General features: G+C 67.2%; 52 protein-coding genes and 4 pseudogenes (1 of these 56 only partly in view). 29 read left to right on the top strand and 27 right to left on the bottom strand.

What is annotated here, in order from left to right; genetic code table 11:
* Together KVT39_RS38450 and KVT39_RS10550 are read left to right on the top strand one after the other, a co-directional pair.
* A pseudogene (locus KVT39_RS38450) lies at positions 1 to 280 on the top strand (highly repetitive protein); the annotation flags it as partial.
* 362 nt (positions 281 to 642) lie between these two features.
* Entirely contained in the window at positions 643 to 1041 is a 399-nt protein-coding gene (locus tag KVT39_RS10550; protein WP_034182102.1) for a carboxymuconolactone decarboxylase family protein, read from the top strand.
* Positions 1042 to 1095: 54 nt separating this feature from the next.
* Here the strand turns inward: KVT39_RS10550 and KVT39_RS10555 are convergent, their stop codons facing one another.
* From KVT39_RS10555 to KVT39_RS10565, 3 genes are read right to left on the bottom strand one after another with little or no spacing between them, the layout of a single operon-like run.
* On the bottom strand, positions 1096 to 2082 hold the full coding sequence (locus KVT39_RS10555; protein ID WP_131947084.1) for an alpha/beta fold hydrolase: 987 nt from the start codon (positions 2080 to 2082) through the stop codon (positions 1096 to 1098).
* 7 nt (positions 2083 to 2089) lie between these two features.
* The gene (locus KVT39_RS10560; RefSeq protein ID WP_131947085.1) at positions 2090 to 3673 is read right to left on the bottom strand and encodes an NAD(P)/FAD-dependent oxidoreductase; all 1584 of its coding nucleotides are present in this window, start codon (positions 3671 to 3673) and stop codon (positions 2090 to 2092) included.
* The gene (locus KVT39_RS10565) at positions 3670 to 4572 is read right to left on the bottom strand and encodes an SDR family oxidoreductase (RefSeq protein WP_131947086.1); all 903 of its coding nucleotides are present in this window, start codon (positions 4570 to 4572) and stop codon (positions 3670 to 3672) included. Before KVT39_RS10565 ends, KVT39_RS10560 begins: the two co-directional genes overlap by 4 nt.
* 88 nt (positions 4573 to 4660) lie before the next feature.
* Between KVT39_RS10565 and KVT39_RS10570 the strand changes: the two genes are divergently transcribed.
* Positions 4661 to 5317, top strand: a complete 657-nt coding sequence (locus KVT39_RS10570) for a TetR/AcrR family transcriptional regulator (protein ID WP_217588922.1) — start codon at positions 4661 to 4663, stop codon at positions 5315 to 5317.
* Positions 5318 to 5636: 319 nt separating this feature from the next.
* Here the strand turns inward: KVT39_RS10570 and KVT39_RS10575 are convergent, their stop codons facing one another.
* Positions 5637 to 5900, bottom strand: coding sequence for a fucose-binding lectin protein (locus KVT39_RS10575; protein WP_034182107.1), 264 nt, complete (start codon positions 5898 to 5900; stop codon positions 5637 to 5639).
* Positions 5901 to 6162: 262 nt separating this feature from the next.
* A complete protein-coding gene (locus tag KVT39_RS10580) occupies positions 6163 to 7128 on the bottom strand; it encodes a LysR family transcriptional regulator (protein WP_105389691.1) in 966 nt (321 codons plus the stop codon).
* A gap of 127 nt (positions 7129 to 7255) precedes the next feature.
* Between KVT39_RS10580 and KVT39_RS10585 the strand changes: the two genes are divergently transcribed.
* From KVT39_RS10585 to KVT39_RS10610, 6 genes are all read left to right on the top strand, one after another.
* Complete coding sequence (locus KVT39_RS10585) at positions 7256 to 7930, top strand: glutathione S-transferase family protein (protein ID WP_034182109.1); 675 nt, start codon at positions 7256 to 7258, stop codon at positions 7928 to 7930.
* Between the two features lie 36 nt (positions 7931 to 7966).
* Positions 7967 to 10036: a pyridoxamine 5'-phosphate oxidase family protein gene (locus KVT39_RS10590; protein WP_217588923.1), complete on the top strand. Its 2070-nt coding sequence runs from the start codon at positions 7967 to 7969 to the stop codon at positions 10034 to 10036.
* A gap of 121 nt (positions 10037 to 10157) precedes the next feature.
* Complete coding sequence (locus tag KVT39_RS10595; protein ID WP_034182111.1) at positions 10158 to 10361, top strand: DUF2970 domain-containing protein; 204 nt, start codon at positions 10158 to 10160, stop codon at positions 10359 to 10361.
* Between the two features lie 607 nt (positions 10362 to 10968).
* A complete protein-coding gene (locus KVT39_RS10600; protein ID WP_217588924.1) occupies positions 10969 to 13200 on the top strand; it encodes a TonB-dependent siderophore receptor in 2232 nt (743 codons plus the stop codon).
* Between the two features lie 59 nt (positions 13201 to 13259).
* Complete coding sequence (gene pnuC / locus KVT39_RS10605; RefSeq protein WP_217588925.1) at positions 13260 to 13892, top strand: nicotinamide riboside transporter PnuC; 633 nt, start codon at positions 13260 to 13262, stop codon at positions 13890 to 13892.
* Positions 13893 to 13928: 36 nt separating this feature from the next.
* A complete protein-coding gene (locus tag KVT39_RS10610) occupies positions 13929 to 15101 on the top strand; it encodes a phosphotransferase enzyme family protein (RefSeq protein WP_217588927.1) in 1173 nt (390 codons plus the stop codon).
* A gap of 16 nt (positions 15102 to 15117) precedes the next feature.
* Here the strand turns inward: KVT39_RS10610 and KVT39_RS10615 are convergent, their stop codons facing one another.
* Together KVT39_RS10615 and KVT39_RS10620 are read right to left on the bottom strand one after the other, a co-directional pair.
* Complete coding sequence (locus tag KVT39_RS10615; protein ID WP_175746538.1) at positions 15118 to 15567, bottom strand: OmpA family protein; 450 nt, start codon at positions 15565 to 15567, stop codon at positions 15118 to 15120.
* A 15-nt stretch (positions 15568 to 15582) separates the two neighbouring features.
* Positions 15583 to 16299, bottom strand: a complete 717-nt coding sequence (locus KVT39_RS10620; RefSeq protein WP_217588929.1) for a M35 family metallo-endopeptidase — start codon at positions 16297 to 16299, stop codon at positions 15583 to 15585.
* Positions 16300 to 16600: 301 nt separating this feature from the next.
* Between KVT39_RS10620 and KVT39_RS10625 the strand changes: the two genes are divergently transcribed.
* The 5 genes from KVT39_RS10625 to KVT39_RS10645 all read left to right on the top strand — a co-directional run bounded on the left by KVT39_RS10625 (position 16601) and on the right by KVT39_RS10645 (position 24855).
* The gene (locus KVT39_RS10625; protein ID WP_217588931.1) at positions 16601 to 17914 is read left to right on the top strand and encodes a TolC family protein; all 1314 of its coding nucleotides are present in this window, start codon (positions 16601 to 16603) and stop codon (positions 17912 to 17914) included.
* Between the two features lie 26 nt (positions 17915 to 17940).
* Complete coding sequence (locus KVT39_RS10630) at positions 17941 to 19410, top strand: efflux RND transporter periplasmic adaptor subunit (protein WP_217588932.1); 1470 nt, start codon at positions 17941 to 17943, stop codon at positions 19408 to 19410.
* A 137-nt stretch (positions 19411 to 19547) separates the two neighbouring features.
* On the top strand, positions 19548 to 22769 hold the full coding sequence (locus tag KVT39_RS10635; protein ID WP_217588933.1) for an efflux RND transporter permease subunit: 3222 nt from the start codon (positions 19548 to 19550) through the stop codon (positions 22767 to 22769).
* Positions 22769 to 23452, top strand: coding sequence for a heavy metal response regulator transcription factor IrlR (gene irlR / locus KVT39_RS10640; protein ID WP_006490455.1), 684 nt, complete (start codon positions 22769 to 22771; stop codon positions 23450 to 23452). Before KVT39_RS10635 ends, irlR begins: the two co-directional genes overlap by 1 nt.
* Positions 23449 to 24855, top strand: a complete 1407-nt coding sequence (locus tag KVT39_RS10645; protein WP_175746530.1) for a heavy metal sensor histidine kinase — start codon at positions 23449 to 23451, stop codon at positions 24853 to 24855. Before irlR ends, KVT39_RS10645 begins: the two co-directional genes overlap by 4 nt.
* A gap of 82 nt (positions 24856 to 24937) precedes the next feature.
* Here the strand turns inward: KVT39_RS10645 and KVT39_RS10650 are convergent, their stop codons facing one another.
* A complete protein-coding gene (locus tag KVT39_RS10650; RefSeq protein WP_217588934.1) occupies positions 24938 to 25222 on the bottom strand; it encodes a DUF4148 domain-containing protein in 285 nt (94 codons plus the stop codon).
* A gap of 133 nt (positions 25223 to 25355) precedes the next feature.
* On the opposite strand from KVT39_RS10650, the gene KVT39_RS37940 reads away from it, so the two are divergent.
* Positions 25356 to 25763, top strand: coding sequence for a hypothetical protein (locus KVT39_RS37940; RefSeq protein ID WP_368858911.1), 408 nt, complete (start codon positions 25356 to 25358; stop codon positions 25761 to 25763).
* A gap of 206 nt (positions 25764 to 25969) precedes the next feature.
* Here the strand turns inward: KVT39_RS37940 and KVT39_RS38455 are convergent.
* Positions 25970 to 26137: pseudogene (locus KVT39_RS38455) on the bottom strand (porin); the annotation flags it as partial.
* A 144-nt stretch (positions 26138 to 26281) separates the two neighbouring features.
* Between KVT39_RS38455 and KVT39_RS10660 the strand changes: the two are divergent.
* Positions 26282 to 26557: a DUF4148 domain-containing protein gene (locus tag KVT39_RS10660; RefSeq protein WP_034182121.1), complete on the top strand. Its 276-nt coding sequence runs from the start codon at positions 26282 to 26284 to the stop codon at positions 26555 to 26557.
* Between the two features lie 66 nt (positions 26558 to 26623).
* Positions 26624 to 27127, top strand: coding sequence for a hypothetical protein (locus KVT39_RS10665; protein ID WP_217588935.1), 504 nt, complete (start codon positions 26624 to 26626; stop codon positions 27125 to 27127).
* Between the two features lie 18 nt (positions 27128 to 27145).
* Here the strand turns inward: KVT39_RS10665 and KVT39_RS10670 are convergent, their stop codons facing one another.
* A complete protein-coding gene (locus KVT39_RS10670) occupies positions 27146 to 28441 on the bottom strand; it encodes an O-acetylhomoserine aminocarboxypropyltransferase/cysteine synthase family protein (protein ID WP_034182123.1) in 1296 nt (431 codons plus the stop codon).
* A gap of 148 nt (positions 28442 to 28589) precedes the next feature.
* Between KVT39_RS10670 and KVT39_RS10675 the strand changes: the two genes are divergently transcribed.
* Entirely contained in the window at positions 28590 to 29258 is a 669-nt protein-coding gene (locus tag KVT39_RS10675) for an O-methyltransferase (protein WP_217588936.1), read from the top strand.
* Positions 29259 to 29273: 15 nt separating this feature from the next.
* Here the strand turns inward: KVT39_RS10675 and KVT39_RS10680 are convergent, their stop codons facing one another.
* From KVT39_RS10680 to KVT39_RS10695, 4 genes and pseudogenes are all read right to left on the bottom strand, one after another.
* Positions 29274 to 30542 carry a nitrite reductase gene (locus KVT39_RS10680; protein WP_217588938.1) on the bottom strand — a complete coding sequence of 423 codons (1269 nt, stop codon included), beginning with the start codon at positions 30540 to 30542 and terminating at the stop codon, positions 29274 to 29276.
* Between the two features lie 56 nt (positions 30543 to 30598).
* On the bottom strand, positions 30599 to 31747 hold the full coding sequence (locus KVT39_RS10685; protein WP_217588940.1) for a DUF1176 domain-containing protein: 1149 nt from the start codon (positions 31745 to 31747) through the stop codon (positions 30599 to 30601).
* Between the two features lie 258 nt (positions 31748 to 32005).
* Positions 32006 to 32134 (bottom strand): annotated as a pseudogene (locus KVT39_RS38460) (nucleotidyltransferase); the annotation flags it as partial.
* Positions 32135 to 32136: 2 nt separating this feature from the next.
* Positions 32137 to 33360, bottom strand: coding sequence for an RtcB family protein (locus tag KVT39_RS10695; protein WP_034182126.1), 1224 nt, complete (start codon positions 33358 to 33360; stop codon positions 32137 to 32139).
* Between the two features lie 122 nt (positions 33361 to 33482).
* Between KVT39_RS10695 and KVT39_RS10700 the strand changes: the two are divergent.
* Positions 33483 to 33659, top strand: a pseudogene (locus KVT39_RS10700) (sigma 54-dependent transcriptional regulator); the annotation flags it as partial.
* A gap of 51 nt (positions 33660 to 33710) precedes the next feature.
* On the opposite strand, the gene KVT39_RS10705 reads toward KVT39_RS10700, so the two are convergent.
* From KVT39_RS10705 to KVT39_RS10715, 3 genes are all read right to left on the bottom strand, one after another.
* A complete protein-coding gene (locus KVT39_RS10705; RefSeq protein ID WP_217588942.1) occupies positions 33711 to 34292 on the bottom strand; it encodes a nuclear transport factor 2 family protein in 582 nt (193 codons plus the stop codon).
* 98 nt (positions 34293 to 34390) lie between these two features.
* Positions 34391 to 35152: a bifunctional 2-polyprenyl-6-hydroxyphenol methylase/3-demethylubiquinol 3-O-methyltransferase UbiG gene (locus KVT39_RS10710; RefSeq protein ID WP_217588943.1), complete on the bottom strand. Its 762-nt coding sequence runs from the start codon at positions 35150 to 35152 to the stop codon at positions 34391 to 34393.
* Positions 35153 to 35165: 13 nt separating this feature from the next.
* The gene (locus tag KVT39_RS10715) at positions 35166 to 35792 is read right to left on the bottom strand and encodes a LysE family translocator (protein ID WP_217588944.1); all 627 of its coding nucleotides are present in this window, start codon (positions 35790 to 35792) and stop codon (positions 35166 to 35168) included.
* Positions 35793 to 35961: 169 nt separating this feature from the next.
* Between KVT39_RS10715 and KVT39_RS10720 the strand changes: the two genes are divergently transcribed.
* From KVT39_RS10720 to KVT39_RS10730, 3 genes are all read left to right on the top strand, one after another.
* Entirely contained in the window at positions 35962 to 36762 is an 801-nt protein-coding gene (locus KVT39_RS10720) for a helix-turn-helix domain-containing protein (protein WP_034182130.1), read from the top strand.
* A gap of 112 nt (positions 36763 to 36874) precedes the next feature.
* Positions 36875 to 37294: an ATP--cob(I)alamin adenosyltransferase gene (locus KVT39_RS10725; protein ID WP_034182131.1), complete on the top strand. Its 420-nt coding sequence runs from the start codon at positions 36875 to 36877 to the stop codon at positions 37292 to 37294.
* 118 nt (positions 37295 to 37412) lie between these two features.
* Positions 37413 to 38405, top strand: coding sequence for a LysR family transcriptional regulator (locus KVT39_RS10730; RefSeq protein WP_034182132.1), 993 nt, complete (start codon positions 37413 to 37415; stop codon positions 38403 to 38405).
* 25 nt (positions 38406 to 38430) lie between these two features.
* Here the strand turns inward: KVT39_RS10730 and KVT39_RS10735 are convergent, their stop codons facing one another.
* The 3 genes from KVT39_RS10735 to KVT39_RS10745 form a co-directional block, all read right to left on the bottom strand.
* Positions 38431 to 39702, bottom strand: a complete 1272-nt coding sequence (locus KVT39_RS10735; RefSeq protein WP_217588945.1) for a type II toxin-antitoxin system HipA family toxin — start codon at positions 39700 to 39702, stop codon at positions 38431 to 38433.
* The gene (locus KVT39_RS10740) at positions 39699 to 40211 is read right to left on the bottom strand and encodes a helix-turn-helix domain-containing protein (protein WP_105389670.1); all 513 of its coding nucleotides are present in this window, start codon (positions 40209 to 40211) and stop codon (positions 39699 to 39701) included. Before KVT39_RS10740 ends, KVT39_RS10735 begins: the two co-directional genes overlap by 4 nt.
* Positions 40212 to 40410: 199 nt before the next feature.
* Positions 40411 to 41331 carry a LysR substrate-binding domain-containing protein gene (locus KVT39_RS10745; protein WP_217588946.1) on the bottom strand — a complete coding sequence of 307 codons (921 nt, stop codon included), beginning with the start codon at positions 41329 to 41331 and terminating at the stop codon, positions 40411 to 40413.
* 108 nt (positions 41332 to 41439) lie between these two features.
* Here KVT39_RS10745 and KVT39_RS10750 point away from each other — a divergent pair, with 108 nt between their 5' ends.
* On the top strand, positions 41440 to 42522 hold the full coding sequence (locus KVT39_RS10750) for a tartrate dehydrogenase (RefSeq protein WP_131947107.1): 1083 nt from the start codon (positions 41440 to 41442) through the stop codon (positions 42520 to 42522).
* Positions 42523 to 42705: 183 nt separating this feature from the next.
* Positions 42706 to 44016, top strand: a complete 1311-nt coding sequence (locus KVT39_RS10755) for an MFS transporter (protein WP_217588947.1) — start codon at positions 42706 to 42708, stop codon at positions 44014 to 44016.
* Between the two features lie 91 nt (positions 44017 to 44107).
* Here KVT39_RS10755 and KVT39_RS10760 read toward each other — a convergent pair whose 3' ends face one another.
* The 5 genes from KVT39_RS10760 to KVT39_RS10780 form a co-directional block, all read right to left on the bottom strand.
* Positions 44108 to 44404: a hypothetical protein gene (locus KVT39_RS10760; RefSeq protein WP_105389666.1), complete on the bottom strand. Its 297-nt coding sequence runs from the start codon at positions 44402 to 44404 to the stop codon at positions 44108 to 44110.
* 97 nt (positions 44405 to 44501) lie between these two features.
* Positions 44502 to 44999 carry a shikimate kinase gene (locus KVT39_RS10765; protein ID WP_105389665.1) on the bottom strand — a complete coding sequence of 166 codons (498 nt, stop codon included), beginning with the start codon at positions 44997 to 44999 and terminating at the stop codon, positions 44502 to 44504.
* A gap of 217 nt (positions 45000 to 45216) precedes the next feature.
* Entirely contained in the window at positions 45217 to 46551 is a 1335-nt protein-coding gene (gene argG, locus KVT39_RS10770) for an argininosuccinate synthase (RefSeq protein ID WP_105389664.1), read from the bottom strand.
* A 329-nt stretch (positions 46552 to 46880) separates the two neighbouring features.
* Positions 46881 to 47951: an FUSC family protein gene (locus KVT39_RS10775; protein ID WP_131947110.1), complete on the bottom strand. Its 1071-nt coding sequence runs from the start codon at positions 47949 to 47951 to the stop codon at positions 46881 to 46883.
* A 155-nt stretch (positions 47952 to 48106) separates the two neighbouring features.
* Positions 48107 to 49654 carry a diguanylate cyclase gene (locus KVT39_RS10780; RefSeq protein WP_217588948.1) on the bottom strand — a complete coding sequence of 516 codons (1548 nt, stop codon included), beginning with the start codon at positions 49652 to 49654 and terminating at the stop codon, positions 48107 to 48109.
* A gap of 586 nt (positions 49655 to 50240) precedes the next feature.
* On the opposite strand from KVT39_RS10780, the gene KVT39_RS10785 reads away from it, so the two are divergent.
* From KVT39_RS10785 to KVT39_RS10800, 4 genes are all read left to right on the top strand, one after another.
* Positions 50241 to 51776, top strand: coding sequence for an amino acid permease (locus KVT39_RS10785; RefSeq protein ID WP_034182146.1), 1536 nt, complete (start codon positions 50241 to 50243; stop codon positions 51774 to 51776).
* A 262-nt stretch (positions 51777 to 52038) separates the two neighbouring features.
* Positions 52039 to 52284 (top strand): DUF3717 domain-containing protein, encoded by a 246-nt coding sequence (locus KVT39_RS10790; RefSeq protein ID WP_034182147.1) that lies wholly within the window; start codon positions 52039 to 52041, stop codon positions 52282 to 52284.
* A 184-nt stretch (positions 52285 to 52468) separates the two neighbouring features.
* Entirely contained in the window at positions 52469 to 53386 is a 918-nt protein-coding gene (locus KVT39_RS10795; protein WP_034182148.1) for a LysR family transcriptional regulator, read from the top strand.
* Positions 53387 to 53495: 109 nt separating this feature from the next.
* A complete protein-coding gene (locus KVT39_RS10800; protein WP_217588949.1) occupies positions 53496 to 54326 on the top strand; it encodes an alpha/beta fold hydrolase in 831 nt (276 codons plus the stop codon).
* A gap of 37 nt (positions 54327 to 54363) precedes the next feature.
* Here KVT39_RS10800 and KVT39_RS10805 read toward each other — a convergent pair whose 3' ends face one another.
* Positions 54364 to 54714, bottom strand: a complete 351-nt coding sequence (locus KVT39_RS10805) for a hypothetical protein (RefSeq protein ID WP_034182150.1) — start codon at positions 54712 to 54714, stop codon at positions 54364 to 54366.
* Positions 54715 to 55000: 286 nt separating this feature from the next.
* A complete protein-coding gene (locus KVT39_RS10810; RefSeq protein ID WP_217588950.1) occupies positions 55001 to 55621 on the bottom strand; it encodes a TetR/AcrR family transcriptional regulator in 621 nt (206 codons plus the stop codon).
* A gap of 95 nt (positions 55622 to 55716) precedes the next feature.
* On the opposite strand from KVT39_RS10810, the gene KVT39_RS10815 reads away from it, so the two are divergent.
* Positions 55717 to 55877, top strand: the beginning of a protein-coding gene (locus KVT39_RS10815; RefSeq protein WP_175746507.1) for a glycosyltransferase. 1081 nt of this gene lie beyond the right edge of the window; 161 of the gene's 1242 nt are visible here — the first part of the coding sequence; its start codon is at positions 55717 to 55719; the stop codon falls past the right edge of the window.

Here is a 55877-nt window from a genome sequence, read left to right on the forward strand (position 1 = left end):
GGAAGTGCCTGAGGTACCGGAAGTACCCGACGTACCGGAGGTGCCCGACGTACCGGAAGTACCCGAGCTACCGGACGTACCCGAACTTCCGCCACCCGACGTCCCCGACGAACCGCCGCCCGACGTACCGGACGTCCCTGAAGTGCCGCCCGTCCCCGACGTGCTCGGCTTGATCGTCGGCGGGGTCGTCGGTCCGTCGACCGAGCCGCAACCGTACAGCGCGAGCAGCGACGCGACGGCCATCGTTACCGTCGTCTTCTTGAATATATTGTGCATGTAGGCCTCGACATTGGAAGTGTGTCCAAGCCTCCACTGCAAATTCCGCGCCATGACGGATTTATCGAAACGGCGTCGCGCTTTGTTGCGGGAATCGGGAATATCAACGCGATTTAAACGGAGGAATGGCGGTTTTGCGCGACGGGCACGTACCGTGTACTGATGCGACGGTTGCGATGTTCCCGTAAGCCGCCGTAACGCGCGGCCGGATGTTACGTAGCGTTCGACCGCCCGTCACGCGAACAGCCGCGAACCGAGGGCCGCATCTTTGACGCAACGCGCCGACCCCGTGAACATGGCGCGAAATCTCCCGGCCGCCGGCGACGCCGCTGCGGCCACGACCACGACTTCACCCAGGACACGGACATGAGCGAACAGGACAGGGAATACGGCAAGGCGCGGCGGATCGACGTAATGGGCGAGGCGTTCGTCGAGAGCGCGATGCGCGACCTCGACGGATTTTCGCGTCCGTTGCAGGACTGGCTGAACGAACACGCGTGGGGCAGCACGTGGCACCGGGGCGGGATCGACCTGAAGACGCGCAGCCTGTGCACCTGCGCGATGCTGGCGGCGCTCGGCCGCGGCACGGAGCTGAAGGGTCACATTCGCGGCGCGCTGAATAACGGCGCGAGCCTCGTCGAGATCCGCGAGGTGCTGCTGCACAGCGCGCTGTACGCGGGCGCGCCGGCCGCGGTCGAGGCATTCCGCAACGCGCGCGAGGTGATCGCGGATCTCGGGCTGTCGGTGCCCGACGACGAAGCCTGATTCCGTCGCAGCACCGGCTGCACGGCACTGAATCAGGCCCCGCGTCGTTTCCGCTCAGGACTCGATACGCGCAACTCGTGCGACGGCGTCGGCCGGCGCGGCGGCGACTTCGAGCAGCCAGTCGGCCGTTGCATCCGGAAGCGTGACCGGCAGCATGTGCCCGCCCTCGACGACCTTCAGCCGCACGCGCGCCGATTTCTTCGCGAGCGCGTCGCCGTGCTCGCGCCAGTTCAGGATCGGATCGGCGTGGCCGTACAGCACGTCGACCGGCAGCGTGAGCTCCGCATAGCGGCGCACCATCGCGGGCAGGTCGACGGGCGCCGACAGCAGGTCGGTCGCGGTCGCGTAGAACACATGCGGCCGCATCCCGAGCAGCCCGCCGCCCTTGGTGGGGAAGTCGCGCGGCACGTCTTCCGGTGCGAACACCTGGCGCACGGCGTTGCGGCCGGTCAGGATCGTCAGCGGGATTGCGAAGGTCCACGACACGAAGCGGCGCACCAGCGGCGACGGCAGCATCAGCGGCCGGAACGGCGCCGGCGGCTCGGATTGCTCGTGCGACAGCGGCGCGATCAACGCGAGCCGGCTCACGCGATCAGGATGGTTGAGGCCGACCGCGAGCGCGATCGCGCCGCCGAGCGAATGGCCGACCAGCACGGGCTTGTCGAGCCGCAGCGCGTCGATGAACGCGGCGACCGTGCGCGCCTGCGCGAACACGTTCGCCTGCGAGCCCGCGCCGCGGGTCGAGCGGCCGGCGCCGGGCCGGTCGATCAGGATCACGCGATGCCGCTGCGCGAGCCGCGCGAGCGGCAGGTACGCGAAGTTGCGCAGCTGCCCCGCGAGCCCGTGAACGAACACGATCGGCGGGCCGTTGCCGTATTCGACGTAGTGGATGCGGTCGCCGCCGATGTCGACGAAGCGGCCTTCGGGCGGGAACGCGCGCGTCACGCGGCTGGCGACGTAGCCGGAAAACAGCGCGAGCGCGGCGAGCACCGCGACGACGCCGAGCAGCACGTTCAGGATCAGATGGAGCGTAGGGGTCATGTCGGCCTCAGCGGGTTTCGAGTGCGGGTTCGGCAACCGGCGGGGTCGCAGCCGGGCCGGTTTTCGCGCGGCGTTCGAAATGCATCGCCGAATCGGCGAGCGCGCCGAACTTCAGCGATGCGAGATCGAGCACGTAGTTCTGATGGAATTTCCAAGGCTTGCGATGGCCCTGCTTCGGCAGGATGCCGGCCGCGCGCTGGATGTAGCCCGAGCTCAGGTTGACGGCCGGCACGTCGCCGAGATCGCCGGCGCCGAGCCGCGGCACGCACGTGTCATAGCCGTTCGCGCGCATGTGGTTGAGCAGCCGGCACACGTAGCGCGCGATCAGCTCGGCCTTCAGCGTCCACGACGCATTCGTGTAGCCGAACGACGACGCGAGGTTCGGCACGTCGCTGTACATCATGCCCTTGTACGACACGGTCTCCGGCAGATCGACCGCGCGGCCGTCGACCGTGACGCGCGCGCCGCCGAGCAGTTTCACCTTCAGCCCGGTCGCGGTGACGATCACGTCCGCGTCGAGCTGCTGGCCGCTCTTCAGCTGGAGGCCGGTCGGCGTGAAGCGCTCGATCTCGTCGGTGACGATCGACGCGCGGCCCGCGCGGATCGACTTGAACAGGTCGCCGTTCGGCACGAGGCACACGCGCTGGTCCCACGGCATGTAGCGCGGCGTCAGGTGCTTCGCGACGTCGAAGCCGGGGCCGAGCTGCTTGCTGGCCGCGCGGATGATGAATTTCTTCGTCTGGTCGGGCTTGCGGCGCGACACGTTGTACAGGTACATCGTCAGCAGCACGTTCTTCACGCGCACGAGCCGGTGCGCGAGCCGCGCCGGCAGCACGCGGCGCAGCGCGTTCGCGATCCTGTCGCGCGCGGGCAGCGACACGATGTAGGTCGGCGAGCGCTGCAGCATCGTCACGTGCCGCGCGTCGGCCGCCATCGACGGCACGAGCGTGACGGCCGTCGCGCCGCTGCCGATCACGACGACGCGCCGGTTCGCGTAGGTCAGATCCTTCGGCCAGTGCTGCGGATGCACGAGCTTGCCCTCGAACGTGTCCATGCCGGGCCAGTCGGGCAGGTAGCCGGCGTCGTAGTCGTAATAGCCGCTGCACATGAACAGGAAGCGGCAGGTATAGACGAGCGTGTCGGCCGCGCCGTCGCGCGTGCGCTCGATGCGCACCGTCCAGCGCGCGCGGTTCGAGTCCCAGTCGGCCGCGACGACCTTCTGGCCGTAGCGGATCGTCTTGTCGATCCCGTACGTGCGCGCGGTGTCGCGGATGTAGTCGAGGATCGTCTGGCCGTCGGAGATCGCCTTGTCGCTGTGCCACGGGCGGAAGCTGTAGCCGAGCGTGAACATGTCGGAATCCGAACGGACGCCCGGATAGCGGAACAGGTCCCAGGTGCCGCCGATCGCGTCGCGCGCCTCGACGATCGCGACGCTCGCATGCGGGCAGCGCTGCTTCAGGTGATACGCGGCGCCGATGCCGGACAGGCCGGCGCCGACGATCAGCACGTCGAGGTCGTTGCCGTCGCCACGGTCATGGCGGGCGCCGGGGGCGGGCGGCGCGTCGCGCCGGTCGGTCGTCGTCGAGGTCATGCGGGGTCCTTGGTCGGCGTGGCCGGGCGTGCGGCCCGGGCGGGGGCGCGTTCGAGATTGCGTGCACGGGCGCGGCGCACATGGCGCAGCATCAGCCACTGGTAACCGGCGCCGAGCAGGCGCGCGATCCGGTCGAGCCGGCGCGCGTCGGCGCCGACGAGCACGCGGCGCGCATTGCGCTCGACGCCCGCGAGGATCTGCCGCGCGGCATCGTCGGCGGTCGTCGCGTTGATCAGGCGGTTCGCCTGCCGGCGATGGGTCGCTTCGTCCTGGCCCGTGAGCGCGTGGATGCTGGTATCGACGCGGCCCGCATCGACGATGTTCGTCGCGACGCCGCCCGGATGCACGCAGGTCGCGCTCACCGGCGCGCCGTCGAGTTCGAGCTCCATCCGCAGCGCCTCGGTGAAGCCGCGCACCGCGAACTTGGTTGCGTTGTACGCGCTTTGCGTCGGCATCGCGACGAGCCCGAACAGGCTCGACGTGTTGACGACGTGGCCGTCGCCCGACGCGCGCAGGTGCGGCAGGAACGCCTGCGTGCCGTGCACGACGCCCCAGAAATTGATGCCGACGATCCATTCGACATCGGCGATGTGCGCGGTTTCGGCGCTGGCGGCGAGCGACACGCCCGCATTGTTGAAGATCAGGTTGACCTTGCCGTGTTCGGCGCGGACGAAATCGGCCCACGCGAACACCGCGTCGCGGTCGGCGACGTCGAGCCGCCGCGTGCTCACGCGCTCGCCGTGCTGCGCGCACGCGGCCGCCGTACCGGCGAGCCCGGTTTCGCTGACGTCGGCGAGCGCGACCTCGCAGCCGCGCCGCGCGAGCTCGACCGCGAGGCTGCGGCCCATGCCCGAACCGGCGCCCGTGATCGCGGCGACCTTGCCGGAAAACCCGTTCATCCGTTGCTCCTCCCGTTCCGCTTATGCTGCGCCGGCGGCACGTCTATTGTGGTGTTGGTCGTCACCACTTTAGTTTTCGGGTGTCCTGATGTCAAATAGCGGAATGGAGAAAGCACTCGAAACGAAAAAACGGGGCCGGTCGTACGGCGGCGTGGCGCCCGAGGTGCGTGCCGCCGAGCGGCGCGACGCGCTGATCCGCGCAGCGACGCACGTGTTCGGCACGGTCGGGTTCCGCAAGGCGACCGTGCGGTCGATCTGCCAGGAAGCGAAGCTGAACGATCGCTATTTCTATGCGGCGTTCGACAGCACCGAGGATTTGCTGCGCTGCACCTACCTGCATCACGCGGAGCAGCTGCATGACGCGGTCGCACAGGCGGTCGCCGCGCGCGGCGGCGATCTGCGCGAGAGCGTCGACGCGGGGCTCGCCGCGTTCTTCGCGTTCCTGCGCGATCCGTGTGCGGCGCGCGTGCTGCTGCTCGAGGTGATGGGCGTGAGCGCGGATACCGACATGACGTACCAGCGCATGCTGATCGACTTCGGCAAGCTGATCATGGCGATCGGCGTACCGCACGAGGCCGCGACGCCCGTGGAGCGCACCGAGCAGCGGCTGATCGGGCTCGCGCTCGTCGGCGCGATGACGAACGTCGGCGCGGCGTGGCTGCTCACCGACTATCGCGATCCGGAAGCGCAGATGGTTGCGAGTTGCAGGAAGGTGCTGCTGGGGACATTGCGGGAGATTGGCTAACCGGATGGCATCGCACCGTTCCTGTTACCCCCCCGGAAAATTGCAGGCTGAAAATGAAACGAATGCGGCAATCACACGGCGCACGGGGCGCCATTTTGGCTTTTGGTGCGATTTAGTCGTCTTTTTAATAATTAAAAGGCGATCGTTTTTTTAAGTGGGTAATTATTTTCAAAAACCATCATTGTTTTTTATTTCGCTTCCATGTGGCGATGAATTGATGAAAACAATCTGGAGCGAATAAAAAAGCGGCGCAACGCAAAAAACAGCTCGCATTGCGCCGATCGTGGCGCGAAATCCTTCGCGCCCCAGGCACGATTGATCAGGAACCCGTGTATCCGCCCCGGGTCCAGCCGTCACCATCCCAGCAATACTCGGTCGTCGTGCCGCCGCTCGTCGCGTACACGCGGATGTGAACGGCGCTTCCCACCAGCCAGCACGTGGCGGACACGTTGTCGCCCGCCTGGGCGAACGCGCCCGTGTACCAGTTCGACCCGTCGTAGCAGCGTTCGGTGATCTTGTTGCCGTTGGCCGTGTAGACACGAATCGACGGCGTGGTTCCCCATGAAATTGCGGCGGTTTGCATTTCAAACTCCTTATTTGAATGAATCGGAGAATTGAAGCGGTTTGGTAAACGCAGGTCAGCGTATTACCGGAATAAGGTTATAAGGTAAACCGTAAAAACAATATGCGAATGTTTGGCTTCAATAATCGCGTTTATTCACATTTTCGAGCGATCTGAAAGTAAGTTGGAAGGATGTAAAAATCATGGTGCGCGGGTTCGAAACAGGTGTCGCCGAGACGGTTCGTGCCGCTCGCGGGCACAGGTTGCCGGCGAGCCGGCCGATTCAGTGTGCCGCGCGCTTCGAGCGTGTCGCGCGTGCGGGTGTGGCAGCGGTCGGCCGCCGCGGCGTTTCGCCGATCCTTTGCTTCATCGCATCGATGAATGCCCGCACCTTCGGCGAAGGCAGCCGCGTCGACGGATACACCGCATGAATCCCGGCCGGCGCCGAGCGCCATGCGGGCAGCAGCCGCACGAGCCGGCCGGCCGCGACGTCGTCGGCGGTCGAGAAATCCGTCAGCAGCCCGAAGCCGCCGCCCGCGAGCACGATCGCGCGGCATGCGGTTGCGGTGTTCGACACGACCGGCGCGACGCAGCGCACCGACATGCTGCCGCCGCGCGCGTCGTCGAGTTCGAACGTGTGCGGGCGCGGCAACGTCGACAGCATCACGAACGGCAGCGCGGCAAGCGCATCCGTATCGCGCGGCAGCCCGTAGCGCGCGACGAACGCGGGGCTCGCGACCAGCCATTTCTCGTACGTGCCGAGCTGCACCGCGCGATAGTTCGAATCGGCGAGGCGGCCGATGCGGATCGCGACGTCGAGGTTGTCCGCGACGAGATCGACGACGCGGTCGTTCGCGACCAGCTCGACGTCGAGCCCCGGATGCAAGTCGCGCAGCGCGACGACGGCCGGCGCGACGACCTGCGCGCCGTAGTCGATCGGCACGCTCACGCGCAGCGTGCCGCGCAGCGGCCCCGCGTCGGACGACACAGCATCGAGCGCGGCTTCAGTGGCGCGCACGATGGCGCGGCACGCGTCGTAGAACGTACGCCCCGCGTCGGTCACGCTGAGCCGCCGCGTCGTGCGTACGAGCAGGTTCGCGCCGACCTCGGATTCGAGGCGCTGCATGTGCGTGCTGACGACCGTCTTCGCGAGGCCGAGCCGCTCGGCCGCGGCCGTCAGCGAGCCGGCATCGACCACCGCGACGAAGATCGCCAGCCGGTTCAGGTTCACGTCGCGCAGATCGGCCATCGTTGATTGTCCTATGAAAGCGGATAATGTTTCAGCGATTATCCGTCTTCTGGCCGCGAACCGCGAGCGCTACGCTGGGGCCGTTCGTCGCCGATTCCCGGCGACGCGAGATTCCGGAGTGTTTTCCATGTCCGTCGCCAGCAAGCCTGCCTCCGCACCGCCCGCCACCGGTAAGCCCGTCGCCGCGATTCGCGTCTATTCGTTCCCGTTGTCCGGGCACGCGCATCGCGTCCGGTTGTTCCTGTCGCTGCTCGGCCTGCCGGCCGAGATCGTCGACATCGACCTCGCGGCCGGCGCGCAGCGCGAACCGGCGTTCCTCGCGCTCAATCCGCTCGGGCAGGTGCCGGTGATCGACGACGACGGCACCGTGCTCGCCGATTCGAACGCGATCCTCGTGTATCTCGCGAAGCGCTACGGCGACGCGCACTGGCTGCCCGACGACCCGGCCGGCGCGGCGGTCGTGCAGCGCTGGCTGTCGTACGCGGCCGGGCCGATCGCGACGGGGCCTGCCGCCGCACGGCTCGTGACCGTGTTCGGCGCGCCGCTCGACCAGGAAGCGGCCAAGCGCACGGCCGCGAAGCTGCTCGACGTGATCGACCGCGAACTGGCCGGCAAGCCGTTCGCCGCCGGCGCCGAGCCGACGATCGCGGACATCGCCGCATACACGTACATCGCGCATGCGCCGGAAGGCGGCGTGTCGCTCGAACCGTATCCGCACGTGCGCGCATGGCTGGCGCGCGTCGAGGCGCTGCCGGGTTTCGTCGGCATGCCGACGACGCGCGCGGGCCTGCTCGCCGCGTAACGCCGATCGAAGCCGCGCCTGTTCAAGGAGAACGCGATGAATGCTCCGACCGCCGCCGTACCGGGCTGGGAACTCGACGCCGCGCCGTTTCACGCGGGCGAACTCGCCGTGCAGCAGCGCGCGGGCGTAACGGAAGCCGCGGGCGCGGCCGGCCGGCGCGGAATCCGGCGCTTCATGCCGGACCAGCACCGGACGTTTTTCGCGCAGCTGCCGTTCTTCGTGCTCGGTGGCGTCGATGCACACGGCCAGCCGTGGGCGACGCTGCGGGCCGGCGCGCCGGGGTTCGTCACGTCGCCGGATGCGCGCACGCTGCGCATCGCGGCGCCCGCGCTGCCTGGCGATCCGCTGGACGGCGCGTGGCAGCCGGGCGCGCCGCTTGGGGGGCTCGGGATCGAATTCGATACGCGGCGGCGCAATCGCGTCAATGGCGTCGTGCGCGCGGTCGACGGCGATGCGCTGACGATCGCGGTCGAGCAGAGCTTCGGCAACTGCGCGAAGTACATCCAGGGCCGCACGCCGACGTTCGTCGCGCGCGACGGCGATGCACCGGTCGAGCCCGATGTATCGGACCGGCTGAGCGATGCGGATCGCGCGCTGCTCGCGCAGGCCGATACGTTCTTCGTCGCGAGCGCGAACACGTCGGCGGACGCGGGCGCCGCGCGCGGCGCGGACGTGTCGCATCGCGGCGGGATGCCGGGCTTCGTGCGCGTCGACGATGCGTACACGCTGACGACGCCGGATTTCAGCGGCAACCGTTTCTTCAACACGCTCGGCAACCTGCAGCACGATCCGCGCGCGGGGCTGCTGTTCGTCGATTTCGACAGCGGTGACCTGCTGTATGTCGCCGCGCGCGCCGAGATCGTGTGGGACGGGCCGCTCGTCGCGTCGTTCGACGGCGCGCAGCGTGTCGTACGGTTTCATGTGCGGGAGGTGCGGCGCATGCGCGCGGTGCTGCCGTTCCGATGGTCGGCGGTCGAGCGCGCGCCGCAGTTCGCGGCGATGGCGGCGGCCGCTGGTGGAGCGGCGCCGGCGGCGGTCGAGCCGGTGCCGTCCGCATCGGCAACCGGATCGGCAAGCACATCGGCAAGCACATGGCGATCGCTGCGCATCGCGAAGATCGTCGACGAAGCGCGCGCGATCCGCTCGATCCATTTCGAACCGGTGGACGGCGGCGCGTTGCCCGCATACGAAGCCGGGCAGCATCTGACGCTGCGTGTTGCGCTGCCGGGCAGCGATGCACCGTCGATACGCAGCTACACGCTTTCCGATGCACCGGGCGGCGCGCATTACCGGATCACGGTGAAGCGCGAAGGGCGCGTGTCGGCATGGCTGCACGATCACGCGCAGGCGGGCATGACGCTCGACGCGCAGATGCCGCGCGGCCGCTTCACGTTCGATCTCGCGAGTCCGCGCCCGGCCGTGCTCGTGTCGGCCGGCATCGGCATCACGCCGATGGTCGCGATGCTGCGCCGCGCGCTGGCCGACGCCGCGCCGTCGCGCCGCGTGGTGTTCGTGCACGGCGCGCGCGAAGCGGCCGACCGGCCGTTCGCGGCGGAACTGGCGCGCATCGCGGCGGCCGATGCACGGCTGTCGCTGCACTGGTTCGACAGCCGTCCGCATGGCGACACGTCAGCGCGGGCCGGCCGCATCGACATCGCGCAACTGAAGCGGCTCCTGCCGTTCGACGACTACGACTTCTACCTGTGCGGGCCGTCGGCGTTCATGCGCGACCTGTACGACGGGCTGCGCGCGCTGAACGTGCCGGACGAACGCATCCGTTTCGAGGCGTTCGGGCCGTCGAGCGTGGCGCGCAGCGTGACCCGAGCGGCAGGCACGGCAGGCGTGCCGGTCGTGTTCCGGCGCACCGGGCGCGAAGCCGCATGGACGCCCGCCGACGGCACGCTGCTCGACTTCGCGGAAGGGCAGCGCGTCGCCGTGCCGTCCGAATGCCGCTCCGGTTCGTGCGGCACGTGCGCGACGCGCGTGCTGTCCGGCGCGGTCGACTACGAGCAAACGCCCGATGCGGCGGTCGAACCCGGCTGCGCGCTGCTGTGCGTCGCGCGGCCCGCGCAAGGCGCGACGGAGCCGCTCGTGCTCGACCGCTGACGCGCCTGCGACATGCGGCCGCAGACGGCCTGCTGCGCGAAAAGCTCGCGCAACTGCTTCTTTTTTCGGATGCCGGTCGGATCGACGATAGCGTCAACCGATTCGATGAAAGGAGCCAATCATGAAACTGCTCGGCATGATCAAGCTGGTCCTGTGGAGTTTCTTCGGCGTACGCAACAGCAAGGCGCACGCAGCCGATCTCGCTAACGTCAACTTCACGCTGCTGCCGTTCGTGGCGATTCTGCTCGCGCTGCTCGTCGGCGCGGTCATCTACGGCGTCGTGCATCTGGTCGTCGATCCGACCGTGACGATGCAGGGGTTCTGAGCGGCGCGTGAATTGCGAGCGGGAGATCATTCCCGCTTCGGTTTCCAGCCGCATGACCGGCGCATGACTGCGCCGGTCTTCGAGGTTGCCGTGCGCGCCGAGCATCGCTGCCACATCGCCGCCGTTGCGATGTGGCACGAATCGCGTTTCCCCATTCCCGTTCTTTCCCGCCTCCCGTTCCGCCCGATTCCACGGTCCTGATCCCCGCCCGGGGTAAAATGCGCGCCACGCCGCGATGTCGCGTGCGACGGGCTGGCCGCCGTTCCGACGAACGGCGCGCACAACTGCCCGACGCCCGCACCGCGGCGTTCGAAGCGTCCCCCGCATGACATGACCGCGCGAGGCCGCCGGCCGCCCGACAGGCACCCGACGAACCCGTCGACGGCTGCGTCGGCTCCCGGTGCGTCACCCGAATCCGATGTCCCATCCTGCGTTTTCCCGATCGATCGATCGACCGGCACGCATGCGTGCCATCTCGTCCGATTCGTCCGATGAATGTCGTGCCGGCCGGATGCGCGGGCGGGTGACGATTCGTCCGCGAGCGGGCGCTTCGCAGCTTCTTAACGTGTGTCGACAGGGTCGAGTGGCGAGTTTTCCATCCAGAACAATGACGGTGAATAAAACAACAGCGTCGCCCGCACGGCGGCGGCGCGCGAAGATCGGGCTCGGCGTGGGTCTCGGCATCACGCTTTTCGCGGCGCAGGCTGCGGCAGCCCAGGGCGACGCGCCGGCACCGGACGCCGATGCGGCCGGCAGCGCGACGCTGCCGGCGATCACGGTGAGCGGCGAGCGCGGCAACGGGTTTCGCGTGCGCAACGCGTCGGTCGCGGGGCTCGACGACACGCCGCTGCGCGACACGCCGGCGTCGGTGAGCGTCGTCACGCGCGCGCAGCTCGACGACCAGCAGGCGAAGCGGCTCAGCGATGTCGTGCGCAACGACGCGTCGGTCGTCAACGACTACGCGCCGGTCGGCTATTTCGAAGGCTTCGCGATCCGCGGTTTTCCGGTCGATCTCGCGAGCGCGATCCGGATCGACGGGCTGACGGTGTCCGGCGAGCAGAACGTGCCGCTCGAGAACAAGGAGCGCGTCGAGATCCTGAAGGGGCTCGCCGGCATCGACAGCGGCGTCGTCGCGCCCGGCGGCGTGATCAACTTCGTGACGAAGCGCTCCGCGAACGTCGCGAGCGTGACGGGCGGCGTCGACAGCCGCGGCTCGACGTCGGCGGCCGTCGATCTCGGCCGCCGCTTCGGCCCCGACAACCAGTTCGGCTTCCGGATCAATGCCGCGAAGGAGAACATGCACTCGTATATCGACGGCACGAACGGGCGGCGCACGTTCGGCTCGATCGCCGCCGACTGGGACATCAGCCCGCGCGCGAGCCTGCAGCTCAACGCCGAATTCCAGCAGTGGATCCAGCGTTCCGCGCCCGGCTACCAGCTGCTCGGCGGCACCGTCGTGCCGTCGGTCAAGACGACGTCGAAGGCGCTCGGCACGCAGCCGTGGGCGAAACCGGTGACGACCGACGCGCTGAACCTGAACGCGCGCTTCGACTACCAGTTCAACGACGACTGGAAGGCGTACATTGCCGCGGGCCGCAGCCGCACGATGATCGACGACAACAGCGCGTTCGCGTACGGCTGCTCGTACGCGGCAAGCTGCGCGGCCGGCGCGACGTCGCCGTTCTTCTTCGGCGCGAACGGCGACTACGACGTATACGACTTCCGCAGCCCCGGCGAATACCGGCGCAACGACGATCTGCGCGCGGTCACGACGGGCAAGTTCGCGACGGGGCCGCTGCGGCACGAGCTGACGCTCGGCGTGAGCGTGCAGCGCCGCGTCGTGCACATGGCCGACGCCGTATACGACTACGTGGGCAGCGAAAATATCTACGGGCCCGACGTGGCGTTCCCGCCGTCGCCGAATTCGCCCGGGCCGTCGTATCCGCGCCTAGACGCGTGGCAGTACGGCATGTTCGGGCTCGACCGCATCAGCATCGGCGAGCACTGGCAGGTGCTCGCGGGCGGCAAGGAAGTGCTGCTGCGCCAGCGCAGCTGGAGCAGCCTCGACGGCGCGGACACGCGCACCGACCGCTCGGTGTTCCTGCCGCAGGTCGCGCTCGTCTACAAGCCGGTGAACGTGCTGTCGCTGTACGCGTCGTACAGCAAGGCGCTGTCGCTCGGCGACCAGGCGCCCGTGCGCGCGACCAACGCGTATGCGTTCCTGCCGCCCGTCGAATCGCACCAGATCGAGGTCGGCGCGAAATACGACTGGCTCGACCGGCTGAGCCTCACGGCCGCGGTGTTCTCGATCAGCAAGCCGTTCCAGTTCGCCGACCCGGACGCGTCGGGCACGACCTACACGTTCGTGCAGCGCGGCACGCAGCGGCACCAGGGGATCGAGTTCGGTGCGGCCGGGCGTGCGACCGAGCGCCTTTCGCTGACGGCCAGCGTCGCGGCGATTCGTGCCCGCGCGGTCGATTCGGGTTCGCCGGCGTACGAAGGACACCAGATCATCAACGTGCCCGCGCTGCGCGCGTCGCTGTATGCGGACTACGCGGTGCCGGGCGTCGCGGGCCTGAACGTGCTCGGCGGCGTCGAGTACAGCGCGGCCCGCAACGCGAACGAGGAAGGCACCGCGCGCGTGCCGTCGTGGTTCGTGTTCAATCTCGGCGCACGCTATACGACGAAGATCGGCGGTCATCGCACGGTGCTGCGCGTATCGGTGGACAATCTGTTCAACAAGTTCTACTGGCGCGACGCGGGCGAGCAGCAGGGCGATGCGTACCTGTTCCCGGGTGCGCCGCGCACCGCGCGCGTGTCGTTGACCTATGATTTCTGATCGTCCGGAACCGGCTGCGTGACGCGCGGCCCCGGCAGCTACCCAGGAGAGCACAGACGATGTCCCCACTCGAAATCGCCGGCGTGATCGTCAGCGCGCTCGCGATCTGGCTGACCGCGAAGCGGCGCATGCTGTGCTGGCCGGTCGGGCTCGCGTCGGTCGCTCTGTACGGATGGATTTTCTTCGACGCGAAGCTGTACTCGGACATGCTGCTGCAGGGCGCGTTCGCGGTGCTGCAGGTGTACGGCTGGCAGCGCTGGCTCGCGCAGCGCGCGAGCGAAGCCGACGGCGGCGCGGCGCCGGCCGGCGACGTGGCGCCCGTCACGGGCGTGCGGCCGCGGCAGATGCTGCCCGACCTGATCGCGGCCGTCGTCGGCAGCGCGCTGCTCGGCGGCATGATGGCGCGCTGGACCGATGCGGCGCTGCCGTTCGTCGATGCGTCGCTGACCGCGTTCAGCCTCGTCGCGCAATACTGGACCGCGCGGCGCTACATCGCGTCGTGGGGGCTGTGGATCGTCGTGAACGTCGTGTACGTCGGGATGTTCGTGTTCAAGGAGCTTTATCTGACGGCCGGACTCTATGCGCTGTTCATCGGGCTCGCCGTCGTCGGCTGGCGCGACTGGAGCCGGACGGCCGCGACGCTGCGCGCGGCGGCCGGCGGCGCGCTCGCATCGGGCAGCGGCGTGCGCTGATTCACGCATCGATTCAACTACGGAGCAACCTCGTTCATGTCATTCCCACTCGAGCCGGACGGGCCAGTATCGCGCGACGTCGCGCCGCCGCAATTCGGCGTCGACGGCGAGCAGGCCGAACGCGACTGGCCGCTGATGACGCACGACGAGGTCGCGGCGGTGCTCGCGCGGATCGACGGTGCCGGCGAGCCGGCCCGGCTGACGTGGCACAGCCCGCGGCAGTTCGCGGCGGCCGTGCTGGTGCGGATGGCGGACGGGCGCGGGTTGTTCGTCAAGCGTCATCACGTGAGCCTGCGCGATGTCGAGGGGCTCGAGGAAGAGCATCGTTTCATCGCGCATCTGCGCGAACGCGGCATGCCCGTGGTCGACGTGCTCGCCGGTCGCGACGGAGCGACCGCGTTCGCCTCCGGCGAATGGACGTACGAGGTGCATGTGCTCGCGCCTGGCGTCGATCCGTATCGCGGCGTGATGTCGTGGCAGCCGTTCACGCATCCGTCGCATGCGTATGCGGCCGGCCGCGCGCTGGCCGAGCTGCATCGCGCGTCGGCCGGCTACGATGCGCCCGCGCGACCCGTGCGCACGCTGCTGTCGAGTTTCCGTGTGCTGTCGTGCGCCGATCTGGCGGGGGCGCTCGAACGCTGGGTCGAATCGCAGCCGCTGCTCGTGCGTGCGCTCGGCGCGCGCGACTGGCGCGGCGACGTTGCCGACGCGATCGGCCCGTATCACGCGCGCCTCGTGCCGCTGCTGCCCGCGTTGCCGCCGTTGTGGACGCATGGCGACTGGCATGCGTCGAACCTGCTGTGGACCGATGCGGGGCCCGGCGCGCAGGTGCGGACCGTGCTCGATTTCGGATTGTCGGATCGCACCTGCGCGGTGATGGACCTCGCGCTCGCGATCGAGCGCAATACGGTCGACTGGATGGCGCCGGCCGACGCGCGGCGCATCGAATACGAGCAGATCGACGCGCTGCTCGACGGCTACGAATCGCTCGAACCGCTGGGCGACGACGCGTATGCGGCGCTGGTCGCGCTGCTGCCGATCGTGCATACGGAGTTCGCGCTGTCGGAAGTCGCGTATTTCGGTTGCATCATCGATGCGCCGGCCATCGTCGACGTTGCGTACGACGGTTATCTGATCGGGCACGCGCGCTGGTTCGGCGAACGCGATGGGCGGCAATTGCTCGACTGGCTCGTGCAGCGGCGGCGGTGAATGAGCCGACTTCGTGTCAATGGCCAGTACAGCAGTTGTCGAGGCAGCCGGGGCTCACTTGAATGGTGACCTCACGGGTTTCCGGCGTCGATTCCGTTGTGTGATTGGCCGGATAAATTTGCGTTTTTATCTGAAACGGTGCGTTGATCAGACCGTCGTCTATGACGACTTTCGCCGTCGCGGAAGCTCGTTTCGTTGCAAGACGTTCCGAATCGGCTTCAAGCTTGGAAGCGCTGCCAATTATAGTGATCCAGTTTTGTATTGGATAATCGGAATTCATTGCTGAAACCCATCGTCCAATTCGTACTTGCTCGGATTCGGAGATCTCGTGGCTGTTGTGGGGGAAGGCTACGAAAAATTGCTGTGACGGGAGATTTTGTGATCCCTGACATTCCGCCGCGGAGCTTGCCGGGAAAAGGAGCGACGTGACGATGGGCACGATGAGTGACGTGATAAAAATTCTCATGGTGAATTCGGCTCCTTACTCCGCAAATAATTCTTCGCCGTAGATCACAAACCCTGTGAGGGTATCTGCGTTCTTCAATGCCTGGTCAGGATTGGCCCTTGCCCATGCGGCCGCCGTGGGATCGAGCCCGTAACGAGGGTCGCCGCTACCGAAGGTGTCGACGAAGTGAGTGACTTCGTGAATGAGCGTGGATAGGCGGGAATCTCCGAACATGTTCTGATCGCGTAAGCCGGTACAAAACTTCATCGCAATACTGATAAGCCTGCGCTCCGTGTTGGGCCCGCAAACGTGAGCGGCCTCATTCTCGATGTCGATCATGTTCGGAACGCAACCTAACATTCTATCGAGATTCGGATCGCTTCGAACGAAATGGTGTGGCGTTAGCGTTTTGAGAACGGAGAGATGTCGTGAGAAGCCGTCGACAAGGTACTGTCGTGTATTTTCATCGCATCGATTGAACCAATAGATCATTCTGTCTTTGGTTGTTTTGTCATACCGCTTCAGGTCGGTGATCCTGCGCTCAACCAGAATTATGGACCATTTAAGCAGTCGCGATGCCATAATTCTAAATTCTCGATTGGTCATGTTGGGGCAGATGGGGGTTGTGTTGATGTAAACGTCAACCATCGATCCCGGGTTTGTGTTGGTGACGGCCCCGGAGTGAACGAGAAACCATTCTTTGTCTTCGTCAGCGTCAAAGTCGTACTCGTTGTGATCGAAGAGGTTTTTCATTGATTCAAGGTCTCGATTCGTAGGTTTTCAAGGAGGCAGCACGACCTTTAGGTCATAAAACAGCATGCTTTCGTTTGTGTTGCCGGGACCTTGAACAGTCATCTTTTCGAGCGAATACGTCTATAGAACTGGTTCTAAATTTCGAAAGATATTTTTATGCTGACCTGACCATCCGAGCTGATATGCCCGTCGATTCGGCGAGTACACCGCGCCCAACATGACGGAAATATCATCTTCGCCTCATGTTCGCACTGCGGCCGGTCCGTAGCATCGGTCGCGAACCGTCAACGCAGAACCGAACATGCTCAAGCTCACCCTCGCCGCGGCCATCGTCTTCGCGATGGCCGCGACGGCTCATGCGCAGCCTTCGCTGTCGCCCGGGCCGGCCACGATCGCAGCCGGCAGCGCGACGTCGATCGATGCGCCGCCGTCCGATACGCTTCCCGCATCGTCATTGACGCTGTCCGATGCGCTCGCGGTCGCGGCGCGAAACAATCCGGCGCTGCGCGGCGCGCGCGCCGACGTCGATGCATCCGCGGGCGCGCTGATGCAGGCCGGCGCGCGCCCGAACCCGGAGCTCTCGTTCCTGCAGGAAGGCTTTCGCCGCGCGGAGCGCACGTCGACCGCGCTGATCAACCAGACCATCGAACTGGGGGGCAAGCGCCGCGCGCGGCTCGACGTCGCGTCCTACGGCCGCGAAGCGGCCAATGCATCGCTCGACGAACAGGGCGCCGTCGTGCGCGCCGACGTGATCTCCGCGTTCTACGGGCTGCTCGCCGCGCAGCGACAGCTCCAGGTTACCGAGGAATCGGCTGCGATCGCCGCGCGCTCGGCGGATCTCGCGGCGCGTCGCGCGCAGGCCGGCAAGGTGTCGCCGGTCGAGGCGACCAAGGCGCAGGTGGCGGCGGCCGGCGTGCAGATCGAAGTCGTGACCGCGCGCGGCCGTGTCGAGGTCGCGCGCGAGAAGCTCAACGCGGTGATGGGCGAAGCGCGCGGCGACCGGCTCGCGGTGCGCGGCGACCTGGAAGCCGTGCCGCCGGTCGAGCCGTTGTCCGCGCTGACCGCGCAGCTCGACGATGCGCCGCTCACGCGCATCGCGCGCGCCGAGATGCTGCGCTCGAACGCGGCGGTGTCGCTCGAACGCGCGCGGCGCATGCCGGACGTGACGGTCAGCGCGGGCGTGAAGCGCGTGACGACGGGCGGCGTGCCCGACAATCAGGCCGTGGTCGGCGTATCGATCCCGATTCCGCTGTTCAACACGAACAAGGGCGCGCTGCTCGAGGCGACGCACAAGGCCGCGCGCGCGAACGCCGATCTCGATCGCGAACGCACGCGCCTGCGGCTGGAACTTACGCAGGCCTACGCAAATTTCGAGGCCGCCGAGCAGGAAGCGCAGCGGTTGAAGTCCGACATCCTGCCGGCCGCGCGCCTCGCGCTCGACGCGATGTCGCGCGGCTACGAACTCGGGAAGTTCAGCTTCCTCGACGTGCTCGACGCGCAGCGCACGCTGTTCCAGGGGCAATCGCAATACGTGCGCGCGCTCGCCGACGCGCACGCGGCCCGCGCCGACATCGGCCGGCTCGTCGGCACGCCGCTCGCGGCCGTCACGCAATAAGCGCCCCTCCCACCTGAAGGATCATCATGTCACGCAGCAGAATCTTCATCATTGCGGCGGCCGTGCTCGGCGGCGCCGGGATCGTGCTCGGTGCGCTCGCCGTCACGCGGGGCGGCAGCAGTGCGTCCACGCCGTCGGCTGTCGAAGCCGCGCAGCCGGCCGATGGCGCCGGCGTGCGGGGCGGCGTCGTGCTGAAGCGCGGCAGGCTGTCCGTCGAGATCGTCATGACGGAAAAGCCCGGTGACGCGCGGCTCGTCGTCTACCCGTTCGTCGACGGCAAGCCGGCCGACAAGGGCGTGACCGTATCCGGCACGCTGGTCCTGTACGACCGCACGCACGAACCGATGCGTTTCGACGCGGCCGGCCAGAAGTTCGTGTCCGCGCAGTCGATCGCCAAGCCGCATGTGTTCGACGCGACGATCGACGTCAAGGCGGGCAGCGACGCCGCGTCGTTCCCGTTCGCGCGCGCCGACGGCGCGATCGCACTGACCGACGCGCAGCTGGCGACCTCGAGGATCGCGCTCGCGAAGGCCGGCCCCGCGCAGATCGCGACGCCGTTCCAGTTGCCGGGCGAGATCAAGTTCAACGAGGATCGCACCGCGCACGTCGTGCCGCGGGTGGCCGGCATCGTCGAGCAGGTACCGGTGTCGCTCGGGCAGAACGTCACGAAGGGGCAGGTGCTGGCCGTGATCGCGAGCACCGATCTTGCGGACCGGCGCAGCGAACTGCTGACGGCCGAGCGCCGGCTGTCGGGTGCGCGTGCGACCTACGAGCGTGAACGTACGCTGTGGAAGGAGCGCATCTCGGCCGAGCAGGATTACCAGCAGGCGCAGGTGCAGTTGCGCGAGGCCGAGATTGCCGCGCAGAACGCGCGGCAGAAGCTCGCCGCGCTGAACGCGCCGGTCGGCGCGGGCGCGCTGAACCGCTACGAGCTGCGCGCACCGTTCGCGGGCACGATCGTCGAGAAGCATGCGACGCCCGGCGAGGCGATCGCCGCCGATGCGAGCATGTTCGTGATCTCCGACCTGTCGACCGTGTGGGCCGAGATGGCCGTGCCGGCACAGCGGCTCAACGACGTGCGCGTCGGCCGCGACGCGACCGTGATCGCGACCGCGTTCGAATCGCGTTCGAGCGGCCCGATCGCATACGTCGGTTCGCTGCTCGGCGAACAGACGCGCACCGCACCGGCGCGCGTCGTGTTGCCGAACCCGGACGGCGTGTGGCGCCCGGGGATGTTCGTGAACGTGTCGGTCGACGCGGGCAAGCAGAGCGTGCCGCTGGCGGTGGCGAGCGACGCGCTGCAGGACGTCGACGGCGCACCTTCCGTGTTCGTGCGCTCGCCGAAGGGATTCGTCGCGCAGGCGGTCGAAACGGGGCGTCGCGACGAGCGCGCGACCGAGGTGCTGAAGGGGCTCAAGCAGGGCCAGGAATACGCGGCGTCGAACAGCTTCGTGCTGAAGGCCGAACTCGGCAAGGGGAGCGCCGAACATGAATGAGCGTGACGTATGCGCCGTCGCGCGATGTGCAGCCCTGCTCGCGGCCCGATATGCGGCCCGCTTTCCGGCGCGCCGTGTGACCGGTCGCGCGGCCCGTCCGGTGAGGATGACCGTTCCCCGTTTCAAGGAATCCCGCCATGTTTGAGCGCCTGATCCGCTTTGCGATTGCGCACCGCTGGCTCGTGATGCTGGCGATCGCGGCCGTGGCCGCGCTGGGCGTCTTCAGCTACCAGAAGCTGCCGATCGACGCGGTGCCCGACATCACGAACGTGCAGGTCCAGATCAACACGGCCGTGCCCGGTTATTCGCCGCTCGAGGCCGAGCAGCGGATCACCTACCCGATCGAGACCGTGATGGCCGGGCTGCCGGGCCTCGAGCAGACGCGCTCGATCTCGCGCTACGGGCTGTCGCAGGTCACCGTGATCTTCAAGGACGGCACCGACATCTACTTCGCGCGGCAGCTCGTCAACGAGCGCATCCAGGAAGCGAAGGACAAGCTGCCGCCCGGCATCGCGCCCGCGATGGGCCCGACGTCGACGGGCCTCGGCGAAATCTACCTGTGGACCGTCGAAGCAGACGCGGCCGCGCGCAAGCCCGACGGCACGCGCTATACGGCGGCCGACCTGCGCGAGTTGCAGGACTGGGTCGTGCGGCCGCAGCTCAGGAACGTGCGCGGCGTGACCGAGGTCAACTCGATCGGCGGCTACGTGAAGGAATACCGTGTCGCGCCGAACCCGGCCAAGCTGATGTCGTACGGGCTGACGCTCGCCGACGTCGTGCGCGCGCTCGAACGCAACAACGACAACGTCGGCGCCGGCTACATCGAGAAGCGCGGCGAGCAGTATCTCGTGCGCGTGCCGGGCCAGGCGCGCACCGTCGACGACATCGCGAACATCGTGCTGACCAACGTCGGCGGCGTGCCGGTGCGGATGAAGGACGTCGGGCTGGTCGATATCGGCCGCGAACTGCGCACCGGCGCCGCGACGTCGAACGGCGAGGAGGTCGTGCTCGGCACGGTCTTCATGCTGATGGGCGAGAACAGCCGGACGGTCTCGAAGGCCGTCGCGGCAAAGATGGAAGACGTGAACCGCACGCTGCCGTCCGGCGTGAAGGCGATTCCCGTGTACGACCGCACGGTGCTCGTCGAGAAAGCCGTCGCGACGGTGAAGAAGAACCTGCTCGAAGGCGCGATCCTCGTGATCGCCGTGCTGTTCCTGTTCCTCGGCAACATCCGCGCGGCGCTGATCACCGCGCTCGTGATTCCGCTGTCGATGCTGATGACCTTCACCGGCATGGTCAACGCGAAGGTGAGCGCGAACCTGATGAGCCTCGGCGCGCTCGACTTCGGGATCATCGTCGACGGCGCGGTGGTGATCGTCGAGAACTGCGTGCGGCGGCTCGCGCATGCGCAGGCGGCGGCCGGGCGGCCGCTCACGCGCGACGAGCGCTTTGCCGAAGTGTTCGGCGCGTCGCAGGAAGCGCGCCGTGCGCTGATCTTCGGGCAACTGATCATCATGGTCGTGTACCTGCCGATCTTTGCGCTGACCGGTGTCGAAGGCAAGATGTTCCACCCGATGGCCATCACCGTCGTGATGGCGCTCGCGGCCGCGATGGTGCTGACCGTCACGTTCATTCCGGCGGCCGTCGCGCTGTTCATCGGCGAGCGAGTCGAGGAGAAGGAGAACCGGCTGATGGGCTGGGCGCGACGCGCGTACGAACCGGTACTCGCCGCGTTCATGACGCGCCCGGTGCGCGTGATGCTCGGCGCGGGCGCGATCGTGCTCGTCACGCTCGGGCTCGCCACGCGGCTCGGCAGCGAGTTCATCCCGAGTCTCAACGAAGGCGACCTGGCCGTCGCTGCGCTGCGGATTCCCGGCACGAGCCTGTCGCAGTCGGTCGAGATGCAGAAGTCGATCGAGAAGACGCTGAAGGCGCGTTTCCCCGAAATCGAGCGCGTGTTTGCGCGCACGGGCACGGCCGAGATCGCGGCCGACCCGATGCCGCCGAACCTGTCGGACGGCTACATCATGCTGAAGCCGACGGACCAGTGGCCCGACCCGAAGAAGCCGCGCGACCAGCTCGTGCGCGAGATCGAGGAAGCGCTCGCCGAGCTGCCGGGAAATGCATACGAGTTCTCGCAGCCGATCCAGCTGCGCTTCAACGAGCTGATCTCGGGCGTGCGCAGCGACGTCGCCGTGAAGATCTTCGGCGACGACATGGCCGTGTTGAACCAGACCGGCGAGCAGATCGCGGCCGCGCTGCAGAAGGTGCCGGGCGCATCGGAGGTGAAGGTCGAGCAGACGACCGGGCTGCCGGTGCTCACGGTCAACCTCGACCGCGACAAGCTCGCGCGCTACGGTGTGAGCGTCGCCGACCTGCAGGACACGGTGGCCGCGGCCGTCGGCGGGCAGAAGGCCGGCACGCTGTTCCAGGGCGACCGCCGCTTCGACATCGTCGTGCGGCTGCCCGACGAGCTGCGCTCGGACATCGACGCGATCAAGCGGCTGCCGATCGCGCTGCCCGCGCCGGCCGCCGGCGCCAGCGCGCCGCTCGCGGCGGCGCCGTACGTGCCGCTCGCCGAGCTCGCAACGATCGACGTCGCGCCGGGCCCGAACCAGATCAGCCGCGAGGACGGCAAGCGGCGCGTGGTCGTCAGCGCGAACGTGCGCGGTCGCGACGTCGGCTCGTTCGTCGCCGATGCGCGCGAGCGGTTGCAGCAGGACGTGCGCGTGCCGGCCGGCTACTGGGTGTCGTGGGGCGGGCAGTTCGAGCAGTTGCAAAGCGCGAGCGAGCGCCTGAAGCTCGTCGTGCCGCTCGCGTTGTTCATGGTGTTCGTGCTGCTGTTCGTGATGTTCAACAACGTGAAGGACGGCCTGCTCGTGTTCACCGGCATTCCGTTCGCGCTGAGCGGCGGCGTCGTGTCGCTGTGGCTGCGCGGGATACCGCTGTCGATCACGGCGGCGGTCGGCTTCATCGCGCTGTCCGGCGTCGCCGTGCTCAACGGTCTCGTGATGATCTCGTTCATCCGCAACCTGCGCGACGAAGGGACGCCGCTCGACGCCGCCGTGCGCGAAGGCGCGCTCACGCGGCTGCGGCCGGTGCTGATGACCGCGCTGGTCGCGTCGCTCGGTTTCCTGCCGATGGCGTTCGCGACCGGCACCGGCGCCGAGGTGCAGCGCCCGCTTGCGACGGTCGTGATCGGCGGTATCCTGTCGTCCACGGCGCTGACGCTGCTGGTGCTGCCCGTGCTGTACCGCGTCAGCCATGCGGTGTCGTGGCGCGCCGCGCTTTGGGGCATCGGCGGCGGCTTCGGCATGGGCGTGCTGCGCCGGCTGGGTTTCTTCAAGGGTAATGCGTAATGCGAATTCTGATTGTCGAGGATGAACCGAAGACGGGTGCTTATCTGCGCAAGGGCCTGACCGAGGCCGGTTATGTCGTCGACTGGGTCGAGGACGGCATCACGGGCCAGCACCAGGCCGAGACCGAGGAATACGACCTGCTCGTGCTCGACGTGATGCTGCCGGGGCAGGACGGCTGGACGCTGCTGCAGAACCTGCGGCGCAGCAAGTCGACGCCCGTGCTGTTCCTCACCGCGCGCGACGACGTCGGCGATCGCGTAAAGGGACTCGAGCTCGGCGCCGACGACTATCTCGCGAAGCCGTTCGATTTCGTCGAGCTGACCGCGCGCATCAAGTCGATCCTGCGGCGCGGCCAGCCGCGCGATTCGAACACGCTGCGCGTGGCCGATCTCGAACTCGACCTGACGCGCCGCAAGGCCACGCGGCAGGGCGACACGATCCTGTTGACCGCGAAGGAATTCGCGCTGCTGTGGCTGCTGATGCGTCGCGAGGGCGAGATCCTGCCGCGTGCGACGATCGCCTCGCAGGTGTGGGACATGAACTTCAACAGCGACACGAACGTCGTCGATTCGGCGATCCGGCGGCTGCGCTCGAAGATCGACGACGCATACGAACCGAAGCTGATCCACACCGTGCGCGGGATGGGCTACGTGCTCGAAGCGCGCGGCGGCGCGGCCGCATGATCGCGCGCCTGCTGCCGCGCACGCTGCGCGGACGCCTGACCGCGCTGATCATCCTGTCGACGTCGGTGATCCTCGCGTCGAGCGGCGTCGCGCTCTACGAGGCGCTGAGCAACCGCGTCGAAACGACGGCGGCCGAGCAGATGGCCGGCATTTCCGCCGCACTGGGCACGCATCTGGCCGAAGCGCGCACGACGGCCGACGTCGCGCGCAACACCGACATCTGGATCGACCAGCTGCACGGCCATCCGAACATGGATCTCGCGATCTACGATGCGTCGGGCACGCGCCTCGTCGGCACGCCAGGATTCCGCCCGTACGCGACGCTGCTGTCGCTGGACGCGGGGCGCGTGCCGGTCGGCGTCGCGCCGCCCGGCGCGCGGCATCAGTACCTGGTGACGACCGTGCCGCTCGCGGGCATGGGCGCACCGGCGGTGCGCGTCGCGGTGCAGTACGACCGCAGCGCCGACGTGCTGCTGTTGCGTACGCATGCTTATACGATCGTCGTGATCGAGGTGTTCGGCGTGGTGCTCGCGGCCGCGATCGCGTATGGCATCGCGGCGCTGGGCTTGAGCCCGCTGCGGCGTTTCGCGGCGCGCGCCGAGCAGATGTCGTCGAGCCGGCTCGCGCATCCGCTGCCGGAACTCGATACGTCGGGCGAGCTGAAGGAACTCGAGCACGCATTCAACGGGATGCTCGCGAGGCTGAGCGAATCGTTCACGCGGCTGAGCCAGTTCTCGTCGAATCTCGCGCACGACATGCGCACGCCGCTCACGAACCTGCAAGCAGCCGCGCAGGTCGTGCTGTCGCAGCCGCGCAGCGCGGATGAATATCGCAACGTGATCGAGTCGAGCATCGACGAGTATCAGCGGCTGTCGCGGATGATCGAGGACATGCTGTTTCTCGCGCGTTCGGAACAGGCCGGCACGTCGATCAGCGTGCGGCGCCTGAATGCGGCGGAAGAGGCCGGGCGTGTCGCCGGCTACTACGAGTCGCTTGCGGAGGATGCGGGCGTATCGGTGAAGGTCGACGGCCATGCGTGGGTCGATGCGGATCTCACGCTGTATCAGCGCGCGTTGAGCAACCTGCTGTCCAATGCGCTCGCCTACGCGCCGCGCGGCAGCGTCGTGGCGATCGATTGCGTGGAGCAAGGTGGGGCGACGACGATCGCCGTGTCGGACACGGGGCCTGGCATTGCCGCGGAGCATGTCGGGCGGATCTTCGAGCGCTTCTATCGTGTCGATCCGTCGCGGCACAATTCGGCGTCGGGGACGGGGCTCGGCCTCGCGATCGTCCGGTCGATCATGGACAACCACGGCGGCGAATGCGGCGTCGACAGCGATCCCGGCCGGCGCACGACGTTCTGGCTGCGCTTTCCGCGACGGCCGGCCGCCATCGGCACCTGACATCGCGGTCGGGCACGCCCGCGCGTTCGCCGCCAGGCGTTTGCGCGCGGCACGTTGCCCGTTGTCATGCGACCGAGCGGCATCAACGCGTCGCCAGGTTGTCGTGGTTATCGGCCTGCGGTGCCTTCTCGCCGCCATGCGCCGAAATCCCGTGAAGCTCCTTGTTGCGCGCGACCATCTCGGCGGTCGGCGGGTACTGCGTCTTGCTCGTCGGCACGATGCCGTCGTGCTGCGCCTGCTTCAGTTCGTTGACGACCTGCGCGCGGGTCTTGCCCTGCGTTTGCGTCTGCGCGAATGCGGCCTGCGTGGCCAGGCCGATCGACAGCGTGGCGGTGACGAACAGTGCTGCGAGTTTTGCGGTCTTCATTGAATGCTCTCCTTGACTCGATCAGGGCCGCCGGGTGGCGAACCATGGACCCAGTATGCGAAAGCAGCCGTGCGCCACCGTGATCGGGAGATGAAAAAAACGTCAGATTGCGAAAGGCGGCGGCGCGCCTTGCGTGCTGAGCGGCATGACGCAATCGTCATGTTCGCGTCATGGGTGCGATGAGCGGGAAGCGGAACATGAAGTCTGTCGATGGCTCGCGCGGCCGACGGCATTCGCGCCGTTCGCGACAGCAGCATCGAAAGCGGGCGGTCCTGTTCAGGTTTTCATTCCGGACCGAGAAGTGCATCATCCCGCTCTCCGTTTATCGTTGATCGCAGTCCTGATCGTCCCGTTGCTCGCGGGCTGCGCATCGCCACGTTCCGACACCGGCACGGCCGCGTCGGCCGCCGCACGCAAGCCGGTGCCGGCCGACCTCATACCCGGCGAGCAGATCGACTATGCCGGGCACCGCTGCGGCAATCCGAACCTGTACGTGAAGACGCATCCGTGCCTGTTTCCGCAACGCAATCCAGCGCCGTGATCGTCTGCCTCGCGATCAAAAAAAGGCCCGGTACTCGATGAGTCCGGGCCTAACGCGTGATCGTGCCGTACGACAGCGATCCGCTGCGTGGATTGGAACAGGCATGGCCCGTTACCGTTCCGATCGTAGCGAAACGACGCATCGTGAGCCTGATCGGAACATGAAATTTTTGTCATGCAAGCGCGAGTGTGCCGCCGTCGCGATCGGAACCGGTGGCGCAACCCGAGATTGACGATGCGTTGCGTGCGCGTGCCGCCGTAGCCATAGGAGTCGATCGACGCCTGCGTCGGTTGCGTGCCGCCGTCGAGCGTGCGCTGTTCCCCGTTCGAGCGTTACCACGCGCCGACCGCATAGCGATCGGTGCGCTTCGACAGCAATCAATGACGAATTTGATTCGCACTGCGACGCAGCGAATGCGTGAACCATGACGAAACCGTCATGCCGGGATCACGATGCCGCACCGCCGCCGGATCAAAGTGAAGGCTCCTGTCACGGATTTCCAGCAAGGAGCGAACGCCATGAACATTCCGCGGCCGATGATCGCCATGACCGTTGCCGCGCTGTCGATCGCGGCCTTCTCGCAGGCCTTTGCAGCGCAAGCGAAGACCCGGCAGGAAGTGCGTCGGGAACTGGTGCGCGCGCGGCACGACGGCGTGATCCCGAGCCCGAATCACGACTATCCGGCGAGCCCGGCGGCCGTCGCGCGCAATCAGGAAATCCATCGCTCGACGGTTCACCGGGGCGAGAAGGCACCGACAGTCGATGCGCACGACAACCGCTTCGCGGTGCGTTGAGCGTTCATCCACGGCCGGCTGCGGCGACGCGGTTCGGCCGGTTCCACCTCTGAAAGGGAGCGCGCCATGCGCACTATCGCAACAGGAATCGTGCTGGCTGTCTGTTTGATGTCGACGGCCGCGATGGCGGCCGGCTGGCCGGAACGTGCGCTGTCGCATGCATCGGCGCATGACGCCGGCCGCCGCACGAACGAGCGGATGCGCTGCGAGTTCGCGGCCGTGCGGTCGGGCGAGTGGAGCGCGACGTTCACGCGCGGGCAATGCGAGATCGACAACGGCCGGCTGACGTTCGTGCCAGCTGATGCGGGCGGCGAGGTTAAGGTCGCGGAGAAGCGGATCGTGCTGGGCGATGTCCGTACCGCGTCGTATCAGTCGCGCAAGTTGAAGGAACAGCTGCAACTGACGATACGCGACGAAGTGATCGCGCTGAACGTGCTGACCGACGACGGCAGCCGCAAATCTCGCGAGCATGCGATCGACCTGTGGGCCGCGCTGCGCAACGAGGGCGTCGCGCCTGTGAACGGCACACGCATCGTCGACACGTATCCGGCGGGCGCGACGACCTGGTAGCCGGCGCGCCCGTTCCGGTCAAAGCTGCGCGAGCGCCTGGTCGAGATCGGCGAGCAGGTCGTCGATATGCTCGATGCCGATCGACAGCCGCACCGTTTCCTCCTTCACGCCGGCCTTCGCGAGCTCGGCCGGCGACAGTTGCCGGTGCGTCGTCGATGCCGGGTGCGTCGCGAGCGACTTCGTATCGCCGATGTTGACGAGCCGGGTGAACAGCTTCAACGCGTCCTGGAACTTCGCGCCGCCGTCGCGGCCGCCCTTCACGCCGAACGTCAGGATGCCCGGCGCGCGGCCCGACAGGTAGCGTGCGACGAGCGGGTGGTCGGGATGATCGGGCAGTCCCGCGTAGTTCACCCATTCGACCTGCTCGTGGCGCGCGAGATGCTGCGCGATCTTCAGTGCGTTGTCGCTGATCCGCTCGACGCGCAGCGCGAGCGTTTCGATGCCCTGCAGGATCTGGAATGCGTTGAACGGCGAGATCGCCGCGCCCATGTTGCGCAGCGGTACCACGCGCGCGCGGCCGATATAGGCGGCCGGCCCGAACGCTTCCGTATAGACGACGCCGTGATAGCTGACGTCCGGTTCGTTCAGCCGCTTGAAGCGGTCCGCGTGCTCGGCCCACGGGAACTTGCCCGAATCGACGATCGCGCCGCCGAGGCTCGTGCCGTGCCCGCCGAGATATTTCGTCAGCGAGTGCACGACGATGTCCGCACCGTGCTCGAACGGGCGCAACAGGTACGGCGACGGCACCGTGTTGTCGACGATCAGCGGGATTCCGTGGCGATGCGCGACTTCCGCGAGCGCGGCGATGTCGGTGACGTTGCCGAGCGGGTTGCCGACCGATTCCGCAAAGATCGCCTTCGTGCGTGCGTCGATCAGCGGCTCGAACGACGCGGGGTCGCGCGGATCCGCGAAGCGCGTCGTGATCCCGTATTGCGGCAGCGTATGCGCGAACAGGTTGTAGGTGCCGCCGTACAGCGAACTCGCGGACACGATGTTGTCGCCGGCCTCGGCGATCGTCTGGATCGCATACGTGACGGCGGATTGCCCCGACGCGAGCGCAAGCGCGCCGATGCCGCCCTCGAGCGCGGCGATCCGCTTCTCGAGCACATCCGTCGTCGGGTTCATGATTCGCGTATAGATGTTGCCCTGGACCTTCAGGTCGAACAGGTCGGCGCCGTGCTGCGTGTCGTCGAATGCGTACGCAACGGTCTGGTAGATCGGTACGGCGACCGCGCGCGTGGTCGGGTCGGGACGATAACCGCCGTGCACGGCGATGGTTTCGAGGCGCCAGTTCGAAGAGGCCTGATCGGTCATGGGTGCTCCGTCTGTTGTTGTGAAGTTCGAGAGGTACGGCCGTCCGGCGATTATAGGAGCACGTGTGCCGCTGTCCTTAGAACGAATGGTTTGTTGCTTATGGGGATGCCGCGCATAGAATGCCTTTTCCGCAGACAGGAGGCGCGCGATGGATCAGGACCAGTGGAATCAGGTAGATGCGTATTTTTCCGCGACGCTCGTGCCGTCCGACGATGCGCTCGATGCCGCGCTGGTGGCCAGCAATGCGGCCGGGCTGCCCGCGATCAACGTCGCGCCGAACCAGGGCAAGCTGCTGCAACTGCTCGCGACGATACGCGGCGCGCGGCGCATCCTCGAGGTCGGCACGCTCGGCGGCTACAGCACGATCTGGCTCGCGCGCGCGTTGCCGCCGGGCGGTACGCTCGTGACGCTCGAACTGAACCCCGAGCATGCGAAGGTCGCGACGCGGAACATCGCGCGCGCCGGGTTCGCAGAGGTCGTGTCGGTGATCGTCGGCAACGCGAAGGACAGCCTCGCGCGGCTCGTCGATGCGGGTGACGCGCCGTTCGATTTCATCTTCATCGATGCGGACAAGGACAACAACCCGGTCTATCTGGACGCGGCGCTGAAGCTGTCGCGGCCCGGTACGGTGATCGTCGTCGACAACGTCGTGCGCGGCGGGCGCGTGGCCGATCCGGACAATCGCGAGCCCGATGTGGTCGGCGTGCGGGAAGGCTTCGCGCGTCTCGCGGCCGAGCCGAAGCTCACGACGACGGCCGTGCAGACGGTCGGGCAGAAGGGCTGGGACGGGTTCTCGATTTCGATCGTCGGCGAGTGACGGGATGGCGGTGCGCTAGTTCGTGTCGGGATTCTTGTCGCTGCACTGGTCGGGATCGTCGCGCAGCACGATGCGGCGGATGCGGCCGTTGTCGTAGAACGGCACGTCGGGGCAGAACTTCATGCCGGCGCGGGTTTGCGTGCGTTTCCACGCGACCTTCTCGGTGCGCACGAGCGTCGGCGCGTGGCCGGGCGTGCCCGGCTTCCAGATGTCGATATATACACGCGTCATGGACGGCGAATCGCTCGCGTCGCAGCCTTTCGGGTCGCCCAGCGTTGAACGCAGCCCGGTGTCGGTTTGCTCGATGCGCTGCGGAAACTCGATATACCCGTCGCCGTAACCGGGCATGACGTAGCAATAGCGGCGCGTGTTCCCGTCGAGCACGGGCAGCATGTAGCTGCTGGCCGAGTCGACCTCCTTCACGTCGTTGCTCTGCCAGCGGTAGGTCGTCACGCCGTGCTCGCAGCAACTCGCGCGCCAGCTTGTCCAGACGATCCGGTGCACGGGGTCGAAGTCCGGCGACGTGATTGCCTGTAGTCCTTTCGGCGCATCGACGAAGCGGCGCGTCGTCGGGTTGAAGATCCATGTCTGGTACGGAATGTTCGGACTGGCACCCATCGCTTGCGCGAGCATCAGGTCGGGCCAGCCGTCGAAGTTCACGTCGGCGAATTCAGGCGTGAACACGCTGCAGGTGCCTTGCGAATCGGTCGGCAGCGTTTGCACGAGGCGGCCGTGATCGTAAAGGCGGATCGCGCTGACGTGCGGCACGTCGTTACACGAACCACTGTCGTCGGGCAACTTGTCCGCGACGAGGTGGATGTCGTAAGGGAACGGCCGGCCGTCGCGTTTCGGTGCGAGCGAGACGGGCAGCGTGCGCTTGCCGTCAGGCGAGGTCCACGTGCCGGCAACGGTGCCGTCGGGCGACCCGACGTGCCACGTGCCCGTCACGCGGTCAGCATTCGTCTTCGCACCGTTGTCGCGTTCCGACAGCGTCGTGCCGTGCGAATCGAACGACCCCTTTAGCGCGAGCCGATAGCGTTTGTCGGCCGCGCAGGGCGCATAGCAATACCAGCCGGACATTGCATCGGCGACGCGCGAAAGCGAGACTTCGACGTGCCGGTTGCCGATCGTGCCGATCCAGTTGCGCGACCAGAACGGGAATTCGACTGGGTCGTCGGCGTTCGCTGCACGGGCAGGCAGACACGCGAATGTGGTGACGGCGATCAGCGCGAACGAAAGCGCGAAACGCCAGCCGCGCGATGTGTCGATTGACGGGAGATGCATGGGTCGGTCCTCGGTTTGTTATGGTTTTTTTGGCGTGCATCGGCACGCCACGCGCGTCAGCGGTTTCCCGACGCATCGGCCCGGCGATACAGGCGCGGCCATTGATCCTGCAACAGGCCGTTGCAGGTGCCGTGCATCGCGATGTCGGCGAGCAGGAAGCGCCGGCCGTCGAAGATCCACGACGCGGTCGAGCCGCAATCGCCGGCATTGCGCAAGCGGACCTTGCTCGACAGCATCGCGCTGGCGGGATCGTAGCCGGCGTCGGTCAGTTCGTTCGCGAACGACGCGGAATCGAGGCCCGCATTCGCGTTCTCGCCGAAGTTCATCGCCGTCGGTGCATATGGCGCCGACCGTCGCACGCGGTACCAAAGGTCGGTGTGGTTATACAGGCTGCTGGTCTGGCACGGTATCGCGACGAGTGCCTCGTCGGCCGAGATCGCCACGGCGCGTGACGCCTTCCTGCGGTCGCCGGCCGACATTTCGTCTTCGACATCGGCCGCGCATTGCTTCGCGTCGGTGCCGAACTTCGCGAGCACGGCATCGACGAGCGGGCGCTGTTCGGCGGCCGACAGGCCGGCGACGGGCGGCGCCGGAACGACGGCGGGCGGTAATGCCGGCGCGGCCGGCACCGACGAAGCGGGCCGGTTGCCGGGGCGCAGCAGCGCCGTGACCGTGCCGACGCGGCCCTGCGTGTCGTCGATCAGCAGCAGCGCGGCATTCAATCCCGACAGCGGCGTGCGCGGCGTTTGCGCCGACGCCGGATCGCCGAAGCTCAGCAGTTGCGCATTGCGCGACGCGGCGAGCCATGCGGCAACCGTTGCCGGATCGCTCGTCCGGATTCGGAACGGGTGCGGGTCGTCACTGTCCGGCTTGTCGCCGAACGCATGCCATTGGGCCGGCATCGCATCGAACGGGCGACCATCGGTGCGTGCCGTGCGCAGATCCAATGGCGCCGACGCGAAGATGTCGAGCGACGGTTGCGCGTCGGGGCCGGCATCGCGCGTCACGCGCAGGATCAGGCTGGTGCGTGCATTGTCGATATCGTCGGCGTGGCTTTCGGCAATGCAGCGGTTGCCGTTGTCGCAGACGACCGACCAGCTCTTGAAGTCGCGCTCGACCGGCGGCCGCGCGAGCGGGCGTGCCTGTGCGGCGAGCGGAGAAGCGGCGAGGAGGGCGGCGAGGGCAAGCGAAAGGCGGTGCGACATGACGGTTCGTATCGGCAGTGAACGGGCGGGCGGAAGACGTCGGACTGCAAGCGCATCGTCAGAAAGCGGTGCACGTCGCGTGCGGCGGCGCATGACGCGGCGCGCTTTGCAGAACGGGATCAAGTATACCGCCGCAACGGATGGCGTTCGGCGCGACGACGCGTAGTGTGCGGGCACGCACGTTGCTCGCCGGCAGCGGGCGGGTGCGTGCAGACGTGGAAACGGCGCGATGCCCGCAGGCATCGCGCCGTTCGTCTTTCATCGACCGTCGAGTACGTCGCGCAGGAACGTATCGAGCATCGCCACGTCGCCCCACGGCCGCTTGTATTCGCGATCGTGTTCGGCATCGGCGAGCATCGTCTCGACGAGCGCGTGGATCGCGGGCCGCACTATCCTTTCACGCACACCACCTGGCGCAGCGTGTGCACCACTTCCACGAGGCTGCGCTGGGCCGCCATCACCGCGTCGATGTCCTTGTAGGCCATCGGGATTTCGTCGACGACACCCGCGTCCTTCCGGCATTCGACGCCTTGCGTCGCCTTCGCCTGGTCGTCGGCCGTGAAGCGGCGCTTCGCTTCGGTGCGGCTCATCGTTCGTCCCGCGCCGTGGCTGCACGAGCAGAAGCTTTCCGGGTTGCCGAGCCCGCGCACGATGAAGCTCTTCGCGCCCATCGAACCCGGAATGATCCCGAGTTGCCCCTTCTGCGCGGACACCGCGCCCTTGCGCGTCACGAGCACGTCTTCGCCGAAGTGGCGTTCGCGCTGCACGTAGTTGTGGTGGCAGTTCACCGCGTGCTCGTCGACCGCGAACGGCTTGCCGATCACGCCGCGCGCCGCGCCGATCACCGCGTCCATCATCGCCTGCCGGTTACGCCGCGCGTAGTCCTGAGCCCAGCCGACCGCTTCGACGTAATCGTCGAAGTGCCGGCTGCCCTCGGTGAAATACGCGAGGTTGCGGTCCGGCAGGTTCGCGATGTGCTGGCGCATGTCGGCCTGCGCGAGTTCGATGAACAGGCTGCCGATCGCGTTGCCGACGCCGCGCGAACCGCTGTGCAGCATGAACCACACGTGGTCCGCTTCGTCGACGCACACTTCGATGAAGTGGTTGCCGGTGCCGAGCGTGCCGAGATGCGCGTAGTGGTTCGTCTTTTCCAGCTTCGGATACTTGTCGACGATCCGCTGGAAACCCGGCAGCAGCGATTTCCACGATTCGGTCACGGCGGCCGGCGTGCGATCGCCCCACGCGCCCGGATCGCGGCGGCCCGGCGCGCGGCCGTGCGGCACCGCGCGTTCGATCGCGCTTCGCAGCCCGGCGAGCGAGTCCGGTAGGTCGGACGCCGTCAGCGTCGTGCGCGCGGCCATCATCCCGCAGCCGATGTCGACGCCGACCGCGGCCGGAATGATCGCGCCCTTCGTCGGAATCACGCTGCCGATCGTCGAGCCCTTGCCGAGGTGCACGTCCGGCATCACCGCGACGTGGCGGAAGATGAACGGCATCTGCGCGGTGTTGCGCAGTTGCGCGCGCGCTTCGTCCTCGACGGCGACGCCTTGCGTCCACATCTTCACCGGCTTGCCGTTCGCCAGTTCCATCAACTGATAATCCATGTCGGCCATTTGCTTCACCTGATTCGTTCATTCGTGCGGCGCGGCATACCAGGGCATGACGCTTCCACATATTCTTGTCCTTTTCTTCGATGGCCGCTGGGTGACGCGCATCGTGCGGATCGCGGCGTTACCGCGTGCTCGACGTGTGCCGCGTGTCGGCGAGCCTGTCGGAAGCCGGGCGCACGCTGTTCGCGGTGTCGCGGCAGAGCAAGAAGCAGCCGAACGATGCGGATCGGCTGCGCAAGTACCTCGCGCGGTTCGGGCTGGATTGGGAGGGGGTGCGGCAGGCGCTCGAAATGGCGCGGTGAGCGCGGCGGCGTGGATGCCGCACGGCCCCGCAAGCACGCGGGCGGGTTCGGTCACGCCGCTGCTGCCTCCCGGAACGGCGCGATGAACGCCCAAGCCGGCTGCGCCGCCGCCACATCCGCCAGCCCGCGCGCGAACGCCTGCACCGGCAGCCACGGATACCCGAACGCCGCGTGCAGCGCATCGAGTTTCACCGACTGCGGGTCGTTGATCGTATCCATCCGCGCGATATGAATGTGCAGCGCGGCAACCCGCGCAACGCCTTCGCCATCGCACGCGAACTGCCAGCGATACGTGCCGTGCCCGATCCGCAACGCGCCGTTGTCCTTCTGCCGCATCACGACGAGCCACGGCATTCCGCTTTCGCCATGTTCGTCGACGGCCGGTTCCGTGCAGACGTAATAGGTCCGGCACCGCTCGAACCGCTCGCCGAATTCCTCGACCAGCGTGCGCGCAATGGCCGCCGCGCCCGTCACGCGCGGCGGAAAGTCGATGTCGTCGTTCGCGAGCGAAAAGCTCAGATCGGCATCGGCCGCGAAACAGTCGGCGATCAGCGCGGGCCGGTTCAGGTCCTTCGCGCGCAGATAGCATTCGAGCAGCGCGCGAACCTGCGCGGGATGAAGCGGGGAGGGCATGGTCGAGTCTCCAGTAGCGGGTTATCGGGCCGCATGCTCCGGCATGCGTATGCGGTGGATGCACTGCCCGTTTCGGGCTGATGTAATCGAACACGCACTCACACGCGGCAGATCGCGATGATCTCCGCGCTGGTCGCGTCGTCGAACGGCGCGCGTTGCCAGTCGCCGTACCAGTCGGCCGACGAGAATCCGGCGGCCTCCACGCGTGCACGCAGTTCGGGCTGCGCGATGAAGCGCAGCCGGCTCGTGTTCTTCAGCAACATGTCGTCGCGGTGGAAACGGTAGTACGTGTCGAACGTCACGATCGCGTTGTCTACCGCGCGCACCGCATGATGAAGATCGATGACGCCGGATTCGTGCGATTCGACGCTATGTGCCGAATGCTCAGGCGTCCATGCACGCCACGGCTCGACGCGCGGGTTGCGGGTCTCGAACAGGAAGCAACCGCCGTCGGCGAGCACGCGTCGCACGCCGCGCAACGTTGCGTCGATGTCGTCGTCGGTCAGCAGGCACTGGAATGCGTGGCCGGTCATCACGACCGCATCGAACGGCGCGCCCGGCGGCAGATGGCCGAGATCGCAGGCGATCCAGCGTACCGCGTCGGCGCCCGGCTGGCGTCGTGCGTATTCGATCATCGCCGGCGCGGGATCGATCGCGACGACGTCGTGCCCGGCCGCCGCGAGCCGGCGCGCGAACGTGCCGGTGCCGCAGCCGAGATCGAGGATGCGTTGCCGAGCGGCGCCGATCACGGATGCGTAGAACGCGAAGTCGCGATCGCCCGCATTGAACAGGTCGTAGACCGCGACGAGGCGCGGGTCGGTGTAGAGGGCTTCGCCGGCGGGCGACGCGCGGGACGTCATGCGGCCGCGTGCATCAGCGCTGCTGCACTGCCACGCGCAGCCCGAGCGCGATGAAGATCGAGCCGATGATCTTCCCCTGCCAGCGCGTGAGCCACGTGAGCCGCTTCACGATGCGGCCGAGCGGGCGGATCGAGCACGCGATCAGCGTCGTATAAAGCGAGCTGAGCACGACGAAGATCAGCCCGAGCACCGCGAACTGCACGAACGTCGAGCCGCGTTCCGGATGCACGAACTGCGGCATGAACGCGAGGAAGAACAGCGCGGTCTTCGGATTCAGCACTTCGGCGGGAATCGCCTGCAGGTACGCGTTGAGCGGCGTGACGGGCGGCACCGCCGGCAGCGACGGGTCGGACGGTCTGTCGAGCAGCGCGCGCACGCCGAGATAGATCAGGTATGCGGCGCCGATCAGCTTCACGACGTTGAATGCGAGTGCCGACGTCATCAGCAGCGCGGACAGCCCGACCGCCGCGAACAGCGTATGCACGAAGTCGCCGCTCGCGACGCCGAGGCCGGTCAGGATGCCGGTCTTGCGGCCGCCCTGCACGGTGCGGCTCAGCACGAGCAGCACGGCGGGGCCGGGGATCAGGAACAGGCCCAGAACGACGGCCGTGAAGGTGGTCAGCGTGGTCAGGTCGAACATGGCGGCTCCGGCAGGTTGGCGCAGCGGCGGGGGATCGGCGCATTGTATTCGGTTCGGCGCGCGGCCGCAGACGCAGCCCGCGACCGCCCGGCTGCGCCGCTGCCTTTCTGGTATAAGCACGAAACGACGCGCGGGCACGGCGTCCGCTTCCTCCACTGCCTACCGTTTCATGCGCAAGCTTCCACCGACCACCGATCCCGCCGCGGACGCCGACGTCTACCACGTGCCGCGTCCGCTCGTCGTGTTCGGCGGCTCGGTCGTCGAGCCCGAGTGGCGGCTGGAGCGGCACAGCCATCGCCAGGCGCAGTTGCTCTACACGCTGAGCGGCGTCATCTATTGCGAGATCGACGGCGGCGTATGGAGCGCACCGCCGCAATGCACCGTGTGGATTCCGGGCGACGTCCCGCATGCGGCGCGCGGCTCGGCCGGCGCGACCTTCTATGCGGTGCTGGTCGAACCCGATGCCGCGCTGGATTTGCCCGCGCACTGCTGCACGCTGTCGATGTCGCCGCTGCTGCGCGAACTGCTGCTGAAGGCGGCGAGCTTCCCGAACCTGTACGACGTCGACGGTCCGCAAGGGCGGCTGATGGCGACGCTGCTCGACGAACTCGTCGCGGCGCCGGTCGAGGACCTGTACCTGCCGATGCCGACCGACCGCCGGCTGCGCAAGCTGATCGACCATCTGCTCGACGATCCGGCCGACAAGTCGTCGCTGCCCGAACTCGCGCGGTGCGCGGGCATCAGCGAGCGCAGCCTGACGCGGCTCGCGACGAAGGAGCTCGGGATGAGCCTCGGCGACTGGCGCCGGCGGCTGCACGTCGCGCTGTCGCTGCGGATGCTGACGACCGGCCGCCGCGTGCATCAGATCGCGATCGATCTCGGCTACGAGAGCGCGAGCAGCTTCGTGACGATGTTCCGCAAGGCGACCGGCAAGTCGCCGACGCAATTCCTGACCGACCGGCAACGCTGAACGGCCGCTGCGCGCACGTTTGGCCGGAATGAAAAAGCAGTTGGCCGGGATGAAAAATGACGCGGTCGGCCTCGATCCATAAAATGAGAATCGTTCTCATCTGGAGGTCGACATGCAGATCGTCACGACTGAATTTCCGTTTGTCTGGTTGCGTTACAGCGGTTCGACGCACACCGACCCCGCCCACCTGCTTGCCGAACTCGATGCGTTGCTGGCGCGCCGCGAACGCTTCGTTTTTCTGACCGACGACGCGCCGTCCGGCGACGACCGCGGCGCCGGCGATCACGAACTGCGCAAGCAACTCGCGAAGTGGAGCAAGGCCAACCGCGCGCAGTCGCGCGAATGGATCCCCGCGATGATCGCGATCGAGCCTGACGCGCTGCGGCGCGCGGCGCTCGACGCGTTCTCGGGCGCGTTCGAGAAAGTCTGGGGCTATCCGCTGAACGCGGCGGCGACCCGCGACGACGCGCTCGCGCTGGCGCAACGGCTGCTCGACGAACCGGCGCGCGGCGCCGCGGCTGCGAACGGCTGAACCGGCTGAACCGGCTGAACCGGCCGCCGCGCCGGCGGCGCGGCTTTCCTCGACTCGACATGCATGCACGGCGCACGAATGCGCGCCGCGGCATGCTGCAACCACGCAGGGGTGTCCGGTGGACAATCCGATCCGCGCGATGCGCATCTTCACGCGCATCGTCGAAATGAACAGCTTTACGCGCGCCGCGCAGGCGCTCGGCATTTCGCGCGCGACCGCGACGCGGACCGTGCAGGAGCTCGAAGCGGCGCTCGGCATGCCGCTGCTGGTGCGCACGACGCGCGCGCTGCGTGCGACGCCCGAAGGCGACGCGTATTACCGGCGCTGCCTGCGCATCACGGCTGACGTCGACGAGCTCGAGGCCAGCATCCGCGGCGCCGCGCTGCATCCGAGCGGGCCGCTGCGCGTCGAATTGCCGGGATCGGTGGCGGGCGCGATCGTGCTGCCGGCGCTCGGCGAATTTCATGCGAGGCATCCCGATCTCGTGCTGATGCTCGGCGTGTCCGGGCGCGCGGCCGACATGGTCGGCGACGCGGTCGACTGCAGCATCCGGCTTGGGGCGCTACCCGATTCGTCGCTCGTCGCGCGACGGCTCGGCATGCTCGAGCGCGTGACGTGCGCGAGCCCTGCCTATCTCGACCGCCACGGCGTCCCGCGCACGCTCGACGATCTCGCCGCGCATCGCGCGGTATGCGGAACGTCCGCTTCCGGTCAGCGCACGGCCGAACTCGATTTCACGGTGGATGGTGCGGTGCGCAAGGTTCGGCTCGACGGCATCGTCAGCGTGGACGACGAGCACGCGTACCTCGCGTGCGGCGTGCACGGCCTCGGGCTGCTCCAGCCGCCGCGTGTCGTCGCGCAGCCGCTGATCGACGCAGGACGATTGCGGGAAGTGCTGCCGCGATGGCGGCCCGATGCGGTCGCCGTGTCGGCCGTCTACGTGAAGCGTCCGCATGTGTCGCCCGGCGTGCGTGCGTTCGTCGACTGGATCGCCGAGCGGTTTGCGCAGGACCGGGAAGGCGTGGTCGTCGCGGGAGCCATGGCGCGACAGCAGGCGCCGGAAGCCGTCGAGATGAACGATCGCGAGGGCAGTCAGGTGGCGATGGCGTGAACGAGGGGCGCTGAACGAGGGGCGGTCAATCGTTCGCGAGATGGAACGCGCCGGCCATGCGCTCCTGCTCGCGGGCGGGCAGCGCGAGTCGCGTCGCAAGCGTTCTCCATTGGCTGACGATGCCGCGGAAGTCGTCGATGATCTCGTCGGCGTCCTGCAGCTTGAGCCGAAAGTATTCGCATACCTCGCGGGCAAGTTCGAGGTTCAGTGCGTTGTCGGCTTCCGTAATGTTGAGCTTGAGGCCATCGGCGACGGCGACAGGATTCATGTCGTAGGCCGCCGAGAGTCGCCAGCCCGCACCCGGCACCAGTATGAATCCATGATTGCGGAGATGATCGTCGGTGTTCGAGACCAGGAGGTTGAAGACGATTCGGGCCCATAGCTCGCGCAAGTCGGCATTCGGTTGTGCGCCGTGCCGCATGAGGACTTCGGCCAATTCCAGGTAGCTGACGCCTGTCGACGCATCGTCGCCGTCGACGTGGCCGGTCATGGTCATTGCCGACGCGAAATGCAGACGCCGGCCCTCGGCTGTCCGATCGAAACGCCGAACCAGGAAGCAGTGATGGTCGCTGGCGAATTTTCGTGCCTCGGCGTGGGCGACGTTCAGGCCGCAACCCACCGCCAGCGCATTGACGACCATTTCCCAGCCACCCACGTCGTAGTCGTCCCGTGCGCTCGGAAACTTCGCGATATAGAGACGGCCTTGTTCGTCGGCGACGCTTGCCTTGGGTCTTGCGCCACCGAGCGAGCCGCCGGGGGCGATGAGCATCGCTAGCCAGTCGCGGCCGTCCGGGGCGGTATTGTCGACGTCTTCCTCCAGCGCACGACTCGCGTGTTCCAGTTCGCGAATCTCTGCAAACGGCGGTGCCGCGAGATCATGACGATCGTCGAGAAATTCTCCTGCGTCGTCGAGCCGGTAGCGCAACGCACCGACGCGATAAAGGTCGTGAACGCCGAGCAGGTAGTCCGATTCGTGGAGTCGGGTGCCTTTCGGTCTCAGGCCGGCACGAATGTCTCGCTCCAGCCTGCGATCCATCAGCATGCGGCCCCACCGATCGGGGCTGGAATCGGCGAAGGCGCCGAACGCGTCCCGCGGCGGGGCCGGATATTGGGGGCCTTCGAAGAGACCGATTGCCGGATCGATCTGCACGTTTGCGAACTCGGGAGCCGCCAGTGCAGCAGAGGCGTACTGGAACTCGAACCGCTCGCTCGCCCGCGTCTTGCGGCTGTGCAGGAGTCCGAGCTTTCGCGGTTCAGGCAAGCTGTCCCAATCTGCGTAGACACCGATCGTCGTCATTTCCCGCGATGCTCCCCATGCCGTTTTCTTGCCGGTTTCAGCAAGGCGACAAGATCGGCTGCCGTCGTGCCGCGGGTATCGCCGGGTTCGGTGGGTTCGGATGCCGCCGTGTCTGCTCCGGCCGCGTTCGTAGTGGAGGGAGCGCTTGCGCGCAAGCGCCGACCAGGCGTGGGCGACGTAGCGGAGGAGAGCGGCGGCGCGGTTCGTCGGGCGGATCGTGGTTTGACGAGGCGGGCGTCCTGAAGCTGGCGGCCGAATTCGTCCGTGGCGGCCAGCTTTTCCAGATCGTTCTGGAGCCCCAGCACCTGCATGACGGACAGATAGGCGCCGATGGTGACGCCCGATCCGCCGGCCTCCAGCGAACGAAGCGTCATCGGCGACATGCCGGCGCGTTCCGCAACCTGCTTGGCCGTCAGTTTCCGGCGCAGGCGCGCAAGCTTCAGCCGCTCGCCGAATTCGGCGAGCAGTTGATTCGATACTGGCAGGAGCGGAGCCGTCTTTTGTGCCATAAGGCTAATATTTCAGTGTTTTTCTAACGAGGATGCCAAAATATTAGCACAATCGATGCGACGTGCGAGCGCCTTCGAGGCTGGATCGATATGCATGGATGTAAATATTTTGGTGATTTGTCGATGAATTGGCCAAAATAATTGGCTTTTTTTCATCCATTTCATGAGCGCGGAGCAGTCGTGCGCCGCATTCCGATTCCTACACCGTCCTCAACCGCCCCAATTCGTCCGCCAGAAAATCGACGAACGCACGAATCCGCGCGGACATCTGGTGACGCTGCGCGTACACCGCATAGATATCCGCGCTCGGCGTTTCGTAGTCGGGCAGCACGACGACGAGGCGGCCGTCGGCGAGATAGTCGCGGAGGTCCCATTCCGCGCGCATCAGAATGCCGTGCCCGTCGAGCGCCCACTTCACGGCGATCTCGCCGTCGTTCGTCGTCAGGTTGCCGTTGATCCGCACGGCTTCCGTGCGGCGTGCCGCGCCGCGTCCGCTCGTCAGGCGCCACACGCCATAGCCCTCGTCACCTTGCCGAATGCCGATGCAGTTGTGCCGTGTCAGGTCGTGCGGCGTGCCGGGCGTGCCGTGCCGCGCGAGATACGCGGGCGCCGCGCACAGCAGCCGGCGGTTCGGCGCGAGCCGCCGCGCGACGACGCGCGTGTCGGGCGGCTCGCCGAAGCGGATGCACACGTCGAACGCGTCGTCGGTGAGCGGCGGCGGCATCACAGACAGTTGCAACTGCACCGACACCTCCGGATAACGCGCGACGAAGCGCGAGATCGCGGGCCCGACGTGGCTGCGCCCGAAGCCGAGCGTCGCGTTCACGCGCAGCAGCCCCTTCGGGCGCTGCTTCGCGCTGCCGAGCAGCTCGCCCAGTTCGTCCATCTGGTCGAGGATCCGGCGCGCGTAGTCGAGATACACGTCGCCTTCGGGCGTCAGCATCATCCGCCGCGTCGTGCGGTTGACGAGCGTCACGCCCGCGCGCCGCTCCATCTGCGTGAGCCGCTTGCTGACGGCCGCCGCGGTCAGCCCGAGTTCGCGCGCGGCCGAGCTCAGGCTGCCCGACGCGGCCAGCGTCGAAAAGAAGCCGAGATCGGCCGGCTGGACGGTATCCGCCATGACGGGATTCGTGAATCGAAGTTAAAGATGCTTTGATTCTAGCGCCGGTTCCTGCACTCCTGGTTCGGTAAAGTGCGTTCACGCTCACGATCAATCGAGGATGTCCGCATGAAGACCTACCGTATCGCAACGATTCCCGGCGACGGCATCGGCAAGGAAGTGGTGCCGGCCGGCAAGCAGGTGCTGGAAGCGCTGGCCCGCGGCAGCGACCGCTTCGCGTTCGAGTTCGAGGATTTCGACTGGGGCGCCGATTACTACCGCCTGCATGGCGCGATGATGCCGGCCGACGGCCTCGACGCGCTGCGCGGCAAGGACGCGATCCTGTTCGGCTCGGCGGGCGACCCCGACGTGCCCGACCACGTGACGCTGTGGGGGCTGCGCCTGAAGATCTGCCAAGGCTTCGACCAGTACGCGAACGTGCGCCCGACGCGCATCCTGCCCGGCATCGACGCGCCGCTGAAGCGCTGCGGGCCGGACGACCTGAACTGGGTCATCGTCCGCGAGAACTCCGAAGGCGAATACGCGGGCGTCGGCGGCCGCGTGCACCAGGGCCATCCGATCGAAGCCGCGACCGACGTGTCGATCCTCACGCGCGCCGGCGTCGAACGCATCATGCGCTTCGCGTTCCGGCTCGCGCAGTCGCGCCCGCGCAAGCTGCTGACCGTGATCACGAAGAGCAACGCGCAGCGGCACGCAATGGTGATGTGGGACGAGATCGCGAAGCAGATCGCGCAGGAATTCCCCGACGTCACGTGGGACAAGGAGCTCGTCGACGCGGCGACCGCGCGCATGGTCAACCGGCCGGCGTCGCTCGACACGATCGTCGCGACCAACCTGCACGCGGACATCCTCAGCGATCTCGCCGCCGCGCTCGCCGGCAGCCTCGGCATCGCGCCGACCGGCAACATCGATCCCGAACGCCGTTATCCGTCGATGTTCGAGCCGATCCACGGCTCCGCGTTCGACATCATGGGCCAGGGGCTCGCGAATCCGGTCGGCACGTTCTGGTCGGTCGTGATGCTGCTCGAGCATCTCGGCGAGGCGGAAGCCGCGGCGCGCGTGATGCAGGCGATCGAGGCCGTGACGGCCGACCCGTCGCTGCATACGCGCGACCTCGGCGGCAGAGCGACGACCGCGCAGGTGACGGCGGCTGTCTGCGAGCGCGTCGCGAACGCGGCGGTCGCGGCCTGACGATCGGGGCGGCGCTGCGTATGCGCAGCCGGTAGCCGGCCGCCATCCGTTCGTCATCCTATCGGTTTCTTATGCCCGCGACTCGCGCATCCGACGCGAGCCGGGCGCCGGCCCGCGCGCTTCGTCGCGGCGCCGGCGAGTATTCACGGACAGAGCACGGCTCGACCTCGAAGGAGGAGACACATGCAAGCGGATCTGGAAGCCCGCGTCGCGCGGAAACTGATGTGGCGCATCATTCCGTTCGTGATGCTGCTTTATTTCGTCAGCTTTCTCGATCGCGTCAACGTCGGCTTTGCCGCGATGACGATGAACAAGGCGATCGGCCTGTCGCCGACCGCGTTCGGGTTCGGCGGCGGCCTGTTCTTCATCGGCTACTTTCTGTTCGAAGTGCCGTCCAACCTGATCCTCCACCGCGTCGGCGCGCGCATCTGGATCGCGCGCGTGATGATCACGTGGGGCCTCGTGTCGGCGGTGTCCGCGTTCGCTGTCGGGCCGACGAGCTTCTACGTGCTGCGCTTTCTGCTCGGCGTGGCCGAAGCCGGGTTCTTCCCCGGCATCATCCTGTATCTCAGCCGGTGGTTCCCCGCGAAGCAGCGCGCGGTGGCCGCCGCGTGGTTCATGGCGGCCGCGCCGATCTCGACCGCGATCGGCTCGCCGCTGTCGGGCGCGATCATGCAGATGCCGCCGATGTTCGGGCTTGCCGACTGGCAGATGCTGTACATCGTCGAAGCGCTGCCGGCGGTCGCGCTCGGCTTCGTCGTGCTGAAGTGCCTGACCGATGCGCCGTCGAAGGCCGCGTGGCTGCGGCAGGACGAGCGCGACTGGCTGATCGCGAAGCTGAAGGCCGAGGCGGATATGCGTCACACGCATGCCGGGCATACGGCCGGCGCGTGGCAGGCGCTGCGCGACCCGCGCGTGCTGGCGCTCGCGCTGATCTACTTCGGCACGTCGGCGGGGCTGTATACGCTCGGGCTGTGGGCGCCGCTGATGGTCAAGCAGTTCGGCTTCACCGCATTGCAGACGGGCTTGCTGACCGGCATCCCCAGCATCGCCGCGGTCGTCGCGATGATCGGGTGGGCGCGGCACTCGGATCGCACCGGCGAGCGCACGTGGCACGTCGTGATTCCGTGCGTGCTCGCGTGCATCGGCTTCGTGTTCGCGGGGCAGGCGAGCACCGCGCTACTGACCGTGCTCGCGCTGGTCGTCGTCAACATCGGGATCAGCGCGGCGAAGGCGCCGCTGTGGGCGATGCCGAGCGCGTTCCTGTCGGGCGCCGGTGCGGCCGCGGGGATCGCGATGATCAACTCGATCGGCAATCTCGGCGGGTTCGTCGGGCCGTTCGCGATCGGCTGGCTGAAGCATGTGACGGGCGGGTATGCGGCGGGGCTCTATGTGGTGGCGGGCACGCTCGCGGTGTCGGCGGTCGTTACGCTGATGCTGAGCCGGAAGGGGGCGCGGGAGCAGGTCGTGGCGGGGGCGCGGCCGCATCATTGAAGGCGGCGCGCGTCCGCGAACATGCATCCGGACGCGCAGGCTGCGCGGTCACGACGGTGAGCGCGCGCGGATTCGCCGGCCGGGGCATTGCTTACGCATGGAACCAGAACCACAAGCCCGGAATGCAGAGCAGAAGGTGCAGCGGGATCGCGACACGGAATGATGCTCGTGGAGGTTGGTCAGGTTTTGGCGCGTCGGCCGCGAGGCAACCGATGCCGACGGCAAGCGCCAGGACGGAGACGGCGGCCATGCTCCGCAGGCCGAAGCCGAGAACGCCGACGCCCGCATAGGGATCGGTCATCGAGCTGGCGTAGCCGTAGCACATCACCATCGCAATGATTTCAATGACCGCGAGCCACGCGATGATAGAGCCGCATCGTGTCGTCATGTTGTCTCCGGTGTCGTTCCCGGTTGGCGAAAAATCCCGAGGATACACGGGACTGCGGTGAGGTTCTTCGCGACGGTGCACGGCCGAAGCGGCCGCGTCAATGTGCGGGAAGCGCCGCGCGGCGTGTGATCTCCGTCGCACACGCATCGGCCGACGCGTTCGACGTATCGATCACGCAATCGCTGAACGCGCGCGCCGCATACCCTTCGCGATACATCTCGGCGATACGCTGCCGCTCCCAATCCGTCAGTGCGCGCGTGCCGCGATTCGAAGCCGCGACCGCTTCGGGCGGCGCGAGCGTCACGACGAACAGGCGCGCAGCGCGTGCGTCGCAGGCGGCGCGCAGCCGTTCGAATTCCGCGTCGCCGATCGGATAGGCGATCACCAGATGGCGTTCGCACGCCTGCGTGATTTGCGTGACGAGACGCTCCAGCGCGATCGCCCACTGAACGTCGAACGGTGCGTCTTCGGGCGCATCGTGATCGTCGCCGTCGATGAAGCGCGCCTCGGGCAGCGCGCGTGCGAGTGCGCGGCCGATCGTCGTCTTGCCGCTGTTGATCGGGCCGTTCAGGTGGATGACGGTGAGGGCAGTCATAAGGAAAGGCGGAAGTCGAACGACTCGCAGCTTGCCATGATCGGTGCGGCGTTGCAGTGCCGTTTGCGCGAGGCGCAGCGTCGAGCGATTGCGGAGGGAAAGCGAAAAAGCGGGGAGAGGCGGAAGGAGCGGCAGGCTGCGTGCGTGATGATCGGTACACGCAGCCTGCCCGGCCGTGCCGCATTCAGCGATGCGGCACGGCGTCGAACGAAGCGACTTACTTGTCGTCGCCCTTGATCTGCGGCAGCGCCGACGATTCACCCGGCGTCAGCAGGCCGACTTGCGTATAAACGCGCAGCTTGTCGCGCGTATCGGTGATGTCGAGGTTGCGCATCGTCAGCTGGCCGATCCGGTCGCGCGGCGAGAACGTCGATGCGACCTTCTCCATCGACAGGCGTTCCGGCTGGTACGTGAGGTTCGGCGACTTCGTGCTCAGGATCGAGTAGTCGTTGCCGCGGCGCAGTTCGATCTTCACTTCGCCGGTGATCGCGCGCGCGACCCAGCGCTGGGCCGTTTCGCGCAGCATGATCGCCTGCGGATCGAACCAGCGGCCCTGGTACAACAGGCGGCCGAGACGGCGACCGTTCTCGCGGTATTGCTCGATCGTGTCTTCGTTGTGGATGCCGGTGACGAGACGCTCGTACGCGATGTACAGCAGCGCGAGGCCCGGGGCTTCGTAGATGCCGCGGCTCTTCGCCTCGATGATCCGGTTCTCGATCTGGTCGCTCATGCCGAGGCCGTGGCGGCCGCCGATGCGGTTCGCTTCCAGCAGCAGCTCGACCTGATCCTTGAACTCGACGCCGTTCAGCGCGACCGGCTGGCCGGCTTCGAAGCGCACCGTCACTTCCTCGGCGGCGATCTTCACGTCGTCGCGCCAGAACGCGACGCCCATGATCGGGTTCACGATCTTGATGCCGCTTTCGAGGCTTTCGAGATCCTTCGCCTCGTGCGTCGCGCCGAGCAGGTTCGAATCGGTCGAATACGCCTTTTCTGCCGACATCTTGTACGCGAAGCCCGCCTGACGCATGAATTCGGACATTTCGGCGCGGCCGCCGAGCTCGTCGATGAAGGTTTGGTCGAGCCACGGCTTGTAGATCTTCAGGTCCGGGTTCACGAGCAGGCCGTAGCGGTAGAAGCGCTCGATGTCGTTGCCCTTGTACGTGCTGCCGTCGCCCCAGATGTTGACGCCGTCTTCCTTCATCGCGGCGACGAGCATCGTGCCCGTCACGGCGCGGCCGATCGGCGTCGTGTTGAAGTACGTGACGCCGGCCGTCGTGATGTGGAACGCGCCGCTTTGCAGCGCCGCGATGCCTTCGGCGACGAGCTGCGCGCGGCAGTCGATCAGGCGGGCGCCGGCTGCGCCGTATTCGATCGCACGCTTCGGGATCGCGTCGTAATCGTCTTCGTCGGGCTGGCCGAGGTTCGCCGTGTATGCGTACGGGACGGCGCCCTTCAGTTTCATCCAGTGCAGCGCGGCGCTGGTGTCCAGGCCGCCGGAGAAGGCGATACCGACCTTCTGGCCGGTCGGGAGGCTTTCGAGAATCGTGCTCATAGGAATTACCGTGGATTGGGTCCGGTGGGATCGTATTTCGCGGAATATGCGAGTATCGGCTGTCCGGGAAGTTGGGGCAAGGGCTGATTTTCGCGCGGATACGTCGTCCGGCCTGTCGCGGCGGGCCCGGCGGGCGGTTAACCAGGCGGAGAACACGGCGCGAACCGGCGCCGGGCGGCGGCCGAAACGGGCTCGGACGCGCGCCGTCGCGGGCCGTGCTTCCGGGGCCGGATCGGCCGAGCGGCGTACCCGTCGCCGTCAGGATAGCGGCCCGCCAATCCGAAAGGAATATGAAAGGCCGGCGGATGAAGCCCGGAATCCCGCGAACCTCAGATATTCCACGACTGCGCGGTGTCGAGCAGCTTCTCGCGCAACTGATCGACTTCGCCGGCCAGCTTGGCCGTGATCGACACGTAGCCGGACAACTGCGGCGGCGGCGCGTCGTGCGGCGGGTCGGCCGGCCGGCGGCGCGGCGCGAGCCGGCTCGGCTTGCCGAACTTGAGCGCGCGGCTCGCGCCGACCAGCGTGTCGCGGATGCGCCGGTTCACGGCCTTCATCCCGACGCGCAGGTATTCGCGGGCCGCCAGGTCGTCGCGGGCCGGCACCGCACTCGACAGGATCTCCAGATAGCCGATGCACAGGCGCAGGCTGCGCTGGATCGCCTCGAGCTGCGTCATCGACGTCTCGCATTCCTTCGACACCGACGGCATCAGCGAACGCAGCTGCACGAGCAGCGCGCTCAGCGCGGCCATTTCCTTCAGGTGCGCGTCGTCGCCGACCTGGCGGTCGCCGGCGACCCGCGCATGCACGGCCGCGCACGCGCGCAGCGCGTCGGCGAGCTTGTAGCGCCACGAGTAGGTTGCATAGAGCGGCAGCGCGAACGAGAACGCCAGCGCGATCGCGATGCCGATCAGCACGTTCACCGCGCGCCACAGGCCGTCGACGATCTCGTTGTCGCCGTGCCCGGCGACGATCACCATCGTGATCGCCGACAGCAGCGCGATATAGCCGGCCTTGCCGATCGCGTGATACGCGCAGATGCCGCAGGCAACCGACATCAGCAGGTAGATCGCGATCGGTGCGTGCGCGGCGGAATACAGCAGGATCAGCCCGAGCCCCGCGAGCGCGCCGATCGACGTGCCGAGCGCGCGCTCGGCCGCCTTCTTGCGGATGTTGCCGTGATGCTGCAGCCCGCCGACGACGATCAGCACGGTGATCGTCGACCATTCGCCGTGCGGCACGCGCAGGCCGGTGGACAGGGCGATCGACACGAGAATCGCGAGCGCGACGCGCGCTGCATGGATCAGCTTCGCGTGCCGGTAGCGGCGGTACGGATCGAGCAGCGGACGGAGCGCGTGGCGCAGGAGTGGCGGCAGCCGGGTAGGGAGCGAGGCGGTCATGACGGAGCTGGAGTGGCCGGAACGCGCATGGCGGCTTGCGCGGGGCGGCGCCGCGCCGCATGCGCAGCAGACGTAACGCTAGCCGAACGCGCGCGGGCTGTCCACGGCGCGGCTGTCCGGGGTGGCCGGCTGCCGCATCGTGTCGCGACGACACGTCACGCCATGTCACGCCATGCGTCGGCCGTGCTCGGCTGCGCGTCCGACACGCGGTTGCGTCCGCCGGACTTCGCGCGGTACAGCGCCTCGTCGGCGCGCCGCAGCAGCGTTGCGGCATTCGTGCGGCCGTCGGCGGCGGTTGCCGTGCCGATGCTGGCCGTGACGCGCCCGTACGGGCTCTTCACGTGCTCGATGCTGAGCTCCGCGATCGCGTGCCGGATGCCTTCGGCAACGGTCGCCGCGCCTTGCGCGTCGGTGTCGGGCAGCGTGACGACGAATTCCTCGCCGCCGTAGCGCGCGACGTGGTCGCCTTCGCGGCGCAGGCAGCGCGACGCGGATTGCGCGACGCGGCGCAGCACGTCGTCGCCGGCCGGGTGGCCGTAATAGTCGTTGAACGCCTTGAAGTGATCGACGTCGACGAACAGCACGGACAGCGGGCGGCCGCTGCGCGCCGCACGCTGCGCCTCTTTCGCGAGCACCGTGTCGAACGTGCCGCGGTTGTCGAGGCCCGTCAGCGAATCGGTGTGCGCGAGCCGGTACAGCTTCGATTCGGCGATCTGCCGGCGTCCCAGTTCGCGCGACAGCGCCAGCGAGCCCCACGCGATGAACCCGGTGAACAGGCACATCAGTACGACGGTCCAGATCGCGCGGTGGTGCCACGGCGCGTAGACGTCGATCTCGGCCGGCGCGACGTCGACGATCAGCGGCAGGCCGGGCAGATGCTTGTAAACATAGATGCGCCGCACGCCGTCGATGCTGCCGATGCCCGACAGCACGCCTTCGCGGCGGCGCAGCGCCTCGATGAACAGCTGCGAATTGCGCAGGTCGAGGCCGACCACGCGCGCGTCGTAAGGCAGGCGGCTCACGAGCATGCCGTTGAGCTCGGCGATTGCCGCGCTGCCGTGCTTGCCGACCGCGAGGCCGTCGAGCAGCGCGCGGAAGTAGTCGATGCTGAGCGTGCCGACGACGACGCCGCCGAACGTGCCGTCGGACAGCGTGATCCGGCGGCTGAGCGCGATCGTCAGCGCGCCGCCGCGCAGCCGGGACGCGTAGGGGCGGCTGATATAGAGGCCCTGCGCGAGCCCGTTGCGGTGCACGGTGAAATAGTCGCGGTCCGCATAGTTGCCTTGCCGCGCGGGCGACACGCTCGAATCGATCACGATATTGCCGTGCGCATCCATCACGAAAAGCGACCCGAGATACGCACCGGTGGCGGCGCGGTCGAACAGCAGCCGGTGGCGCTGGCGCGGCGGCAATGTCATCAGTTCCGGATCGGCTACGCCGTCGACGACGTTTTGCAGCGACAAATCGTAGAGTTCGATATTGCGCGCGATATCGCGTTCGATCAGCAGCATCAGGTTGCGCGCATTTTCGACCGCGTGCTCATACGCGTCGCGTCGCGCCTCGATTAAAAGCGACGTCGAAAGCCCCCAACTGAACATCAGCAGGACGATGCCCGCGACGAGTACGCCGCGGGGCGACAGAATGCGTGCCACGATCGACGCGGTATGGCGGCGCAGCGTGGCGGGCAGCGGGAGTGACTTCATCCTCGGGGGCGACGGGCGGCGGATACTCGCGTTGCGACGGTTCAGCGCGCTGATTATTTCGAATTAACCCGCATTATCTCGCGAATTCCTGCAATTCGTGTGCGCATGCAAAACATGCATGCGGAAACAGCAATTCGAAACGATTACGCATCGTTACCGCATAGCGCGCGGGTGATTTGATTTGAATCAATTATCAGTATCGGTCGTTTTGTCTGATTAATGGTGCGATGACCGGTCGATTTTTCGTATCGGCGCGGTATTTGGCGGATCGAGACAGGATTACCCGTTTACCGGGCGGAATGAAAAGCCGAATAACCCCGGGATACCCATGGTTTTGGCGCCGGCAGGCGGCTGCGGTTGCACCGGTGCGGCCAACTCCTTGATTCTGCGAAATCTCTGCGGCCGCGGCGGGCGTGTGCGCCTGAGCTCCCCCCATGGCGAATCAGGTAGAATCCGCGCTTCGCCGCAGGCGCCCGCCGCGCAACGCGTATCGGGGCCGCATCGAATGCATCGCAGGACGCGTACCGCGCTCCGATTCCGCATGCGCCGGCTACGGATGCCGGCCCGCTCAACGTTCGTCTCGTTTATGTCCGCAATTCCGAAATCCGACCAACCCGGTTCGTCCGCGAACCCACCCAAGCTTCATCGCGCGCTGAAGGCGCGCCACCTGACGATGATCGCCATCGGCGGCTCGATCGGCACGGGCCTGTTCGTCGCGTCCGGCGCATCGATCTCGCAGGCCGGCCCCGGCGGCGCGATGGTCGCGTACATGCTGATCGGCCTGATGGTGTACTTCCTGATGACGAGCCTCGGCGAGATGGCCGCGTTCATGCCCGTGTCGGGTTCGTTCGCGACCTACGGCGCGAAATACGTGGACGAAGGCTTCGGCTTCGCGCTCGGCTGGAACTACTGGTACAACTGGGCCGTGACGATCGCGGTGGAGCTCGTCGCCGCGCAGCTCGTGATGCACTACTGGTTTCCGGACGTGCCGGGCGTATGGTGGAGCGCGGCATTCCTCGCCGTGATGTTCCTGCTCAACGCGCTCACCGTGCGCGGTTTCGGCGAGGCCGAATACTGGTTCGCGCTGATCAAGGTCGTCACCGTGGTCGCGTTCATCGGCGTCGGCCTGCTGATGATCTTCGGCATTCTGAAAGGCGCGCCGAGCAACGGCTGGGGCAACCTGACGATCGGCGACGCGCCGTTCGCGGGCGGCCTGCCGGCGCTGATGGGCGTCGCGATGATCGCGGGCTTCTCGTTCCAGGGCACCGAGCTGATCGGCGTCGCGGCCGGCGAATCGGAGCACCCGCGCACGACGATCCCGCGCGCGGTGCGCCAGGTGTTCTGGCGGATCCTGCTGTTCTACGTGTTCGCGATCTTCGTGATCGGCGTGCTGATTCCGTACACCGACCCGAACCTGCTGAAGACGGACGTGACCGACATCGGCGTGAGCCCGTTCACGCTCGTGTTCCGCCACGCGGGCCTCGCATTCGCGGCCGGCGTGATGAACGCGGTGATCCTGACCGCCGTGCTGTCGGCCGGCAACTCGGGCATGTACGCGTCGACGCGGATGCTCTACAACCTGGCGACCGAAGGCCGCGCACCGAAGGTGTTCGCGAAGCTGTCGCCGGGCGGCGTGCCGCGCAATGCGCTGTACGCGACGACGGCCGTCGGCGCGCTGTGCTTCTTCACGTCGCTGTACGGCGACAAGACGGTGTACCTGTGGCTGCTGAACACGTCGGGGATGACAGGCTTCATCGCCTGGCTCGGCATCGCGGTCAGCCATTACCGGTTCCGCAAGGGCTACGTGAAGCAGGGTTATTCGCTCGACCAGCTGCCGTACCAGTCGAAGTGGTTCCCGTTCGGCCCGCTGTTCGCGTTCGTGCTGTGCCTCGTGATCGCGCTCGGGCAGGACTATCAGGCGTTCCTCGCGAACAAGATCGACTGGGCCGGCGTGACCGCGACCTATATCGGTATTCCGCTGTTCGTCGTCGTGTGGCTCGGTTTCCGGCTCCTGAACAAGAGCCGCTTCGTGCGCTACGAAGACATGGAGATCGCGCCGTGGATTGCCGCGAGCCGCGGCGCGCAGCCGCAGCCGGTGGCGAATCGCGAAACCGCGGGCTGACGCGGGCGCGGCAGGCGGCCGCGCGACGTGCGATGAAACGGGAAGCCTTGCGCTTCCCGTTTTTTTTGCCCGGCTTTTGCCTGCACGGGGTCAAAGCCGGTTATATTGCCCGACCCTACCGGGCCACGGCCCGGCCGGCGCGACACGCGCAGCGCGGATCGGCATCCGTCGCGCATGGCGCGCGGCGGCCGGCGGCGCCCGGCGTTTTCATCGTTCCATCCGGGCCGGCACGGCCCGCGGAGCGCGCAACCCAGAGGAATCCATGAGCGCATCACCCGCCGAGCGGAAGGCCGGACCCGTTTCCATCGTGCGAATCGAAGCCGCGATCAACGCGTGGCGCGAAGTGTACCCGCCGGCACCGGACGGCGAGGACGGCTACGCGCTCGACGCCGGCAGCAATTGCCTCGCCGAGCTGTACGGCACGATGATCTGCTATCGGCTGCCGGACGTGCCGCTCGACTCGCTGAGCAACGAGCAGCGCGACGCGCTCTACGCGACCGAGGTGTGACGGGCGGTCGCGACGCTGCCGCGACACGGCCGGCGTCGATCGGGAAACGGGAAGCCTTCAGGCTTCCCGTTTTGCATTGGGCGGCGCGCGGCCGTGTGCGTGGCGGTTTGCGCCGCCTGCGGTATCGTGACGACATCGTCCGGCCGTGGTTTGACGTCGGGGCGCTGTCCGGGAGGCATCGAAAATGGAGTTGAGACACCTCCGCTACTTCGTCGCGGTTGCCGAGGAGCGGAATTTCACGCGTGCGGCGGAACGGCTGCATATCGCGCAGCCGCCGCTGAGCCGGCAGATCCAGCAGCTCGAGGAAGCGCTCGGCGTGCCGCTGTTCGAGCGCAATGCACGGCCGCTGAAGCTGACCGACGCGGGGCGCTTCTTCTATTCGCACGCGGTGCAGCTGCTCGCGCAGACGGCCGAGCTCGAATCGATGACGAAGCGGGTCGGCAAGATCGAGCGCAGCATGTCGGTCGGTTTCGTCGGCTCGACGCTGTACGGGATGCTGCCGAAGATCATCCGGCGCTTTCGCAGCGAGTATCCGGCCGTCGAGCTGAGCCTGCACGAGATGTCGACGATGGACCAGATCAAGGCGTTGAAGGAAGGGCGCATCGACGTCGGGTTCGGGCGCATCCGCCATGAAGATCCGAGCGTGCGGCGCGTCGTGCTGCGCGAAGAGCGGATGATCGTCGCGCTGCCGGTCGGCCACCCGCTCGACAGCGCGAAGCCCGTGCTGTCGCTGCACGATCTCGTGAACGACACGCTGATCATCTTCCCGAAGGCGCCGCGCCCGAGCTATGCGGACCAGGTGCTCGCGGCCTTTCACGATCGCGCGTTGCAGCCGCGGCGGATCTACGAGACGCGCGAACTGCAGATCGCGCTCGGCCTCGTCGCGATGGGCGAGGGCGTGTCGGTCGTGCCGCACAGCGTGTACGGGCTGAAGCGCGACGACATCAGCTACAAGCCGCTCGACGATCCGAACCTCGTGTCGCCGATCATCATGAGCATGCGGATGCTCGACGAATCGGAGGACATCCGCGCGATGCAGGCGCTGATCTACCGGCTGTACGACGAAGCGCAGATGGAGTATCTGCCGCCGCAGCCCGAATGAGCGCGCGGGCGGTGGGGGCTTGCTTGACGCTGCGCGCGCGGGCAGGCCAACATGCGGGGATCCGATGGGGCCGCCGACGAGCGGCCGCTTTTATGCAGACGACCGACACATGACCGATAGCCTGATCGAGGAGACAATCGTCGAGACGCCGCAAGGGCGTCTTTTCGCGAAACGCTGGCGCGCTCGTCCGGTGCAAGATGAGACGGGCACGGCCGTGGCGGCCGCGCCTAAGCCGGCCGCGCCCATCGTGCTGCTGCACGATTCGCTCGGCTGCGTCGACCTGTGGCGCGACTTTCCCGCGCAGCTCGCGAACGCCACGCAACGCGACGTGATCGCATACGACCGCCTCGGTTTCGGCCGTTCGGATCGTCATCCGGGGAAGCTCGGCACGACGTTCGTGCGCGACGAGGCCGATCGATCGTTCGATGCAGTGCTCGAGCAACTGCGTGTCGACGCGTTCGTCGCGTTCGGGCACAGCGTCGGCGGCGGAATGGCGGTCGGCTGCGCCGCCGCGCATCCGGGGCGTTGCCGCGCACTCGTGACGGTCGCCGCGCAGGCGTTCGTCGAGGATCGCACGCTGGCCGGCATTCGCGACGCTGGGCTGCTGTTCGACGAACCGGGCCAGCTCGACCGGCTCGCGCGCTATCACGGCGACAAGGCCGAGTGGGTACTGCGCGCGTGGGTCGACACGTGGCTGTCGCCGGCGTTTCGCGACTGGAATCTCGACGACGACTTGCCGCGCGTGCAATGCGCGACGCTCGCGATTCACGGCGAAGACGACGAATACGGCTCCGACGTGCATCCGAAGCGGATCGCCGCGCGCGTCGCGGGGCCGTCGTCGTTCCTGTTGCTCGCCAAATGCGGGCACATGCCGCACCGCGAGCGCACGGACGACGTGCTGGCCGCGGTGGCGACGTTCCTGCGCAACGCGGACGCCTGAGTGTGCGGGCAACCGGCGGGCGTGTGCCCGCCGGCCGTCAGAACGCCAGCTGGATCGCGAGATCGATCGCGAGCAGCGCGATCGAGCAGCCGATGCCGAGGATCACGTTCGGCAGCCGATGCTCGAAGTCGCGATCGCGACGCATCGCGGCACCGAGCAGGAAGATCGCCTCGACGACGATCTGCAACCCGACGAACAGCAGCATCAGCAGATACTCGTAACCCATCTGCTTGAACGCGGCGAATTGCATCCCGTGATCGCGGATCCACTGGCCGACGCGCAGCAGTTCGTAAATGAACAGCAAGGCGGGAAACAGGTAGCTGATGAAATAGGTCGGCGCGGTGGCGTGCCGTAGTTCGAGGTGGAAGTGCTGATGCGTGGTAGCCATCACGAATCCCTCCTTGCAACGCAGGGTTGCGGTCGCGACGGCGGCGCGACAACGTGCGAATTACGGGATTACCCGATGCACCGTGCGCAGCCGTTCGACACCAGCATACTGCTGCGCGGCACATTTGGCATGCAGTGCGTGCATTCGTCGTGGAAAACCGTATGCGCTGCGCGACGCATTCAACGTGCGGCACTCGCCGGATGCGGCATGTCGGCCGGTTGCGTGGCGCCCGATGCATTCGGCAGCAACCACTCCGGATGCTGTTCCGGATTGCCGATCAATGCGCTCAGCTTTTCGCTTCCGCGCCTTCGACAAACAACTTCGCGACCGACTGAAACTCCCGTTTCAGCGGCAGCCCCGGCACCGTCAGCCAGCGCAGCATCGCCGCGAGATACAGGTGATGGAACCACGTCGCGAGCTGGTCGGCCCGCAGCGTTGCGTTCAGTTCGCCGGATTGCTGCCCCGCGGCGATCAGTTGCTGCCACACCAGCGCGATATCGCTGCCGTTCTCCCCGCCGCTTTCCGGATCGACCGTACCGATGCTCAGGAAGCGGTGCCGCAGATACGCGAGCAGGTACACCGGATGCTGCTCGCACCATGCGGCCGACGCGTCGAGCACGCAGCCGATGCGCGACGCAAAGGTCTTGCGCCGCGCGACGTCGCGCTGCAGATGCGCGAGGTCACGCGCGAGCTCGCCTTCGAGCCAGTGCGCGAGCACGGCCTCCTTCGTCGGAAAGTGGTTGTATAGCGTGCGCTTCGCGACATCGGCCTGCGCGGCGATCTGTTCCATCGTGACGGCTTCGTAGCCGTGCGCATCGAACAGGCGCGCGCCGGTGGCGGCGAGATGCGCGAGCATCTGGATGCGCTTGCGCGCGCGGCGGCCCGGATCTTCGGTCGGAATCGGCATGATGGGGATCTGCTGAAAGTGCATGAATTGCATTAGTATACGACGTGCATTTTTTGAGATCCACCAGTTCCCGTCGATGGAACGAGGAGTCACGCATGAAGCTTGTCATCGCCACCTACGGCACCGAAGGCGATACGCGCCCGCTCGCGGCGCTCGGCCGCGCGCTGATGGATGCCGGCCACGATGTCCGGCTGCTGGCCGATGCCGCGACGCTCGGTTCGGCCGACGCGCTCGGCGTGCCATCGGCGCCGTTGTC

It is taken from the genome of Burkholderia sp. GbtcB21 (genome assembly GCF_019091065.1).
GTDB lineage: Bacteria > Pseudomonadota > Gammaproteobacteria > Burkholderiales > Burkholderiaceae > Burkholderia > Burkholderia pyrrocinia_C.

Coding starts and splice junctions, on each gene's coding strand:
- KVT39_RS10550 (WP_034182102.1), top strand. CDS start 643: ATGAGCGAACAGGACAGGGAATACGGCAAGGCGCGGCGGATCGACGTA.
- KVT39_RS10555 (WP_131947084.1), bottom strand. CDS start 2,082: ATGACCCCTACGCTCCATCTGATCCTGAACGTGCTGCTCGGCGTCGTC.
- KVT39_RS10560 (WP_131947085.1), bottom strand. CDS start 3,673: ATGACCTCGACGACGACCGACCGGCGCGACGCGCCGCCCGCCCCCGGC.
- KVT39_RS10565 (WP_131947086.1), bottom strand. CDS start 4,572: ATGAACGGGTTTTCCGGCAAGGTCGCCGCGATCACGGGCGCCGGTTCG.
- KVT39_RS10570 (WP_217588922.1), top strand. CDS start 4,661: ATGTCAAATAGCGGAATGGAGAAAGCACTCGAAACGAAAAAACGGGGC.
- KVT39_RS10575 (WP_034182107.1), bottom strand. CDS start 5,900: ATGCAAACCGCCGCAATTTCATGGGGAACCACGCCGTCGATTCGTGTC.
- KVT39_RS10580 (WP_105389691.1), bottom strand. CDS start 7,128: ATGGCCGATCTGCGCGACGTGAACCTGAACCGGCTGGCGATCTTCGTC.
- KVT39_RS10585 (WP_034182109.1), top strand. CDS start 7,256: ATGTCCGTCGCCAGCAAGCCTGCCTCCGCACCGCCCGCCACCGGTAAG.
- KVT39_RS10590 (WP_217588923.1), top strand. CDS start 7,967: ATGAATGCTCCGACCGCCGCCGTACCGGGCTGGGAACTCGACGCCGCG.
- KVT39_RS10595 (WP_034182111.1), top strand. CDS start 10,158: ATGAAACTGCTCGGCATGATCAAGCTGGTCCTGTGGAGTTTCTTCGGC.
- KVT39_RS10600 (WP_217588924.1), top strand. CDS start 10,969: ATGACGGTGAATAAAACAACAGCGTCGCCCGCACGGCGGCGGCGCGCG.
- pnuC (WP_217588925.1), top strand. CDS start 13,260: ATGTCCCCACTCGAAATCGCCGGCGTGATCGTCAGCGCGCTCGCGATC.
- KVT39_RS10610 (WP_217588927.1), top strand. CDS start 13,929: ATGTCATTCCCACTCGAGCCGGACGGGCCAGTATCGCGCGACGTCGCG.
- KVT39_RS10615 (WP_175746538.1), bottom strand. CDS start 15,567: ATGAGAATTTTTATCACGTCACTCATCGTGCCCATCGTCACGTCGCTC.
- KVT39_RS10620 (WP_217588929.1), bottom strand. CDS start 16,299: ATGAAAAACCTCTTCGATCACAACGAGTACGACTTTGACGCTGACGAA.
- KVT39_RS10625 (WP_217588931.1), top strand. CDS start 16,601: ATGCTCAAGCTCACCCTCGCCGCGGCCATCGTCTTCGCGATGGCCGCG.
- KVT39_RS10630 (WP_217588932.1), top strand. CDS start 17,941: ATGTCACGCAGCAGAATCTTCATCATTGCGGCGGCCGTGCTCGGCGGC.
- KVT39_RS10635 (WP_217588933.1), top strand. CDS start 19,548: ATGTTTGAGCGCCTGATCCGCTTTGCGATTGCGCACCGCTGGCTCGTG.
- irlR (WP_006490455.1), top strand. CDS start 22,769: ATGCGAATTCTGATTGTCGAGGATGAACCGAAGACGGGTGCTTATCTG.
- KVT39_RS10645 (WP_175746530.1), top strand. CDS start 23,449: ATGATCGCGCGCCTGCTGCCGCGCACGCTGCGCGGACGCCTGACCGCG.
- KVT39_RS10650 (WP_217588934.1), bottom strand. CDS start 25,222: ATGAAGACCGCAAAACTCGCAGCACTGTTCGTCACCGCCACGCTGTCG.
- KVT39_RS10660 (WP_034182121.1), top strand. CDS start 26,282: ATGAACATTCCGCGGCCGATGATCGCCATGACCGTTGCCGCGCTGTCG.
- KVT39_RS10665 (WP_217588935.1), top strand. CDS start 26,624: ATGCGCACTATCGCAACAGGAATCGTGCTGGCTGTCTGTTTGATGTCG.
- KVT39_RS10670 (WP_034182123.1), bottom strand. CDS start 28,441: ATGACCGATCAGGCCTCTTCGAACTGGCGCCTCGAAACCATCGCCGTG.
- KVT39_RS10675 (WP_217588936.1), top strand. CDS start 28,590: ATGGATCAGGACCAGTGGAATCAGGTAGATGCGTATTTTTCCGCGACG.
- KVT39_RS10680 (WP_217588938.1), bottom strand. CDS start 30,542: ATGCATCTCCCGTCAATCGACACATCGCGCGGCTGGCGTTTCGCGCTT.
- KVT39_RS10685 (WP_217588940.1), bottom strand. CDS start 31,747: ATGTCGCACCGCCTTTCGCTTGCCCTCGCCGCCCTCCTCGCCGCTTCT.
- KVT39_RS10695 (WP_034182126.1), bottom strand. CDS start 33,360: ATGGCCGACATGGATTATCAGTTGATGGAACTGGCGAACGGCAAGCCG.
- KVT39_RS10705 (WP_217588942.1), bottom strand. CDS start 34,292: ATGCCCTCCCCGCTTCATCCCGCGCAGGTTCGCGCGCTGCTCGAATGC.
- KVT39_RS10710 (WP_217588943.1), bottom strand. CDS start 35,152: ATGACGTCCCGCGCGTCGCCCGCCGGCGAAGCCCTCTACACCGACCCG.
- KVT39_RS10715 (WP_217588944.1), bottom strand. CDS start 35,792: ATGTTCGACCTGACCACGCTGACCACCTTCACGGCCGTCGTTCTGGGC.
- KVT39_RS10720 (WP_034182130.1), top strand. CDS start 35,962: ATGCGCAAGCTTCCACCGACCACCGATCCCGCCGCGGACGCCGACGTC.
- KVT39_RS10725 (WP_034182131.1), top strand. CDS start 36,875: ATGCAGATCGTCACGACTGAATTTCCGTTTGTCTGGTTGCGTTACAGC.
- KVT39_RS10735 (WP_217588945.1), bottom strand. CDS start 39,702: ATGACGACGATCGGTGTCTACGCAGATTGGGACAGCTTGCCTGAACCG.
- KVT39_RS10740 (WP_105389670.1), bottom strand. CDS start 40,211: ATGGCACAAAAGACGGCTCCGCTCCTGCCAGTATCGAATCAACTGCTC.
- KVT39_RS10745 (WP_217588946.1), bottom strand. CDS start 41,331: ATGGCGGATACCGTCCAGCCGGCCGATCTCGGCTTCTTTTCGACGCTG.
- KVT39_RS10750 (WP_131947107.1), top strand. CDS start 41,440: ATGAAGACCTACCGTATCGCAACGATTCCCGGCGACGGCATCGGCAAG.
- KVT39_RS10755 (WP_217588947.1), top strand. CDS start 42,706: ATGCAAGCGGATCTGGAAGCCCGCGTCGCGCGGAAACTGATGTGGCGC.
- KVT39_RS10760 (WP_105389666.1), bottom strand. CDS start 44,404: ATGACGACACGATGCGGCTCTATCATCGCGTGGCTCGCGGTCATTGAA.
- KVT39_RS10765 (WP_105389665.1), bottom strand. CDS start 44,999: ATGACTGCCCTCACCGTCATCCACCTGAACGGCCCGATCAACAGCGGC.
- argG (WP_105389664.1), bottom strand. CDS start 46,551: ATGAGCACGATTCTCGAAAGCCTCCCGACCGGCCAGAAGGTCGGTATC.
- KVT39_RS10775 (WP_131947110.1), bottom strand. CDS start 47,951: ATGACCGCCTCGCTCCCTACCCGGCTGCCGCCACTCCTGCGCCACGCG.
- KVT39_RS10780 (WP_217588948.1), bottom strand. CDS start 49,654: ATGAAGTCACTCCCGCTGCCCGCCACGCTGCGCCGCCATACCGCGTCG.
- KVT39_RS10785 (WP_034182146.1), top strand. CDS start 50,241: ATGTCCGCAATTCCGAAATCCGACCAACCCGGTTCGTCCGCGAACCCA.
- KVT39_RS10790 (WP_034182147.1), top strand. CDS start 52,039: ATGAGCGCATCACCCGCCGAGCGGAAGGCCGGACCCGTTTCCATCGTG.
- KVT39_RS10795 (WP_034182148.1), top strand. CDS start 52,469: ATGGAGTTGAGACACCTCCGCTACTTCGTCGCGGTTGCCGAGGAGCGG.
- KVT39_RS10800 (WP_217588949.1), top strand. CDS start 53,496: ATGACCGATAGCCTGATCGAGGAGACAATCGTCGAGACGCCGCAAGGG.
- KVT39_RS10805 (WP_034182150.1), bottom strand. CDS start 54,714: ATGGCTACCACGCATCAGCACTTCCACCTCGAACTACGGCACGCCACC.
- KVT39_RS10810 (WP_217588950.1), bottom strand. CDS start 55,621: ATGCCGATTCCGACCGAAGATCCGGGCCGCCGCGCGCGCAAGCGCATC.